Source organism: Acrocarpospora sp. B8E8 (assembly GCF_039871605.1).
Taxonomy (GTDB): domain Bacteria; phylum Actinomycetota; class Actinomycetes; order Streptosporangiales; family Streptosporangiaceae; genus Acrocarpospora; species Acrocarpospora macrocephala.
In genome coordinates this window covers 1-56,588 of sequence record NZ_JBDPLV010000068.1, presented here as the reverse complement: position 1 = coordinate 56,588, position 56,588 = coordinate 1, and the positions used below count along the sequence as shown (strand labels likewise).

The 56,588-nt window shown below is 70.1% G+C and carries 51 protein-coding genes and 1 riboswitch (1 of these 52 running past the window's edge); of the genes, 22 read left to right on the top strand and 29 right to left on the bottom strand.

The window, feature by feature from the left end; translation table 11 throughout:
- Together ABGB08_RS43170 and ABGB08_RS43165 are read right to left on the bottom strand one after the other, a co-directional pair.
- On the bottom strand, positions 1-2,283 hold the 5' portion of the coding sequence (locus tag ABGB08_RS43170; RefSeq protein ID WP_347602991.1) for an ABC transporter permease. The gene continues 27 nt to the left of window position 1, outside the view; only the first 2,283 of its 2,310 coding nucleotides appear in the window; the start codon lies at positions 2,281-2,283; its stop codon lies off the left edge, out of view.
- A 47-nt stretch (positions 2,284-2,330) separates the two neighbouring features.
- A complete protein-coding gene (locus ABGB08_RS43165; protein WP_347602988.1) occupies positions 2,331-3,683 on the bottom strand; it encodes a M14 family zinc carboxypeptidase in 1,353 nt (450 codons plus the stop codon).
- A 316-nt stretch (positions 3,684-3,999) separates the two neighbouring features.
- Between ABGB08_RS43165 and ABGB08_RS43160 the strand changes: the two genes are divergently transcribed.
- Positions 4,000-4,263: a hypothetical protein gene (locus ABGB08_RS43160; protein ID WP_155347942.1), complete on the top strand. Its 264-nt coding sequence runs from the start codon at positions 4,000-4,002 to the stop codon at positions 4,261-4,263.
- Between the two features lies 1 nt (position 4,264).
- A complete protein-coding gene (gene glmS, locus ABGB08_RS43155) occupies positions 4,265-6,085 on the top strand; it encodes a glutamine--fructose-6-phosphate transaminase (isomerizing) (protein ID WP_155361192.1) in 1,821 nt (606 codons plus the stop codon).
- A 40-nt stretch (positions 6,086-6,125) separates the two neighbouring features.
- On the opposite strand, the gene ABGB08_RS43150 is transcribed toward glmS, so the two are convergent.
- Entirely contained in the window at positions 6,126-6,464 is a 339-nt protein-coding gene (locus ABGB08_RS43150; protein WP_347603006.1) for an STAS domain-containing protein, read from the bottom strand.
- Positions 6,465-6,537: 73 nt separating this feature from the next.
- Here ABGB08_RS43150 and ABGB08_RS43145 point away from each other — a divergent pair, with 73 nt between their 5' ends.
- From ABGB08_RS43145 to ABGB08_RS43130, 4 genes are all read left to right on the top strand, one after another.
- Positions 6,538-7,356 carry a putative hydro-lyase gene (locus tag ABGB08_RS43145; protein WP_347602983.1) on the top strand — a complete coding sequence of 273 codons (819 nt, stop codon included), beginning with the start codon at positions 6,538-6,540 and terminating at the stop codon, positions 7,354-7,356.
- Between the two features lie 79 nt (positions 7,357-7,435).
- A complete protein-coding gene (locus tag ABGB08_RS43140; RefSeq protein ID WP_347602980.1) occupies positions 7,436-8,683 on the top strand; it encodes a family 16 glycosylhydrolase in 1,248 nt (415 codons plus the stop codon).
- Between the two features lie 96 nt (positions 8,684-8,779).
- Entirely contained in the window at positions 8,780-9,427 is a 648-nt protein-coding gene (locus ABGB08_RS43135; protein WP_347602977.1) for a hypothetical protein, read from the top strand.
- Between the two features lie 177 nt (positions 9,428-9,604).
- Positions 9,605-10,966 (top strand): cellulose binding domain-containing protein, encoded by a 1,362-nt coding sequence (locus tag ABGB08_RS43130; RefSeq protein ID WP_347602974.1) that lies wholly within the window; start codon positions 9,605-9,607, stop codon positions 10,964-10,966.
- A 64-nt stretch (positions 10,967-11,030) separates the two neighbouring features.
- Here ABGB08_RS43130 and ABGB08_RS43125 read toward each other — a convergent pair whose 3' ends face one another.
- The 3 genes from ABGB08_RS43125 to ABGB08_RS43115 are packed head-to-tail and all read right to left on the bottom strand — an operon-like array spanning position 11,031 to position 12,945.
- Positions 11,031-11,684 carry an ABC transporter permease subunit gene (locus ABGB08_RS43125; RefSeq protein ID WP_347602971.1) on the bottom strand — a complete coding sequence of 218 codons (654 nt, stop codon included), beginning with the start codon at positions 11,682-11,684 and terminating at the stop codon, positions 11,031-11,033.
- Entirely contained in the window at positions 11,681-12,568 is an 888-nt protein-coding gene (locus ABGB08_RS43120; RefSeq protein ID WP_347602968.1) for an ABC transporter ATP-binding protein, read from the bottom strand. Before ABGB08_RS43120 ends, ABGB08_RS43125 begins: the two co-directional genes overlap by 4 nt.
- Entirely contained in the window at positions 12,565-12,945 is a 381-nt protein-coding gene (locus ABGB08_RS43115) for a GntR family transcriptional regulator (protein WP_155347934.1), read from the bottom strand. Before ABGB08_RS43115 ends, ABGB08_RS43120 begins: the two co-directional genes overlap by 4 nt.
- 168 nt (positions 12,946-13,113) lie before the next feature.
- On the opposite strand from ABGB08_RS43115, the gene ABGB08_RS43110 reads away from it, so the two are divergent.
- From ABGB08_RS43110 to ABGB08_RS43100, 3 genes are all read left to right on the top strand, one after another.
- Positions 13,114-14,016: a tripartite tricarboxylate transporter substrate-binding protein gene (locus tag ABGB08_RS43110; protein WP_347602965.1), complete on the top strand. Its 903-nt coding sequence runs from the start codon at positions 13,114-13,116 to the stop codon at positions 14,014-14,016.
- Between the two features lie 43 nt (positions 14,017-14,059).
- Positions 14,060-14,250: riboswitch (cobalamin riboswitch) on the top strand.
- A gap of 127 nt (positions 14,251-14,377) precedes the next feature.
- Positions 14,378-16,507, top strand: coding sequence for a ribonucleoside-diphosphate reductase subunit alpha (locus ABGB08_RS43105; RefSeq protein ID WP_347602963.1), 2,130 nt, complete (start codon positions 14,378-14,380; stop codon positions 16,505-16,507).
- Positions 16,507-17,502, top strand: coding sequence for a ribonucleotide-diphosphate reductase subunit beta (locus tag ABGB08_RS43100; protein ID WP_347602960.1), 996 nt, complete (start codon positions 16,507-16,509; stop codon positions 17,500-17,502). The genes ABGB08_RS43105 and ABGB08_RS43100 overlap by 1 nt, the downstream gene beginning before the upstream one ends.
- On the opposite strand, the gene ABGB08_RS43095 is transcribed toward ABGB08_RS43100, so the two are convergent.
- Together ABGB08_RS43095 and ABGB08_RS43090 are read right to left on the bottom strand one after the other, a co-directional pair.
- A complete protein-coding gene (locus ABGB08_RS43095; RefSeq protein ID WP_347602957.1) occupies positions 17,422-18,342 on the bottom strand; it encodes a helix-turn-helix transcriptional regulator in 921 nt (306 codons plus the stop codon). The two genes, ABGB08_RS43100 and ABGB08_RS43095, sit on opposite strands and share 81 nt — an antisense overlap.
- A 63-nt stretch (positions 18,343-18,405) precedes the next feature.
- Complete coding sequence (locus tag ABGB08_RS43090; RefSeq protein WP_347602955.1) at positions 18,406-19,515, bottom strand: HAMP domain-containing sensor histidine kinase; 1,110 nt, start codon at positions 19,513-19,515, stop codon at positions 18,406-18,408.
- A gap of 211 nt (positions 19,516-19,726) precedes the next feature.
- Here ABGB08_RS43090 and ABGB08_RS43085 point away from each other — a divergent pair, with 211 nt between their 5' ends.
- On the top strand, positions 19,727-20,569 hold the full coding sequence (locus tag ABGB08_RS43085; protein WP_347602952.1) for a helix-turn-helix transcriptional regulator: 843 nt from the start codon (positions 19,727-19,729) through the stop codon (positions 20,567-20,569).
- Positions 20,570-20,572: 3 nt separating this feature from the next.
- Here ABGB08_RS43085 and ABGB08_RS43080 read toward each other — a convergent pair whose 3' ends face one another.
- Complete coding sequence (locus tag ABGB08_RS43080; RefSeq protein ID WP_155361202.1) at positions 20,573-21,214, bottom strand: hypothetical protein; 642 nt, start codon at positions 21,212-21,214, stop codon at positions 20,573-20,575.
- Between the two features lie 170 nt (positions 21,215-21,384).
- Here ABGB08_RS43080 and ABGB08_RS43075 point away from each other — a divergent pair, with 170 nt between their 5' ends.
- The gene (locus ABGB08_RS43075; RefSeq protein WP_347602949.1) at positions 21,385-21,984 is read left to right on the top strand and encodes a hypothetical protein; all 600 of its coding nucleotides are present in this window, start codon (positions 21,385-21,387) and stop codon (positions 21,982-21,984) included.
- Between the two features lie 104 nt (positions 21,985-22,088).
- Here ABGB08_RS43075 and ABGB08_RS43070 read toward each other — a convergent pair whose 3' ends face one another.
- The 4 genes from ABGB08_RS43070 to ABGB08_RS43055 form a co-directional block, all read right to left on the bottom strand.
- On the bottom strand, positions 22,089-22,880 hold the full coding sequence (locus ABGB08_RS43070; RefSeq protein ID WP_347602946.1) for an MBL fold metallo-hydrolase: 792 nt from the start codon (positions 22,878-22,880) through the stop codon (positions 22,089-22,091).
- 28 nt (positions 22,881-22,908) lie between these two features.
- Positions 22,909-23,700, bottom strand: coding sequence for an alpha/beta hydrolase (locus ABGB08_RS43065; protein WP_347602943.1), 792 nt, complete (start codon positions 23,698-23,700; stop codon positions 22,909-22,911).
- 163 nt (positions 23,701-23,863) lie between these two features.
- Positions 23,864-24,157 carry a hypothetical protein gene (locus ABGB08_RS43060; protein WP_347602941.1) on the bottom strand — a complete coding sequence of 98 codons (294 nt, stop codon included), beginning with the start codon at positions 24,155-24,157 and terminating at the stop codon, positions 23,864-23,866.
- Positions 24,158-24,181: 24 nt separating this feature from the next.
- A complete protein-coding gene (locus tag ABGB08_RS43055) occupies positions 24,182-25,102 on the bottom strand; it encodes an alpha/beta hydrolase (RefSeq protein WP_347602938.1) in 921 nt (306 codons plus the stop codon).
- Between the two features lie 155 nt (positions 25,103-25,257).
- Here ABGB08_RS43055 and ABGB08_RS43050 point away from each other — a divergent pair, with 155 nt between their 5' ends.
- Positions 25,258-28,038 (top strand): LuxR family transcriptional regulator, encoded by a 2,781-nt coding sequence (locus ABGB08_RS43050; protein WP_347602935.1) that lies wholly within the window; start codon positions 25,258-25,260, stop codon positions 28,036-28,038.
- 108 nt (positions 28,039-28,146) lie between these two features.
- On the opposite strand, the gene glgC is transcribed toward ABGB08_RS43050, so the two are convergent.
- Positions 28,147-29,373: a glucose-1-phosphate adenylyltransferase gene (gene glgC, locus ABGB08_RS43045; protein WP_218040797.1), complete on the bottom strand. Its 1,227-nt coding sequence runs from the start codon at positions 29,371-29,373 to the stop codon at positions 28,147-28,149.
- Between the two features lie 49 nt (positions 29,374-29,422).
- On the opposite strand from glgC, the gene glgA reads away from it, so the two are divergent.
- Positions 29,423-30,589, top strand: coding sequence for a glycogen synthase (glgA, locus tag ABGB08_RS43040; protein WP_347602932.1), 1,167 nt, complete (start codon positions 29,423-29,425; stop codon positions 30,587-30,589).
- Here the strand turns inward: glgA and ABGB08_RS43035 are convergent.
- Genes ABGB08_RS43035 through ABGB08_RS43025 form a run of 3 tightly spaced genes read right to left on the bottom strand, consistent with a single transcriptional unit; the run spans position 30,574 to position 32,425 of the window.
- Positions 30,574-31,611 (bottom strand): zinc-dependent alcohol dehydrogenase family protein, encoded by a 1,038-nt coding sequence (locus tag ABGB08_RS43035; protein ID WP_347602929.1) that lies wholly within the window; start codon positions 31,609-31,611, stop codon positions 30,574-30,576. The genes glgA and ABGB08_RS43035 overlap by 16 nt on opposite strands.
- An 18-nt stretch (positions 31,612-31,629) precedes the next feature.
- Positions 31,630-32,124, bottom strand: coding sequence for an N-acetyltransferase family protein (locus ABGB08_RS43030; RefSeq protein WP_347602926.1), 495 nt, complete (start codon positions 32,122-32,124; stop codon positions 31,630-31,632).
- Positions 32,125-32,137: 13 nt separating this feature from the next.
- Positions 32,138-32,425: a hypothetical protein gene (locus tag ABGB08_RS43025; protein WP_347602923.1), complete on the bottom strand. Its 288-nt coding sequence runs from the start codon at positions 32,423-32,425 to the stop codon at positions 32,138-32,140.
- Between the two features lie 101 nt (positions 32,426-32,526).
- On the opposite strand from ABGB08_RS43025, the gene ABGB08_RS43020 reads away from it, so the two are divergent.
- The 3 genes from ABGB08_RS43020 (at position 32,527) to ABGB08_RS43010 (ending at position 35,624) form a co-directional block, all read left to right on the top strand.
- The gene (locus ABGB08_RS43020) at positions 32,527-33,018 is read left to right on the top strand and encodes a hypothetical protein (protein WP_347602920.1); all 492 of its coding nucleotides are present in this window, start codon (positions 32,527-32,529) and stop codon (positions 33,016-33,018) included.
- 65 nt (positions 33,019-33,083) lie between these two features.
- On the top strand, positions 33,084-34,826 hold the full coding sequence (locus ABGB08_RS43015; RefSeq protein WP_347602917.1) for an ABC transporter ATP-binding protein: 1,743 nt from the start codon (positions 33,084-33,086) through the stop codon (positions 34,824-34,826).
- Between the two features lie 81 nt (positions 34,827-34,907).
- Positions 34,908-35,624: a hypothetical protein gene (locus ABGB08_RS43010; protein ID WP_347602914.1), complete on the top strand. Its 717-nt coding sequence runs from the start codon at positions 34,908-34,910 to the stop codon at positions 35,622-35,624.
- On the opposite strand, the gene ABGB08_RS43005 is transcribed toward ABGB08_RS43010, so the two are convergent.
- From ABGB08_RS43005 to ABGB08_RS42975, 7 genes are all read right to left on the bottom strand, one after another.
- Entirely contained in the window at positions 35,621-36,199 is a 579-nt protein-coding gene (locus ABGB08_RS43005; RefSeq protein WP_347602911.1) for a hypothetical protein, read from the bottom strand. The genes ABGB08_RS43010 and ABGB08_RS43005 overlap by 4 nt on opposite strands.
- A 171-nt stretch (positions 36,200-36,370) precedes the next feature.
- On the bottom strand, positions 36,371-37,048 hold the full coding sequence (locus ABGB08_RS43000; RefSeq protein ID WP_347602908.1) for an NUDIX domain-containing protein: 678 nt from the start codon (positions 37,046-37,048) through the stop codon (positions 36,371-36,373).
- On the bottom strand, positions 37,048-37,290 hold the full coding sequence (locus ABGB08_RS42995; protein ID WP_155347918.1) for a DUF5302 domain-containing protein: 243 nt from the start codon (positions 37,288-37,290) through the stop codon (positions 37,048-37,050). The genes ABGB08_RS43000 and ABGB08_RS42995 overlap by 1 nt, the downstream gene beginning before the upstream one ends.
- A gap of 47 nt (positions 37,291-37,337) precedes the next feature.
- Complete coding sequence (locus tag ABGB08_RS42990) at positions 37,338-37,916, bottom strand: hypothetical protein (protein ID WP_347602905.1); 579 nt, start codon at positions 37,914-37,916, stop codon at positions 37,338-37,340.
- Between the two features lie 14 nt (positions 37,917-37,930).
- On the bottom strand, positions 37,931-39,586 hold the full coding sequence (locus ABGB08_RS42985) for an MFS transporter (RefSeq protein WP_347602902.1): 1,656 nt from the start codon (positions 39,584-39,586) through the stop codon (positions 37,931-37,933).
- A 58-nt stretch (positions 39,587-39,644) separates the two neighbouring features.
- The gene (aroF, locus tag ABGB08_RS42980; RefSeq protein WP_347602899.1) at positions 39,645-40,703 is read right to left on the bottom strand and encodes a 3-deoxy-7-phosphoheptulonate synthase; all 1,059 of its coding nucleotides are present in this window, start codon (positions 40,701-40,703) and stop codon (positions 39,645-39,647) included.
- Positions 40,700-41,230, bottom strand: a complete 531-nt coding sequence (locus tag ABGB08_RS42975) for a hypothetical protein (protein WP_347602896.1) — start codon at positions 41,228-41,230, stop codon at positions 40,700-40,702. The genes aroF and ABGB08_RS42975 overlap by 4 nt, the downstream gene beginning before the upstream one ends.
- Before the next feature lie 559 nt (positions 41,231-41,789).
- On the opposite strand from ABGB08_RS42975, the gene ABGB08_RS42970 reads away from it, so the two are divergent.
- Entirely contained in the window at positions 41,790-43,136 is a 1,347-nt protein-coding gene (locus tag ABGB08_RS42970; RefSeq protein ID WP_347602893.1) for a hypothetical protein, read from the top strand.
- Between the two features lie 107 nt (positions 43,137-43,243).
- Positions 43,244-45,568 carry a hypothetical protein gene (locus tag ABGB08_RS42965; RefSeq protein WP_347602890.1) on the top strand — a complete coding sequence of 775 codons (2,325 nt, stop codon included), beginning with the start codon at positions 43,244-43,246 and terminating at the stop codon, positions 45,566-45,568.
- A gap of 54 nt (positions 45,569-45,622) precedes the next feature.
- Here the strand turns inward: ABGB08_RS42965 and ABGB08_RS42960 are convergent, their stop codons facing one another.
- Complete coding sequence (locus ABGB08_RS42960) at positions 45,623-47,260, bottom strand: hypothetical protein (RefSeq protein ID WP_347602887.1); 1,638 nt, start codon at positions 47,258-47,260, stop codon at positions 45,623-45,625.
- A gap of 40 nt (positions 47,261-47,300) precedes the next feature.
- Positions 47,301-48,512, bottom strand: a complete 1,212-nt coding sequence (locus tag ABGB08_RS42955) for a hypothetical protein (protein ID WP_347602884.1) — start codon at positions 48,510-48,512, stop codon at positions 47,301-47,303.
- A gap of 362 nt (positions 48,513-48,874) precedes the next feature.
- Here ABGB08_RS42955 and ABGB08_RS42950 point away from each other — a divergent pair, with 362 nt between their 5' ends.
- Together ABGB08_RS42950 and ABGB08_RS42945 are read left to right on the top strand one after the other, a co-directional pair.
- Complete coding sequence (locus ABGB08_RS42950) at positions 48,875-51,787, top strand: BTAD domain-containing putative transcriptional regulator (protein WP_347602881.1); 2,913 nt, start codon at positions 48,875-48,877, stop codon at positions 51,785-51,787.
- A 224-nt stretch (positions 51,788-52,011) separates the two neighbouring features.
- Entirely contained in the window at positions 52,012-52,842 is an 831-nt protein-coding gene (locus ABGB08_RS42945; protein ID WP_246267970.1) for an SAM-dependent methyltransferase, read from the top strand.
- Here the strand turns inward: ABGB08_RS42945 and ABGB08_RS42940 are convergent.
- The 3 genes from ABGB08_RS42940 to ABGB08_RS42930 form a co-directional block, all read right to left on the bottom strand.
- Positions 52,836-53,228 (bottom strand): helix-turn-helix transcriptional regulator, encoded by a 393-nt coding sequence (locus tag ABGB08_RS42940; RefSeq protein ID WP_170322233.1) that lies wholly within the window; start codon positions 53,226-53,228, stop codon positions 52,836-52,838. The two genes, ABGB08_RS42945 and ABGB08_RS42940, sit on opposite strands and share 7 nt — an antisense overlap.
- 304 nt (positions 53,229-53,532) lie before the next feature.
- Complete coding sequence (locus ABGB08_RS42935; protein WP_155352199.1) at positions 53,533-54,405, bottom strand: helix-turn-helix transcriptional regulator; 873 nt, start codon at positions 54,403-54,405, stop codon at positions 53,533-53,535.
- An 18-nt stretch (positions 54,406-54,423) separates the two neighbouring features.
- A complete protein-coding gene (locus tag ABGB08_RS42930) occupies positions 54,424-55,227 on the bottom strand; it encodes an SAM-dependent methyltransferase (RefSeq protein ID WP_347602876.1) in 804 nt (267 codons plus the stop codon).
- A 183-nt stretch (positions 55,228-55,410) separates the two neighbouring features.
- Between ABGB08_RS42930 and ABGB08_RS42925 the strand changes: the two genes are divergently transcribed.
- Positions 55,411-55,644 (top strand): DUF397 domain-containing protein, encoded by a 234-nt coding sequence (locus tag ABGB08_RS42925; protein ID WP_347602873.1) that lies wholly within the window; start codon positions 55,411-55,413, stop codon positions 55,642-55,644.
- A gap of 219 nt (positions 55,645-55,863) precedes the next feature.
- Positions 55,864-56,406, top strand: coding sequence for an ATP-binding protein (locus ABGB08_RS42920; RefSeq protein WP_347602870.1), 543 nt, complete (start codon positions 55,864-55,866; stop codon positions 56,404-56,406).
- Positions 56,407-56,588: the final 182 nt, after the last annotated feature.

Here is a 56,588-nt window from a genome sequence, read left to right as displayed (position 1 = left end):
GGAGTAGCGGGTGACGCGCCGGATGGGGTGGATGGCCAGGAGCGTGGCCAGGGTGAGGACGGTGGGGATCAGGAGGAGTGTCGTGGGCAGGGCGAAAGGTGGGGCGTACCAGAGGGGGGTGATGTCGGTGACCACCCGCCACAGGATGCGGCCCAGCGCCAGGCCGAGGGGGATTCCGAAGAGGAGACCGATGGTCGCGACCGTGGTCGCCTGGGTGAAGATCGCTTGGCGGCATTGGCGTGGGGTGAGGCCGAGGGCGCGCATGGTGGCGATGGCGTGGCGGCGGCGGTGGATGCCGGTGGCCAGGGTGTGGCCGTTGACGCCCAGGGCGAGGAGGGCCAGGAAGGCGCCGAAGGCCAGTGGCAGCATCAGGATGTTGCTGATCTGGGTGTGCTGGATCGGTGTCAGGGGCGGTTCGAACTGGGTGGCGAGGCGCTGGGTGACGGCGGCGGGATCGGCTCCGGTGCGGAGTGCCAGCAGGACCTGGTGGAACTTGAAGAAATTGTCGGGGAAGAGCCGCTGGTAGCCGGCGCCGGTGACCCAGCCACCCGCGGCGTAACCGTTGTGGGGGCCTTCGGGGACGAACACGATGCCGGTCACCGTGAGCCGGCTGGTGGCCCTCGCCTTCAATGTGATGATATTTCCGATTTTGGAGGAGGAGTCGCGGGCGGAGTCCGGTGCCAGGGCGATCTCGTCGGGGGCTGTGGGCATGCGGCCCGCCAGGACGACCACCGGGAAGGGGCGCGTGTAGGTGTAAAGGGTGACCGACGTGGCGCCCACGGTTCCCACGCCGATCCGGGCGTCGTTGACCGCCAGCACGTCCGGATCCCGGGCCCAGGTCGCGAGCGGCGCGGGCGCGAAGTCCTGACCGTCCCACCCCGCCCAGGCGGTCAGCTGGAAGGTCTGGCCGAATCTGGCCAGGTCGTCATACGCGTCCACGGCCCCGGCGCGGAAGGTCAGCGCCGCCACCACGCCGAGCACGCCGACGACCGCGCTCGCCAGCGCCGGCCGGGCGGACAGCGAGGACCCACCCCGGCTCCCCGATTCCAGCGCGAACCGCACACCAAGCCCGACCGGTACGGGCAACCCGAGCCGATCCACCACCCTCACCAGAGCCGGCCGCCGCTGCCTGACGGCCGCCGGCCGCTGCGCGACCTCAGCGGCCAGCCCATACCGTACGGCAGAGCCGGCCGCCCCCACCGCCACCAGCACCATGATCGCCGCGACCGCGCCGAAAACCGCCACGTCAGCGCGTACCCCCGGATGAGGTTCGACGCCCCCCGCACCCCCGATCGGGAACAGCGGCGAAACCGCCAGCGCGGCGGCTATCCCGGCGGCGCACCCGCCGAGAGCGGCCAGCCCAGGGCCGGCGGCAGCCGCCAGCACCGCCTGCCGTGGCGTCAGCCCGAGCACCCGCAAAACCGCCAGATTTCCGGCCGAACCGGTCACATACCGCGTCACGGCCTGGCCGGTCAGCGCCAGCGCGCACACCAGCGCGGCCAGCGCCATCCCGCCCAGGACGGCGGCCTCGAACGTGTTGGCCTGCGCACTCTTGCGCGCCATCATCGCCAGATCGAGGATCTCGACGTCGTCGCGGCCGGTGAGCTTCGCGAACGCCTGCCGGAATTCCGGGAGGGCGGACTCCCCGCCCGTCAGCCGGATGATGGCGTTGGCCACGCCCCCCGAGCTTTTCATCATGGCGGCGTGATACCGCTCGGCGAAGGCGGTGGTCGTGCTGAGTTCGGGGCTGTTCAGGAGGATCGGCATGCGGATGACTCCGACAATCCGGAGAGGCTGCCGCACGCCCTCGGCCAGCGCGACGACCGTGTCCCCGAGCTTGACGTGATGGGCGGTCAGGAACGGCTCGGAGACCACGGCTTCGTCCACCCGCGCGGGATCGGCCATGCGCCCGGCCAGCACGACGGGATGTTCCATCGCCGTCGTGAACTCCTTGTCCGTCGACGGGTAGCTCACGAACGCCCCGGGCAGCCCCTCCAGGGTGACGTCGGAGAGGAGGAAGGACCCGACGGCGGCCACTCCGGGCAGGCGGCGGACCGCGTCCCAGTCGAAGCCCTCCTGGTTCGGCTGGGCCATGGCGTGCGCGGGCAGCGTGATGGCCCGCAGCCGATCCATCGCCGAGTCGCCGCGCCTGGCCCCGGCCGCGGCCGCCATCACCGTCCCCGAACCCACGGCCACCAGCAGGCCCAGCAGCACCAGGGCTCGTATCCGGCCGCGCAGGTCCAGCCGCAGCCAGGTCCACACCGGAGCCAGCGTTGAGGTCACTCCGCCATTGAGCCGGACGGCGTCCGCACCGCCTAGAGGGATAACCCTCAGGTTCGCAGCGCGTGGTGCGCGCCCGCGAGAATCGCGCCGTACTGCAGGGCCACCAGGTGCTTGATCGGGATCGTCTGGTCGGAGGTCTGGGACTCCGCGTCCGCGCACCATTTCTCGTACGTCTCCGACAGCGTGCGCGCGTGCCGCCGGATCGCGGGGGTCGCGTTGCCGATGGCGATCTCGCCGTCGAGCGCGCGGAGCAGGATGCCGCCGAACCTGAGCCGGTAGCTGTGCACCAGGTCACGGCAGGAGGACCGTTCCGCGGCGGTGGCGGGGCGGTCGGAGAGCCGGTCGGCGGCGCGTTGCTCGTCGGTGGTGGCGACGCCCGCGAGCATCGGGATGAAGAAGCGGCTGGCCCGGATGAAAGGGGATTTTGTCGCCAGATCGGCGGAGACTCCGGCGAGGGTCTCGTCCAGGACGGTGACCGTGTCGCGCAGGTCGGCGGCCTGGGCGCGGATCAGGTCGGCGTAGACGATGTCGGTCGGCGAGGTGTCGCCCGCGGCGGGGTCCATCCAGTACGGAAGCTCCGCGGTCAGGCAGAGCGTGCCGTACCGGGAGGCGTAGGTGTCGCTGGCCGAGCCGATGATCAGCTCGGTGGGGTCCTGGCCGAGGGCCTCGGCGTAGTCGTACGTGCGCTCCATCTGGGGGGTGAGGAAGATCGCGGGAGCGAGCTGGGTGATGGCGGGGTGTTCGGGTTCGCCGACGTGGAGGGGCAGGCCGTACAGGCCGGGAAGTTCGGTCAGGATCGCCTGCAACTCGGGTTCGGGCCGGGAGAGGTAGTAGAAGACGCCGCCGAGTTCGCCGTTGTGCAGGGTGGTCATGAACGCGGGGCGGGTGGCGTCGATCAACCGCATCAGCGCCAGCGTTTCCGGCATGACCCGGTCGAAGTAGGAGCGTTTGTAGGCGAAGGGGAAGGTCCATTCGACCTGTTCGTCCCCGGCGGGGCGGTAGAAGTGGCGGCCGTAGTGCGCCTTGGTGAAGGGCCCGGCGAACCAGCCCTCGTTGAGGCGGGTGCCGTCGGGGTCCAGGCAGCCGACGATGTGCCAGGTCGCGGCCTTGCGCAGGGAGGGTTCCGCGCAGAGCCGGGCGGCCAGATGCACGACGGTGAGGCCGCCGATCGGTTCGTTCGGGTGCGGGCCCGCGGCCACGACCACGTCGCGGGGCCCGTCGCCGACGGTCAGGCAGAGCATGGGATCCCCGAGCCGGGAGGTGCCCACCCGCCGGATCACGGCGGAGTCAGGATGGGCGGCGGCCAGGCGGATGAGGCCGTCGTGGACCTCGTCCACGGTGGCGAAACGATCATAATCGGGTACGGAGTCGAGTTCGCGGCATAACACGGGATCGAGCACCCACCTAGTTTGCCGATCGGGCCCGATCTGTCACATCGTGAGGGGATCCAAGCCGGACCCCACAGACTTGTCGTGATGCGTTAATGGATGCCCATAAATCCGGATAAATCCCATTAAGGTGTGACCGTGTGGAGTCGGCTGGCGACCCATCGGATGCGCTCCTGCTTCGCCAGGATTCACGGCAATCCGACTGAACCCCTCCCGACCCGTCAACTGACCCCGACTGACGCCTCTCGGTATAGTTTTCCAAGAATCCTGCCCGATTTCGGGCAGGATTCTTGGAAAACGACGCCCGCTCTCCGTAAGGTCCTGTCCTGTGCCGCATGATGACCTGATCGCGCACCTCACCCGGACCACCCCACTCGGTCCGGGCGAAGCCGCGCGGGTGGTCGCCGACGTGCTGGCGTATTTCGGCGAACCCGTCGAGGAATACGTCCGCCGCCGGCACGCCGAACTCAGGTCACGCGGCCTGGCGAACGACGAGATCTTTCGCCGCATCGCCGCCGAGCTGCCGGCCCGGCGGGTCACGGCGCCGGAGCTGTCCCCGCGACAACTCCGCCGAATTATCTATGGAGGGTGACATGTGCGGAATCGTGGCCTATGTAGGACCAAAGGACGCTGCTCCGATCCTGCTCGAAGGGCTGCAGCGGCTTGAATACCGGGGGTACGACTCCGCGGGCGTCGCGGTCGTCGCGGCGAAAGCGCTCAAGATACGCAAAGTAAAAGGCCGGGTCGCGGACCTCGCCGCCGCGGTCCCGGCCAGATTCAAGGGCACCCTCGGCATCGGCCACACCCGCTGGGCCACCCACGGCGTGCCCAGCGACATCAACGCGCACCCGCACCCGTCCGCCGACGAGCGCATCGCCATCGTGCACAACGGGATCATCGAGAACGCCGACGCGCTCCGCCAGCGCCTGGAGGCCGACGGCGTCACTTTCGTGAGTGAAACCGACTCCGAGGTGCTGTCCCATCTGATCGCGCGTACGGCCAAGGAGACTGAAAGCCTTGAGGAGGCGGTGCGGCGGGCGCTGAAGCTCGTCGTCGGCACGTATGGAATCGCGGTGATCGACGCCGAGCGGCCCGGCGAGGTCGTGGTGGCTCGCAACGGCAGCCCGATCGTGCTCGGCATCGGTGAGAAAGAGATGTTCGCCGCCTCCGATGTAGCCGCTCTGGTCCGCTACACCCGTCAGGTCGTGCACCTGGAGGACGGCGAACTCGCGGTTCTGCGCGCCGACGGATTCTCCACCTTCACCAGCGACGCCAGGGAAACCGCGAAGGAGCCGTTCACGGTCGACTGGGACACCGGCCACTACGACACCGGCGGCTACGAGCACTACCTGCTCAAGGAGATCTCCGAGCAGCCGGACACGGTCGGGCGCACCCTCCGCGGCCGGATCGACGACCGCTTCCACATCGCGCACCTGGGCGGCCTCAACATGGACGCCCGCGAATCCCGCTCATTCCGCCGCGTGAAAATCATCGGCTGCGGTTCCGCGTACTACTCGGGCCAGATCGGCGCGCAACTCATCGAGGAACTCGCCAGAATTCCCGCCGACGCGGAGCCCGCGTCGGAATTCCGGTATCGCAGCCCGGTCGTGGAGGCCGACACGCTGTACATCGCGATCAGCCAGTCGGGGGAGACCTATGACACGCTCGCGGCCGTGCAGGAATTGAAGCGCAAGGGCGGGCGCGTTCTCGGCATCGTCAACACGGTCGGCAGCGCGATCGCCCGGGAATGCGACGGCGGCGTTTACCTGCACGCGGGCCCCGAGGTATCGGTCGCCTCCACGAAGGCGTTCACCTCGACCTCGGCGGCGTTCGCCCTGCTCGCGCTGCACCTGGGCCGGGTCAGGGACCTGTCGCCCGCCGACGGGCGCCGGATCTGCGACGGACTGCGCCGCCTGCCCGAGCAGATCAAGGAAATGCTCACCCAGGAGGAGCACATCCGCGAACTCGCCATGCGCTACGCGAAGGACGCGGCGGGAATGATGTTCGTCGGCCGGGTGCGCGGTTATCCCGTCGCCCGCGAAGGCGCCCAGAAACTCAAGGAAATCTCCTACGTGCACGCCGAGGCGTATCCCGCGAGCGAACTCAAGCACGGGCCGCTCGCCCTCATCGGCCCGGAAATGCCCACCGTCGCGATCGTCCCCGACGACGAACTCCTGGACAAGAATCTCACCACGCTGGGCGAGATCCGCGCCCGCAGCGGCCGCATTCTCATGGTCGGCCACCGCACCGCCGACCAGGCCGACGACTGCATCGTGGTCCCCAAGAACGAAACCGAACTCGACCCGATTCTCCTGACCATTCCGCTGCAGCTCTTCGCCTACCACGCCGCCGTCGCCCTCGGCCGCGACGTGGACAAACCCCGCAACCTCGCGAAGAGCGTCACCGTCGAATAACGCCTTTGCGGTCCGGTACGGCACTCGCCGTACCGGACGCTCAGCTGCGGACAGCGGTAAGCGCGCTGTCCATCGTGGAGTATGTGGTCATCCCGCCCACGCGGCCGGTGATTCCGAGCAGGTAGAACGAGCGCTCGAGGCGGGGGGAGAGCCCGCACACCGCGACCCGGTCGCCCATGCCGAGCCGCCGGTAGACGTCGAGGATCACGCGTACGCCGCTGCTGTCCATGAAACGCAGTTCCGCGAGGTCGAACAGCAGCCGCTCCGGGTCCAGCTCCACGACCTCCTCGACGTGCTTCCTGAACTCGGCTTCGGCCGCGATGTCGAGTTCTCCCCAAACCTTGATCACAGTGAAGGGAGGACGGTGTTCGGTGGACACGCGGAAGTATTGCACCTGACTCACCCCCGATGAGTACCCCACACAGCAGCCTACGCGGCGGCTATTTTGGCTGATGTCTGGGTATGCGGAGGTCGGAGGTGCGATGACGCCGGACGAAGCGCGGGCCCGGTTCCGGGGCGGGCTGCGGGTGCCGACCGCCGGGTTGTGTCCCGGGTGGACGCAGGCCAACCTCCTTGTGGTGCCGCGGGCGTATGCGTACGACCTGCTGCTGTTCGCGCAGCGTAACCCGCGCGCCTGCCCGGTCCTGGACGTGGGGGACGAGGGCGCCGTCCAGACGTCGATCTTCCGTGGTGACCTGCGTACGGACCTGCCGGGATATGTCGTGTACGAGGACGGCGTGCCGGTGGCGGAGCTGTCCGATGTCACCGCGTTCTGGCGGGCCGATCTGGTGCCGTTCCTGTTCGGCTGCAGCTTCACGTTCGAGGACGCGCTGGTGCGGGCCGGTGTTCCCGTCCGGCACCTGGAGGCGGGGTCGAACGTGCCGATGTACCGGACCGGAATTCCGTGCCGCCCGGCGGGCGCGCTGTCGGGGCCGCTGGTGGTGTCGATGCGCCCGGTTCCGGCGTCGCTGGTCGCCATGGCCGTACGGGTGACATCGCGCTATCCGGCGGTGCACGGCGCGCCCATCCACGTCGGCGAGCCGGAGGAACTGGGCATTCGCGACCTGAAGGCGCCCGACTTCGGAGACCCCGTGGAGATACGCCCGGGTGAGGTGCCGGTCTTCTGGGCGTGCGGCGTGACGACCCAGGCGGCGGCGATGGCCAGCGGCGTCAGGTTCGCGATCGGGCACGCGCCCGGTCACATGGCGATCACGGACGCCCGTGACAGCGACTACAACGCGGGCGTGATCACGGGGAACAGCGCGAATTAAAAGGAAACCTTCCTATTGACAACGTCTATGACGACGGTGTTACATCCTCTTAATTTAAGCACTAAAGTACCCACGGTCCGTGCCCGGATGGACCAAACCGGAGGTCTCCATGCGCAAACCCCGGCTTCTCCTCACGGCCGCGGCCATGCTCCTCGCCCTGACCAGCGGCCTGGTCGCCCTCACTCCGGCCGAAGCCGCCATCGGCCCGGTCACCTGGTCCGACGAGTTCAACGGCGCCGCCGGCACCTCCATCGACGGCTCCAAGTGGAAATTCGACATCGGTGGCGGCGGCTGGGGCAACAACGAGCTGCAGTACTACACCAACTCCACCCGCAACGTGTCCCACGACGGGCAGGGCCACCTGGCCATCACCGCCCGCCGGGAGAACCCGTCCAACCTCCAGTGCCACTACGGAACCTGCCAGTACACCTCCGGCCGGATCCTGACCGCCGACCGGTTCAGCCAGGCGTACGGCCGATTCGAGGCCAGCATCAAGATCCCCCGGGGCCAGGGCATCTGGCCGGCCTTCTGGACGCTCGGCGGCAACAACTGGCCCACCACCGGCGAGATCGACATCATGGAGAACGTCGGCAGCACGCCCAACACCGTCTACGGCACCGTGCACGGCCCCGGCTACTCCGGCGGCAGCGGCGTCGGCGGCAGCCGCACGATCGGCGCGCCGCTCGCCGACGGCTTCCACAACTACCGGATCGACTGGTCGCCCAACCTCATCATCTGGTACCTGGACGGCTCGGAGTACTTCCGCGTCACGCCCGCCGGCATCCGCGGCAACCAGTGGGTCTTCGACCACCCGTTCTTCATGATCCTGAACGTGGCGGTCGGCGGTAACTGGCCGGGCAGCCCGAACGCCAGCACCACGTTCCCGCAGACGATGCTGATCGACTACGTCCGCGTCTCCGCCTGGACCAACGACAACCCCGGCACCGGCAACGCGCTGAAGTCGAACCTGAACGGCCGCTGCATCGACATTCCCAGCGCCAACCCCGTCGACGCCGCCCGGCTGCAGATGTGGGACTGCAACGGCACCGTCGCCCAGCAATGGTCGATCAACGGCGACGGCACGATCCGCGCGATGGGCAAGTGCATGGACGCCGCGGCCGCCGGAACCGCCAACGGCACGCCGATCCAGCTCTACACCTGCAACGGCACCGCCGCCCAGCGCTTCACCCTCACCGCCGCCGGTGACCTGATCAACCCGGCCTCCAACCGGTGCGTGGACATCGTCGACGTCAACCCCGCCGCCGGCGCACGCCTGCAACTCTGGGACTGCGCCGGCACCGCCAACCAGAAGTGGACCCGCGCCTAGATCCAACGCGAAAGGCCGTCAGCACCCGCTGACGGCCTTTCCGTACTTGAGTGCGGGTACTCATGACACCGGGAATTCCCCGGCGATTCTGGTCTTATGAGCATCCAAACCAGGCGCATCGTCGCGTGTGCGTTCGGCGGGGCGGCGCTCTGCGCCATCCCCGGCGTCATCCTCGCGCAAGAGCTGTCAGTGTACGTACAGCAATGCTGGCGCATGTCCGGCCCCGTCGCGATCCCCATGGAAGCCTACGAATCCGGTTTCTCGGGATGCGTCTCGCTCCCCGTGCTCCCGTTCGGCCTGCCCCTGGGACTGATCGGCGGCGCCCTGACCGGCTGCGCGGCCGCACCCCTGCTGACCTCCCGCCGTTCCACGCCCAACCGGGCGGCGGCCCTCCTCATCCTGATCGCGGCGGTCCTCGCGGTGCTCGCCTTGTGGCGCTTCAGCCAGGAGGCCATCGAAATGGACACCCTCCTGGTCGCGCCCCTCTGGATCGCCACCCTGCTCGCGGAAGCACTCCTGGTGAACCTGGCCGCGGGCCTGCTCCGCGGCAGCGGCCGCGCCCGCTGGACCGCGTTCGTCCTGTTCCTCTGGATCGGCTTCATCACCGTTCCGAGATTCGCCACGGCGACCCAACGGGGAGACGGCCTGGATCTGCTCTTGATCGGCGCGCTGGCGCTGATCTCGGTGAGCACGCTCGTTCTCCTGCTCGCCCCGGAAAGCCGGAGGACCGCGACAGAGACCTGAGTGACTTTACGTGGACACCGCCGACCGTGCTGGCATCCGGTTCACGCAGCTGTAACTTTCAGCCTGTATGCGGTGTTCCAGCAGGTGGACACGGAACGCGGCCAACGGTCCTTAGGCGACTGGCCCGCCCCGATCTAGCGTCTCTGGGAGCGCTCCCAACGCCCCCCAGGAGGACCCGTGAAACGCTTGAAAGGCATAGGTCTGGCCGTCGTCCTGCTCCTCGGGACGGTCGTCGGCGTCGCGACGCCCGCGAACGCGGCCCCGGTGATCTGTGAGACGTTCGGTTCGACCAGCATCCAGTCCGGCCGGTTCATCGTCATGAACAACGTCTGGGGCGCCAGCACGCCCCAGTGCATCGACGTGAACCAGGCGGGCGGCTTCACCATCCAGTCCGCAGGCCACAACAACGCCACCAACGGCGCCCCGGCCGCCTACCCGGCGATCTACGCGGGCTGCCACTACGGCAACTGCTCGACCGGCAGCAGCCTGCCCATGCAGGCCAGCAACGCGGCGTTCAACAACATCCGCAGCAGCGTGAGCTACACCTACCCGAGCAGCGGCACCTACAACGCCTCCTACGACCTGTGGTTCGACCCGACCCCCAGGACCAACGGCCAGAACACCGGCGCCGAGGTCATGATCTGGCTCAACCGGGCGGGCCCGATCCAGCCCATCGGCTCCCAGGTGGCCACGGTCACGCTGGCGGGCGTGACCTGGCAGGTCTGGTTCGGCAACGTCGGCTGGAACGTGATCTCCTACGTCCGGACCACCACCGGCACCACGCTGGACTTCAACATCAACACCTTCTACACCGACGCGGTGAACCGCGGGTACGCGCAGCGCAGCTGGTACCTGACCAGCGTCCAGGCCGGTTTCGAGCCCTGGGTCGGCGGCGCGGGCCTGACCGTGAACAACTTCACCTACACCACCACGGGTGGCGGCGGCGACACCAGCCCGCCCACCGCCCCGGGCAACCTGACCGCCTCGGGCACCACCGCCAACAGCACCAACCTGTCCTGGTCGCCCTCCTCCGACAACGTCGGCGTGGCCGGATACACGATCTTCCGCAGGCAGGGCACCACCGGCACCTTCACCAACGTCGGCACCACGACGGGCACCACGTTCGCCGCCACCGGCCTGACGGCGTCGACACAGTACCAGTTCTACGTGGTGGCTCGTGACGCGGCCAACAACAACTCCCCGCAGTCGAACACCGTCTCGGTCACCACCACCGGCGGCGGCACCGGGACCGGCACCTGCACGGTCCACTTCGACGCGTGGAACAACGGCTACGTCGCGCAGATCACCGTCAACGGCCCGCGCTCCGGCTGGTCGTTCGCCTTCACCCTGCCGTCCGGTCACGCTCTGACCGGCAGCTGGAACGCCCAGTTCACCACCAGCGGCTCGAACATCACCGCCGCCAACCTGTCCCACAACGGAAACCTGTCCGCCGGTCAGTCGACCAACTTCGGTTTCCAGGCCACCAGGCCGAACGGCAACACCCAGCTGCCGACCATCCCCGGCTGCACGGTCGTCTGACCGTCCAGCCCTCCCTGGGCCCGCGCCTTCGACCTCCAGGCGCGGGCCCAGCCCTTCAACTCCCTCAGGCCGGATCCCGGCGCGCGGTCAGCCACCAGGCGGCGACGCCCATCACCCCCGCGATGGCGACCAGGATCCCCGCCTCCACCGACTGCAGGATCCAGATGTCCGCCGCGGTCCAGTGGGACACCGCCTGCGACCGGTTGCGCGACCCCTCGGCGATGAACTGGCTGGCGGCCACGCCGAAGAACGCCGCCGCCATCGCCACCGTGGTCCTGCGGGTGATCGCGCTCCACAGCAGCCCGGTCGCGACCGCGAACACCGCCCACGCGTACGGCACGGACCCGGTCAGCGGGTACATGACGCTGTCCACCTCAAGGGTGAACTCCGGCGTGACGAACCCGACCAGCGTGCTGATGTACGCCGTGGTGGCCAGCGCCAGGCTCAACGCCACGACCACCTGCCAGAGGAACCACTGTGATCGGGAGACGCTCTGGGTCCAGGCGAACTGGTGGGTGCCGCGCTCGTACTCCCGGGAGACGATGGGCGCGCCCAGGAAGACGCCGAACACGAGCGGGATGTAGGCGAAGACCATCGCCGACAGGCCGCTCAGCACGGGGGCGTAGAGCTCCATTCCGCTGAGGCCGCCCCACAGGACGAAGATCAGCATCATCCCGATGATCCGGCCACGATGCTGCCGGAACGCGAGCCAGCTCATGCGACGTCACCTCTCTCCGCGAGCACGGGCGGCGGGTAGAGCGTGACGTCGGGGGAGCGCATGTAACCGAGCACCACGTCCTGCAGGGACAGCTCGCGCGCGGTCCAGCGCGGGTCGTGGACCGGGTCGCTCAGCCGGGCGAGCAGGCTCGTCTGGCGTTCGGTCCGGTGCTCGCCGATCACCTCGTACGACCCGCCGGGAACGGTTCCGGCCGGCCCGACCAGCAGGCGATGCCCCTGGAGGATCTCCTCGATGTCCCCGGCCACCTGCACCCGGCCCCGGGACAGCAGCACCAGGTGATCGCACACCTCCTCGAGTTCGGCGATCACGTGCGAGGAGAGCAGCACGGTCATGCCGGTGTCGGCGACGGCCATCATCAGGCCTTCCATGACCTCGTGCCGGGCCAGCGGATCCAGGCTGGCGAGCGGCTCGTCCAGCACGATCAGGTCGGCCCGCTTGGCCACCGCGAGGGTGATCGCCACCTGGGCGCGCTGGCCGCCGGACAGGGTGTGCACGCGGGCCCGGCCCGGGACGTTCAGGTCGTTCAGCCGGCGGGTGGCGCCCTTGGCGTCGAAGCGCGGGTTGAGCCGCTCGCCGACGCGGATCATCTCGGCGACGGTGAACTCGTCATAGAGGGGTTTGTCCTGGGCCACGTACGCCACCCGCTCCAGCGTCTCGCCGTACGGCTCCTGGCCGAAGACGCGCAGCTGGCCGGTGGTGGGCCGGCTCAGTCCTACGGCCACCCGCATCAGGGTGCTCTTGCCGGCGCCGTTGGGGCCGACCAGGGCGACGACCCGGCCTTGCGGCACGCTCAGGAAGACCTCGCGCAAGCCCCAGGTGTCGCGGTAGCGCTTGCCGAGCCCGGCGGCCTCCAGGGCGATCATGCGATCTCCCTGCGGTGGCCGGAGAGCGCGAATTCGAGCAGCGAGCGCATGTCGTCGTCGCCGAGCCCCGCCTCACGGGCGGTGGCCACCCATTCGCCCAGGGAGGCTTCCAGCTCCGGGTCGTGCGGCGCGACCAGCGAGCGCCGGACGAATGTCCCCAGACCGGGCAGCGCCTCCACCAGGCCGCGCGCTTCCAGTTCCCGGTAGGCGCGCAGCACGGTGTTGGGGTTGATGGCCAGCCGCCCGACGACCTGCTTGGCGGTCGGGAGCTGGTCGCCCGGCATCAGCAGCCCGAGCCGCAGCGCGTGCTCGACCTGCTGGATCAGCTGGGCGTACGTGGCCGTGCCCGACTTCCGGTCGAGCGTGAAATCGATCAAGGTTCACCTCATTCCATTAATGCATTAGTTAATTGACGATTGGTCGCCCTGTCAACCCCGCCCGATGTGACGTTATGTCCTGAGTTATACGCTTAGTGTCACTATGGGAGGAAGTGGTGGGATTTGCGGCGTCGCCGGTTTCTCGCGTGGGGAGCGGGAACGCTCGCTGTGGCCCTGGGTTGCGCGCCCGGGCCGGATCGGAGGTTCGCCCGGCCCGTCCTCCTGTTCGTCCCGGCGCCGGCGGGGGACCTGTTTCCCCGGGCTTTCGCGACCATGGCCGAAGCGCGCGGCCGGCTCCCCAAGATCATGATCGCCCCGTGCGACGGCGGCATCGTGACGATCGCCGAGTTCGCCCGGGCCCGGCGTTCCGACCGGCTGATGGTGGCCGGGCCCGCGCTGGTCGCGGCCGCGGCGGGCAACGACGCCGGCGCGCTCATCGCCAGTACCACGCCGCTGGCCAGGATGGCCGGGGAGTGGCTGCTGTTCGTCGCCGCGCCGCGCTCCCGGTTCCGCGACTTCGACGGCCTGGCCAGGACGCTGCTCCGCGATCCCGCCTCGGTCGAGATGGCCGGCCGCGGCCCCGGCAGCCCCGACCATGTCCTGTACGGTCTGACCGCCCGCGGCCTCGGCGCGGACGCCCGGCTGCTCAGATACGCCCCTTTCGCCGACACCCCCCAGGTGGCCGCGGCCCTCCTGGACGGCAGGTTCGCGGTCGGTATCGGCGGCTACCGCGACCTGGAGCCCCGCCTGCGGACCGGCGTGCTCCGGGCGCTCGCGGTGTCCGCCCCCGAACGGATTCCCGGCGTGGACGCGCCGACCTTGATGGAATCCGGCGCGCGTCTCACGTACGCGAACTGGCGGGGGCTGCTCGCGCCCGGCGCGCTCGCCGACGAGGACAGGACCCGGCTGCTGGACGCCTGCCACGACCTCGGCGACTCGGCGGCCTGGCGGCACCTCCTGCTGCGGAACCGGTGGGCGCCCATGTATCTGGCCGACGCCGATTTCCGGGCGTGGCTGGCCACCGAAGCGTACCGCGCCAGGGACGTACTGGCCGATCTTGGGGTGCTTTAGAACACAACTTGTTGGGGTTGCGGATCTGCACGGCACTAGATGTAGGATTCTCGACGTTGCTGGTTCACTCCTCAGAGGGGTGTGAAAAGGGAACCCGGTGTGATTCCGGGACTGCCCCGCAGCGGTGAGCGGGAACGACCGCCGTCACAGGCACTGGGCGCGCACGCGCCTGGGAAGCCACGGCCAGTAGGACGCCCGCGAGTCCGAAGACCTGCCAGCGGCCGACGCGCGGGCCGATGCCCGCGCCGGGTTGTGCCGGGCCTCGTGGGAGGGCCCGCCGACGAGCCGCGCGGTCCTTCGCGTGCTCCGACGCGTGCCGAAACCCCGGACCCGGGGGTGCCGGACTCGCGAGGGAGAGCAGATGACCGATCGATGGGCGATGATCGAGGCCGCGGCGGCCGGGGTGATCACCGATCCGGGGAACTCGAAACGGGCCGCCCGGCTGCTCGGCGAGCTGATCGCCGACGAGGCCGCCGCCGAAGGGGTGCGCACGTTCGCGGAGTCGATCGCCGCGACCCACCGGGCCGGGCTGATCCAGGACCGGCTGGCCGATTTCGTCGCCGCGCACGCGGACAAGCTGAACGAGCTGATCGGCGACGACAACCGGTTCGAGTATTTCGGCCTGCGCACCGTTTACGACCGCTACCTGCTCCGCCACCCCGGAACCCGCCGCGTGCTGGAACGCCCGCAGCACTTCCTCCTCCGGGTCGCCTGCGGCCTGGCCGGGACCGTCGCCGAAGCCGACGAGCTCTACCGCCTGATGGCCGACTTCGCCTACCTGCCCAGCTCGCCCACCCTGTTCAACTCCGGCGCGCGCCGCCCCCAGCTGTCCTCGTGTTTCCTGCTCGACTCGCCCCGGGACGAGCTGGAGGGCATCTACGAGCGATACGCCCAGATCGCCAGGCTGTCCAAGTACGCGGGCGGCATCGGCGTCTCCTGGAGCCGCGTCCGCTCCCGGGGCAGCCTGATCCAGGGCACCAACGGTCTGTCCAACGGCATCGTGCCCTGGCTGCGCACCCTCGACGCCTCCGTGGCCGCCGTCAACCAGGGCGGCAGGCGCAAGGGCGCGGCCTGCGTCTACCTGGAGACCTGGCACGCCGACATCGAGGAGTTCCTGGAACTGCGCGACAACACCGGCGAGGACGCCCGCCGGACGCACAACCTCAACCTGGCCAACTGGGTGCCGGACGAGTTCATGCGCCGCGTCGAAGCCGACGAACCCTGGTCCCTCTTCGACCCCAAAGAGGTTCCCCACCTCATCGACCTGTACAGCTCCGCCTTCGACACCGCCTACCGCGCCGCCGAAGCCGAGGGCCGCTTCGTCAAGCAGTTCCCGGCCCGCACCCTGTACGGCCGGATGATGCGCACCCTCGCCCAGACCGGCAACGGCTGGATGACCTTCAAGGACGCCGCCAACCGCACCTCCAACCAGACGGCGCTCCCCGAGAACGTGATCCACCTGTCCAACCTGTGCACCGAGATCCTGGAGGTCACCACCGACCGCGAGACCGCCGTCTGCAACCTCGGCTCCATCAATCTGGCCGCCCATCTCACGCCGGACGGCGTCGATCTGGTACGGCTGCGCGCGACCGTGCGCAGTGCCGTACGCGTCCTGGACCGCACGATCGACCTGGGCTTCTATCCGACGCCCGAAGCAGAGGTCGCCAACCTTCGCTGGCGGCCGATCGGGCTCGGCGTGATGGGCCTGGCCGACGTGTTCTTCGCGCTGCGGCTGCCGTTCGACTCGCCGGAGGCCCTGGCGCTCTCCACCCGGATCGCCGAGGAGATCGCGCTCGCCGCGTACGCGACCTCCGCCGACCTGGCCGAGGAACGCGGCCCGCACCCCGCCTACGCCGACACCCGCGCCGCGCGCGGCGTCCTGCACCCGGATCATTTCGACGTTCCCGGCAGCCCCGAGTGGGATCGCCTGCGGGCCAGGATCGCGCGAACCGGGTTGCGCAACTCGCTGCTCGTCGCCATCGCCCCGACCGCCACCATCGCGTCCATCGCCGGCTGCTACGAATGCGTCGAGCCCCAGGTCTCCAACGTCTTCAAACGCGAAACCCTCTCCGGCGAGTTCCTCCAGGTCAACCGCTACCTCGTACGCGATCTCCAGGCGCGCGGGCTGTGGACCCAGCGGATCAGGGACGCGATCAAACGCGCCGACGGCTCGGTTCACGACATTCCCGAAATTCCCGGCGACCTCAGACTGCTCTACCGGACGGCGTGGGAGCTCCCGCAGAAGGCGCTCATCGACCTGGCGGCGGGGCGGCAGCCGTACATCGACCAGGCGCAGTCGCTCAACCTGTTCATGGCCGCGCCGACGATCGGCAAGCTCTCCTCCATGTACGCCTACGCCTGGAAGAGCGGCCTGAAAACGACGTACTACCTGCGCTCCCGCCCGGCCACCCGCATCGCGCAGACCACCGTGGCCGCCGAAGCGGTGGCCTGTTCGCTGGAGAACCCCGAGACCTGCGAGGCGTGCCAGTAATGCTGCTCGACCCTGGAATGGACCTGACCCTGCGCCCGATGCGCTACCCCGAGTTCTACGAGCGCTACCGGGCCGCGATCCGCAACACCTGGACGGTCGAGGAGGTCGACCTGCACACCGACCTCGCCGACCTGGCCAGACTCGGCCCCGGCGAGCGGCATCTGATCAACCGCCTGGTCGCGTTCTTCGCCACCGGCGACTCGATCGTCGCCAACAACCTGGTGCTCAACCTCTACCAGCACGTCAACGCCCCCGAAGCCCGCCTCTACCTGAGCCGCCAGCTGTTCGAGGAAGCCGTCCACGTGCAGTTCTACCTGACCCTGCTGGACACCTACCTGCCCGACCCCGCCGAACGCGCCAAAGCCTTCGCCGCCGTCGAGCACATCCCCTCCATCCGCGCCAAAGCCGAGTTCTGCTTCCGCTGGATCGACTCCATCGAAGGCCTCTCCCGCCTGGAGACCCGCGACGACCGCCGCGCCTTCCTGCTCAACCTGGTCTGCTTCGCGGCCTGCATCGAGGGCCTGTTCTTCTACGGCGCCTTCGCCTACGTCTACTGGCTCCGCTCCCGCGGCCTGCTCAACGGCCTGGCCGCCGGCACCAACTGGGTCTTCCGCGACGAATCCATGCACATGGAATTCGCCTTCAGCGTCATCGACACCGTACGCGCCGAGGAACCCGGCCTCTTCGACGCCACCTTCGCCACCCAGGTCACCCGGATGATCGAGGAAGCCGTCGCCGCCGAACTCTCCTTCGCCCACGACCTCTGCGGCGAAGGCCTCTCCGGCCTCACCGCCCCCCAAATGGGCGACTACCTGCAATACGTCGCCGACCAGCGCCTAACCCGCCTCGGCCTCCCCACCCGCTACGGCACCCCCAACCCATTCCCCTTCATGGAACTCCAGGACGTCCAGGAACTAGCCAACTTCTTCGAACGCCGCGTCTCCGCCTACCAGACCGCGATATCCGGCAACGTCACCTTCGACGAGCCCTTCTGACCACGTCGCGTCAGGCGTCTGGGCGACCTTGTCCGCCAGTTCCCTCAGCGCCCGCTCGGCGTCGCTGCCCGGCTCGGCCGTCAGGGCGATGAACTTCTGGCTGGTGCCGCTGACGGAGAGCACCTCCCAGGAAAGGGTGAGGTCGCCCACCGTCGGATGGCGCAACTCCTTGACCTCCTCGGCGCGCACCCGCACCTCGTGGAGGGCCCAGATGCGGCGGAACTCCTCGCTGTGGACGGTGAGCTCCTGCACCAGCCCGCGCAGGTACGGATCGTCGAGGCCGGCCGCCGCGGCCGAGCGCAGCTGGGCTGTCTTCGCGCGGGCGTTCTTCTCCCAGTCAGGGTAGAAATCGGTCGCACCTGGGCTGAGGTAGATCATGCGCAGGCAGTTGTCGAGGTTGGTCATGCCCTCGTACACGGCCTCGAGCAGAGGGTTGACGGCCAGCACCTCCAGGCGGCGGCCGACCACCATCGCGGGCACGTGGCGGGACAGGTTGACGAGCTGGAGCAGGCTGGGACTGACTTGCTCCATGCCGTATGTCGCTGCCTGGGGGCGGGCCCAGGGGTGGGCGAGCGAGAAGAGATAGCCGGTGGCGTCGGGGTCCATGCGCAGCACTCGGGCCAGGGCGCTCAGCACCTGGGCGGAGGGGTTGCGTTCGCGTCCCTGTTCCAGCCGGATGTAGTACGAGGTGCTGACCCCGGCGAGCATGGCCACCTCCTCACGTCGCAGCCCTGGGGTGCGGCGGGAGAAGGCGTGCAGGAAGCCCGCCTGTGCTGGACTGGTGGCCTCGCGCCGGGCCCGCAGGAACTCGCCGAGCAGATTGCTCTTACCGTTGTCCATTTCATCACCATATGTCGCTTATGTTCGGCTAGCTGACAGTCCGGTGTCCCATCAGTGGGGTTCTTACTTCAGGGCTGTCACTTCCTGCTGTGCGGGGACGGGTCCGAAACGAGGAGCGACCGGCTGGTCGAGTCGCGGGATGCGCAGGACGAAGCGAGCGCCCTTGCGTGAGTCCTCAAGGGTGAGGGTGCCCCGATGATTGCGGGCGATGTCGCGGGTGATGGCCAGGCCGAGGCCGCTGCCGCCGGTGTCGAGGCGGCGGGCGTCGTCGAGGCGGGTGAAGGGTTCGAAGACGCGCTGGCGGTCGGCGGGGGGAATGCCGGGCCCGTCGTCGGTGACGGCGATGACGGCCTGGCCGTCGGCGGTGGTCAGGGTGAGGTCCACCGCGGTGCTCGCGTGGCGGCGGGCGTTGCCGAGAAGGTTGGTCAGGGCGCGGATGAGCTGGATGCGCGACCCGCAGATCCACACGTCGCCCTGGGCGTGCAGCCGCACCGGTGCGCCGAGGGAGTGCGTCCTGTTCGTCCGGGCTGTCTCCTGGGTGAGAAGTTCGGTGAGGTCGATGAGCTCGCGCGAGGTGGCGGTGTCCGTACGGGCCTGGGCGAGCAGGTCGGTGACGATGGTGTCGAGGCGGTCGGCGGTGCTCAGCGCCGTGCGCAGGGTGCGGTGGAGGTCGGTGTCCTCGGGATGTTCGAGGGCGTACTCGAGTTCGGCGTGCAGCCCGGCGATCGGGTTGCGCAGCTCGTGGGAGGTGGTGGCGGCGAAGCCGCGTTGCCGGGTGACGGCCTCGCCGAGGCGGGCGAGGGTGCGGTTGGCGGTCCGGACCAGCTCGGCGATCTCGTCGTCACCCGGCGGGACGGGCATGCGGCGGCCGAGATCGTTCGCGGTGATCTCGTCCATGTGGGTGCGGATGGCCTGGATGGGACGCAGCGCGCGGCCGATGGCCCACCAGGTGGTGGCGCCCGTGCCGGCGGTCAGGACCAGAGTGAGGGCGGCTATGAGGTATTCGAGGTCGCGCCCCTGGAGCAGGCCCTTGACCTGGGTGTCCGCGTCCAGGGCGGACCGGACGCGCAGGCAGACGGTCGCGCCCAGCACGGTCAGGATGATCAGGGCGAGCAGCGACGCGGCCGCGGTGCAACGCCCACGGATGGATCGGGGACGGCGGAAGATGGTCACGTTTCTCTCCGGAAGGGATAGGTCTGCGGCTCGCGAGGCGGCGGCCGTGGTCAGTTCGCCCGGGCGGTGAGGCTGCCCAGGAGCGCGCGCACATCACCATAGGTCGGGGCGGCTCGCCCAGGGTGACCGCAGGACTCCCACGCACCCGCTGTGGCGCTGACTGACCGTGGCACACCCAGTCAAATCCGACAGAACGGACATACGGTTAGGTATGGCCAATGACAGACTGCTCGGCGAGTTCCTTCGCGCCCGGCGTGAGGTCACCACTCCCGCTCAGGTGGCACTGCTGGACGTCGGACTGCGCAAGACGCCGGGGCTGCGACGGGAGGAGGTCGCGATGCTGGCCGGAGTCAGCACCGACTACTACGTCCGCCTCGAACAGGGACGTGAACGCCACCCGTCCGACCAGGTGCTCGGCGCCCTGGCGGACGTGTTCGGCCTCGGCACGGACGCCACGGCCCACCTGTACGCCCTGGCGCACACGGACATGCCGGCCCATCAGGAGCCACGCCTCCCGGCCGCCGCCAAGGCGCAGGTCAGCCCGCGCCTGATCCGGCTGATGCACAGCTGGCCCAGGACACCGGCCATCGTGATGAACCGGTGCATGGACGTGCTGGCCGTCAACCCGTCGGCCGCGGCCTTCTACGGACGAGGGCTGCGCGCGGAGCTGGGCGTGGGCGACAACCTGCTGCGCAGGATGTTCCTCGATCCGGCCGCGCGGGAGTTCTGCCGCGACTGGGAGTCCGCCGTGCGCGACAAAGTCGCCCACCTTCGCGCCACGATCGGCCGGGACCTCGACGACCCGCGCCTGACCGAGCTGATCGGCGAACTGTCCGGCCGGAGCGGCGACTTCCGCCGCGTGTGGGCCCGGCACGACGTAGAGGTCGGGAATCCCCGCACCAGACGCTTGCGTCATGACGATGTCGGGGAGCTGACGGTCACCTACGAGACGTTCTCCGTCGTCGGCGCCCCCGGCCAGCAACTGATCACCATCCAGGCCACCCCCGGCAGTCCCTCCGCGCACGCGCTCGCCGTCCTCTGCCGCGCCGGATGATCTCTACACCGGGCGGATGGTGCCGCCGATCTGGTCGAACAGGGCGTTCTTGCCGGTCAGGTCGGTGCTGAGGGTGACCACGCAGGTGCGGCCCTTGTCGGAGGGCACGTAGTACTGGGTGCCGTTGATGAGCGCCTTCCCCAGGGGCAGCGTGTAGCGGATCCGTACGGCGGTGCCGTTGCCCAGGGGGACGGCGGCGGCTTCGGAGACCTTGGCGTTGACCGTGGTGAGCTGCTGTTTGGCTATCTCGATCAGGGCGTCGGCGGAGGCGCCCACGCTGGGCTGGCAGAAGCCGTTGAGGTTGGTGACGAAGCCGTCGGGGGACTCCTGCTGGGAGGCGGGGTCCATCGCGTACAGGGCCTTGCTCTTCTGGAGGGACCGGAGGCTGGTCTTGGCCTGTTCCAGGGTGGCGCCGCTCAGGCCGCTGGCCTCCAGCTCCTTCTCGAAATCGGTCTTGGACAGGTCCACCGAACGCCAGCTCGACGGGATCGCCATCACCAGGCCGTTGGAGAGCCCGCCGACCCGGGTGAAACCATCGGGAATCGCCAGCGCCGACGGCCGGCTCACCGGTGGCGCGTCACTGCCACATCCCGCGAGGAGGAGCGCGGCGGCGACCAGGGCGGCGGAGACGAGTACGCGCGACACTCCGCGAGCGTAGCCCACCACGCGGTCGGCGGGCACGGGCAACCATTCTCGTGATCTGATCTGGTAAACAACGAGGCTCGCGAGTCACTAGATTTCCAGCTCACCTTCCTTTGACGCTCTAAACAGGCATAAACCGGATTCTGGGTGGTACTCACCAGATGAGGTGTGAGATGGTCCAGAATCCTGTTTCGCGCGGTCCCGTTACCCGGCTCATCCGATGGCTGGGGCTCGACCGTAACCCGCTGCGCCGGCGCAGCGACCGGGTGGAGGCGGCGATCCGGCTGATGTCCGTGATCGGCGTGCTGGCCTCGGTCGTGCTCGGCGTGCTCCTCGGCGTACGGACCTATCGGTACGGCCTCGGCCTGGAAGTGGAACAGCAGCGAACCCGGCACCGGGTCGACGCCACCCTCCTGGAAACAGCGGGCCCCAAGATCTCCCTCTCCGCTCCCGCCGCGGGCCCCGCCATGGCCACCTGGAAATCCCTGAACGGCGTCCCGCACCAAGGCCTGATCGACGCACCCGCGATGTGGCAGAAGGGCCAGACCGTCCACGTCTGGATCGACAACCGCGGCGAGATCGTCCCCCGCCCCCGAGACCGCGAGACCACCTTGATCTCCGGCATGACCGTCGGCGTCGGCATCCCCCTCTTCGCCCTGGCCCTGGTCAGCCTCCTCCTCCTGACCACCCGAATGCTGACCGCCCGCCGCGCCCGCCAGGCCTGGGCCGCCGAATGGACCATCATCGAACCGACCTGGCGCATCAACGGCTAACCCAGGCGGAGCCGGGCTGGTCGGCGATGAAGCCGGCCGCCAAGTCCGGGTGGCGGTCGATGAGGTCCCTGCCAGGTCGCCCGGGAAACAGGCTTGGGAGACGATCAGACGATCGTCGGGAGGGCGGTGCCGGGCGGTAGCCAGGTGATGGCCCGGGTGAGTGCCGGTGGGGCGGTCTCCAGTTCCCTTTCGATGGCGGCGCGGCCTTCGCTGAAATGTTGCCAGCCCTCGTAGTGGACGGGCAGGACCGTGGCAGGGGAGATCCCTTCGCACAGTTCGACGGCGTCGGCGGCGGTCATGGTGTAGCGGAGCGGGCCGGTGAGGGGGAAGCGGACGCCGCCCAGGTGCAGCAGGACCGTTCCGGGGCGCAGGGCCGCGGCGGTCTTGCGGAGGGCGGGGTGCAGGACGGTGTCGCCGGTAATCCAGAGCGGGCCGTGTTCCTGGCCGGGCCAGGTCAGGGCGAAGCCGATGACGTCGCCGACGATGGGGTGGCTGAGCGGAGGTCCGTGGCGGCAGGGGGTGGCGGTGATCTCGATCGGTGGCCGGCCGGGCGCCTCCAGGCGGGTGCTCTGCCCGGCCCGCAGGCCCCGCGTGGCGCCGCCGAGCCTGCGCGCTCCCGAGTGCGTGGTGATGACGGTGGCGGCGCCGCTCAGCAGGGCGCGGCCGGCGTCGTCGAGGTTGTCGCCGTGGTGGTCGTGGGTGAGCAGGACGGCGTCCAGTGGGGGCAGGGCGTCCGGGGGGAGGGCGGGGCCGGTGAGTTTGCGGGAGGAGGTGCCCCAGCCGAACGCGTAGGTCCGGCCGGGGGGGTCGAAAGTCGGGTCCGTCAGCAGGTGCCGGCCGTCGAACTCGATCAGGACGGTGGGGCCGCCGATGTGGGTGAACCTGACTTCCGTCATGGGGGGTGCTCTTCTCCGAAGTGGGGGGTTAGCTGTGGTCGAGGGCCCAGGCCAGGGCGCGGTCGGCGACTTCTTCCCAGCCGTCCTGGGCGGGCATGAGGTGGGAGCGGCCGGAGAACTCGATCACTTCGGTGACGGTCTTGGATTTGTAGTGCTTGGCGTTGGATTGCTGGATCTTGGGCGGCATCAGGTTGTCGTTCTCGCCGGCGATGAACAGCAGCGGTGCCCGGTTGTCGTTGGAGTAGTTGACGTGGTTGTCGTCGGGGCCGGGGTGGATGTTGGCCAGGGCGCTGCCCCAGAAGACGTGGCCGGAGGCGGGGATGTGGTAGCGCTCGTAGAGGGCGCGGGACTGGTCTTCGGGGAAGGTGTTGGTGAAGGCGTAGTGCCACTGGTCGAAGGTGAATCCGACGGCCTTGTGCCGGTTGGCGGGGTTCTTCAGGACGGGGAAGGTCGCTTTGATCTGGGAGAGCGGGATGACCTTGACGCCTTCGGTGGGGGCGGAGTTGATGGCGACTCCGGCGGTGCCGTAGCCGTGGTCGAGGAGGATCTGGGTGAACACGCCGCCGGCGGAGTGGCCCATGATGATCGGCTGGGAGCCGAGCCCGTCGATCAGTTTCTCCAGCGTTTCGATGATCGCGGGGACGGTGAGCTGTTCGATCGGGGTGGGGTCGGCGTTGAGCGCTTCGACTTCGACCTCGAAGCCGGGGTAGGCGGGGGCCAGCACCTTGAACCCTTGGGCTTGGTAGCGGGTGATCCAGTGTTCCCAGCTGCGTGGGGTGACCCAGAAGCCGTGGATGAGGACGATGGTGTCGGGTTTCATGGGGTTCTCCTTCAGCGGGTGGCGGCGTAGGCGGCGACGGCCAGCACCGTCAGCAGACGGCGCAGAAGTGGGACACGCATGAAAGATCCTTTCGAAGAGGGACGGCGGGGTTTGACCGTAGGTTCCGGCCATCTGGACCGGAATCCGTCAGATGACGGTCCGGCTACGTAAGCGCCGGCTGGGGAAGGGGGACCGGCTCGGCCAGGTCCATCCGGCGGGTCTCGGGCGCGAACAGGATGGCCGTGAAGCAGATCGCGGCGCAGACCATCATCAGCAGCGCGATCGGCCAGGACTGGCCGCCCGAGCCGGCCAGCAGGGCCGCGGCCACGAACGGAGCGGGTCCTCCGGTCAGCGCCGCCGTCCACTCGCGGGCGATGGCGATGCCGCTGTAGCGGTACCTGGTCTGGAACAGCTCGGTGCCGACCACGGCGGCCTTGGCGACGCGCGCTCTGCTCATAGGGGATCCCGGCTCTCCAGAAGGTCAGGGACGGATGAGAACCTTCGCCAGGAAGGCGATGGCCTGAGCGATGGCCGCTTCGGTGGCCGGTGCTGCGCGCAGGGCGTTGAGCATGATGAAATCGTGGATGACGCCCTGGTACCGCACGGCTGTGACCTGCACGCCCGCCTGGCGGAGCTTGGCGGCGTACGCCTCGCCCTCGTCGCGCAGGACGTCGGCCTCGGCGGTGATGATGAGCGCGGGCGGCAGCCCGGCCAGTTCCTTGACCGAGGCGCGCAGCGGGGAGGCGGTGATCTCGGCGCGCTGCGCCTCGTCGGTGGTGTACTGGTCCCAGCACCAGCGCATGCCGTCGCGGCGCAGGAAGTAGCCCTCGGCGAACTCGTGGTAGGACCCGGTGTCGAAGGTCGCGTCCGTGACCGGGCAGAACAGGACCTGCCCGGCGAGGTGCCGCCCGTGCGTGAAGGTCAGCGCGGCGGCCAGGGTCGCGCCGGTCGAATCGCCGGCCACCGCGATCCTGGCAGCGTCCAGGCCGTACGCGGCGCCGTGGGCGCGCACCCACTCCAGCGCGGCCCGGATCTCGTTGACGGCGACGGGATAGCGGGCTTCTGGGGAGAGGCTGAAGTCGACGAACACCACGGCCGCCTGGACGCCGAGGGCCAGTTCGCGGGCCAGCCGGCCGTGGGTGCGCTCGTCGCCGAACACCCATCCCAGGCCGTGGATGAACAGGATCACGGAGTGCGGGCCGGGTACGCCCACGGGCCTGAAGATGGTCACCCCCGCCCCGGGTGGCCGCTCACGTGTGGTGCCCGGGATCTCGATTTCCGGAATCTGCGCGTCGCCGATGGCCTCGCGTCCCTCGGCGGTGGGCATGCCGTACAGATAGGGCGGGTTCGCGGTCGCGTCGGCGAACGCCTTCGCGGCCGGTTCCAGTACGGGCTTGACCATGAAGGCTCTCCGGGGCGCGAGGGACAGGGCGCCTCGAACGCTAGGCCGCGCCTCCATGCCGAACATTCGTCACATGACGGCGATATTCCTTCATATGACGTAATTCTGCGACAATGGGAGCGCAACCACCGACAAGCCTGGGCGGTAGCGTGTCGATGATCACCCTGTTCGGGCGTGAGCGCGAGGTTGCGGCCGTCGAGGAACTCGTCGACCGCATCCGCGAGCGTGGAGACGCGCTGATCGTGCGGGGCGCGGCGGGGATCGGCAAGTCCGCCCTGCTGGCGGCGGCAACCGCCAGGGCAGAAGCGCGCGGAGTGGCGGTGGCGGGCGCGGCCGGGGTGCAGAGTGAGACGCACCTGCCGTTCGCCGGGCTGCATCTGATGCTGCTGCCCATGCTCGACGCCGTGGGCGACCTGCCCGTACGGCAGCGCGAGGCCCTGCTGGGCGCCTTCGGAATGGGCGAGGCGACCACCCCAGAGCTCTTCCTGATCGCGTTGGCCGTCCTCAACCTCCTCAGCGAAGCGGCCACGCGCCGGCCGCTGCTGGTGGTCGTCGATGACGCGCAGTGGCTGGACCGGCCCAGCATGGGCGTGCTGGGATTCGTGGCCAGGCGGCTGCGCTCCGAGCCCATCGTGCTGCTGCTGGCCGTCCGCGACGGCTACCCCACCAGCCTCGACGACTGCGGGCTCGCCGAGCTGCCGCTGAGCGGGCTGGACCCCGCGGCGGCCGAAGCGCTCCTGGACGTCCAGACTCCCAAGCTCAGCGTCGGCATGCGCTGGCGCGTCCTGGCCGAGGCGGCGGGCAACCCGCTCGCGCTGGTCGAACTGCCGCTCGCGCTGGGCGCGGAACGGCCCGTGGCCAAAGCCGAGTTCCTCCCGCTGACCGCCCGGCTGGAGCGCGCCTTCGCCGTACGGCTGGCCGAGCTGCCGCCGGAGACACGGTCGTTACTGCTGGTCGCGGCCGCGGACGACGGCCACGATCTGGCCGACGCGCTGGTCGCGGCCGCCGCCATGACCGGCGGCGGGATGACACTAGCGGCGCTGGCCCCGGCCGCCGAGGCCGGACTCGTGGAGTTCCACGAGGGAGCCATCCGCTTCCGCCATCCGCTCGTACGCTCGGCGATCTACCAGAAATCCGGACACGGCGCGCGCATGGCGGCCCACGCCGCGCTCGCCGACGTACACGCCCGGGACCCCGACCGCCGGGCCTGGCACCGGGCGGCGGCGATCAGCCACCCGGACGAGTCCGTGGCGGCTGAGCTGGAGGGCGTGGCCGTCAGGGCGCGGCGGCGCGGCGCGATCACGGTGGCGGTGACGGCCCTGCAGCGCTCGGCCGGGATCAGCGAGGACGCCGCGGTCCGCGCCGAACGCCTGCTGCGCGCCGCCGAGCTCGCCTTCGAGCTGGGCCGCGGCGACCTGGTCGCCGACCTGCTCGGCCAGGTGGAGCCGGCCGTCCTGGGGGCGCCGCAACGGGCCAGACTCGTCTGGCTGAGCGAGGTGCTGGAGGAAGGGCGCAATGAAGGGCCCGCGCGGGTACGCCGGCTGATCTCCACGGTGGAGACCCTTGAGGCGGCGGGCGATCGCGCGCTCGCCCTGAACTTCGTCCGGGCGGCGGCCCTGCGCTGCTGGTGGGCCGACCCGGGCTGGGAGGTCCGCCAGCACGTCGTCACCCTGGCCGAGCGGCTCGCGGCCACCGAGGACGACCCCGAACTGGTGCTCACCCTGGCCACGGCCAGCCCCGTGGAACGCGGGGCGGACGTCATGGAACGCCTGGCCAGGCTGCGCGACACCCGCCTGGACGGGGCGATGGCCAGGATCCTGGGCGTGGCCGCGACCACCGTGGGAGCCTTCGACCTGGCCGAGGGCTTCCTGGACGCGTCGATCGCCGACCTGCGCGCGCAGGGCAGGCTCGGCCTGCTCGCCCAGGCCCTGGGGTCGCAGGTGTGGACGCTTATCTTCTGCGGGGACTGGGCGACAGCCAAGCTCGTCACGGAGGAAAGCGAGCGCCTGGCCCGCGAGACCGCACAGCCGCGCTGGCAGTCGGCCGCCCATGCCGGGCTCGCGCTCCTGGCCGGACTGCGCGGGCAGGAGGAGCTGGGCTTCGCCCTGGCCGCGGCGGGGGAGCAGGTGCTCGGCATGGTCGCCACCAGCTCGAACCTGGCGCTGCTGCAGCAGGCCAAAGGCATGATCTCGCTATGCGCCGGCAACTACGCGGAAGCCTTCGGCCACCTGTGGCGGGTCTTCGACCCCCGCGACGCCGCCTATCACCACATCTATCGCCTCTGGCTGGTCAGCGAGCTGGCCGAGGCCGCGGTCGCCGACGGCCACCTGGCGACCGTCAGAGCGTTGATGCCGGAACTGGAGGACGTGGCGGCCCAGACCCCCGCCCCGCTCCTGCACGTGGGGATGCGCCATGCGCGGGCGCTGCTCGCCGAGGACGGCGACGCCGAGGCGCTCTACCAGAACGCCCTGAACGCCGACCTGTCCCGCTGGCCGACGGCACGGGCGCGCCTGTCACGGACCCACGGCGTCTGGCTGCGCCGCCAGCGGCGCGTCCGCGAGGCGCGCGTCTCGTTGCGCACCGCCCGTGACTCCTTCGACGCCCTCGGCCTGCTGGCCTGGGGCGAGCGGGCGCGCCAGGAGCTGCGCGCGTCCGGCGAGGCCAGCGACCGGCGCGCGCCGTCGACCACCGACAACCTCACCGCCCAGGAACTGCAGATCGCCCGGCTGGCCGGGGCGGGCCTTTCCAACCGCGAGATCGGCCAGCAGCTCTACCTGTCCCACCGGACCATCAGCACCCACCTCTACCGGATCTTTCCCAAGCTCGGCATCACATCTCGCGGCCAGCTGCGGGACGCCCTGCGGGGAGCAGAACCCCAGCCTCGGGAGGGCGCCCAGCCGCCGGCAGGACTTCCGCCAGACCGGCAGAGCCAGTAAACGCTGCGGATTCTCAGGTACGCACGGCCAAAGCCGCAGTCGGCCTCCTGCCACCATGAGCGCCTAGCCCACCGGGCGCGCCCGGCGATCACGGGTGGGGCCCGAGCGTCAGCGGTCGAGGATTTCGTTTTTGCCGATGACGACGATGCCGCCGCGGGTGACGGCGAAGCGTTTGCGGTCCTCTTCCAGGTCGAAGCCGATGCGGGCGCCGTCGGGGATGATGACGTTCTTGTCGATGATGGCGCGGCGGACGATGGCGCCGCGGCCGACCTTGACGCAGCCCATCAGGACCGAGTCCTCGACCTGGGAGTGGGAGTGCAGGATGACGCCGGGGGAGAGGATCGAGCGCAGGGCCGTGCCTCCCGAGACGATCACCCCGGCGGAGACGAGGGAGTCGATGGCGTGGCCGATGCGGTCGCCGTCGTTGTGGACGAACTTGGCGGGCGGTAGGGGGTCGTGGCCGGTGTAGATGGGCCAGCGGTCGTTGTAGAGGTTGAAGACGGGGTGGGCGGAGATCAGGTCCATGTGGGCGTCGTAGTAGGCGTCCAGGGTGCCGACGTCGCGCCAGTAGCCGCGGTCGCGTTCGGTGGAGCCGGGGACGACGTTGTGGGCGAAGTCGTAGACCTCGGCGCCGCCCGCCTTGACCATCATGGGGATGATGTTGCCGCCGAGGTCGTGCTTGCTGGCGGGGTCCATGGCGTCCTCGCGGAGCGCCTCGATCATGGACTGGGTCTTGAAGACGTAGTTGCCCATCGACGCGTAGACCTGGTCGGGCGCGTCGGGCAGGCCGACCGCGTCGGTGGGCTTCTCGCGGAAGGCGACCACGCGGCGGCCGGTGGGGTCGGTCTCGATCACGCCGAACTGGTCGGCCAGGGCCAGCGGCTGCCGGATCGCGGCGACGGTGACGTCGGCGCCGGAGTCGATGTGCTGGTCGACCATCTGCCGGGGGTCCATCCGGTAGATGTGGTCGGCGCCGAACACGATCACGTGGTCGGGCAGCTCGTCGTAGATCAGGTTCAGGTTCTGGAACAGCGCGTCGGCGGAGCCGGCGAACCAGCGCGGGCCGAGCCGCTGCTGGGCGGGCACCGGGGTGACGTAGTTGCCGAGCATCGCCGACAGCCGCCAGGTCCGCGAGATGTGCCGGTCCAGGCTGTGGTTCTTGTACTGGGTCAGCACGACGATCTTCAGATAGTGCCCGTTGGCCAGGTTGGACAGCACGAAGTCGACCAGGCGGTAGATCCCCCCGAACGGCACGGCCGGCTTGGCCCGGTCAGCGGTGAGCGGCATCAAACGTTTGCCTTCGCCACCGGCGAGCACGACTGCGAGCACCCTCATGGCCATGACCTTAACCCGTCAAAAGGGTCGCAAACACTAGGGTGAGCATATGCGTGTCGATCTGCTCAGCCGCGAGTACCCGCCCGAGGTTTACGGGGGCGCCGGAGTCCACGTGGAGTACCTGGCGCGCGAGCTGCGCCGCCTGCTGGACGTGCGGGTCCGCTGCTTCGGCGGGCCGCGCGAGGACGCCACCGCCTACCGCATCCCGGGCGGCCTGGAGTCGGCCAATCCGGCCCTGCAGGTGCTCGGCGTGGACCTGGAGATGGCGGCGGGCTGCCTGGGCGCCGACCTCGTGCACAGCCACACCTGGTATGCCAACTTCGCCGGCCACGTCGCCAAGATGTTGTACGGCCTGCCGCACGTCGTCACCACCCACAGCCTGGAACCCCTCCGCCCCTGGAAGGCCGAGCAGCTCGGCGGCGGCTACACCCTCTCCTCCTGGGCCGAACGCACCGCCCTGGCGTCCGCCGACGCGATCATCGCGGTCTCGGAGGGCATGCGCGCCGACGTCCTCACCGCATATCCCGAAATTTCGCCCGAAAGGGTGACGGTGATTCACAACGGGATCGACACCGGCGAGTACGCCCCCGCCCCCGGCGCCGCCGCCCTCGCCCGCCACGGCATCGACCCCGCCCGGCCGTACGTCGTGTTCGTGGGCCGGATCACCCGCCAGAAGGGCCTGGCCCACCTGCTCCGCGCGGCGCACTCCTTCGACCCCGCCGCCCAGCTCGTGCTCTGCGCGGGAGCCCCCGACACCCCGGAGATCGCCACCGAGGTGACCGCGCTGGTCGAGGAGCTCTCCGCCACCCGCAAGGGTGTCATCTGGATCTCCGAGATGCTGCCCCGCCCCGAGGTCATCGAGATCCTCACCCACGCCACGGTCTTCGTCTGCCCGTCGGTCTACGAGCCGATGGGCATCGTCAACCTGGAGGCGATGGCCTGCGAGACGGCGGTCGTGGCCACCGCCACCGGCGGCATCCCCGAGGTCGTCGCCGACCAGGAAACGGGTCTGCTGGTCCCGATCGAGCAGGGCCCCGACGGCGAGCCATACGACCGGGAGGCCTTCGCGGTCGCGATCGCGTCCCGGGTCAACGCGCTGCTGTCCGACCCCGGCCTGGCCGACGACATGGGCCGGCAGGGCCGCCGCCGCGCGATCGATCACTTCTCCTGGCCGCGCATCGCCGAACGCACCCGGGAGCTCTACACGTCGCTGTGACGCCAGGGGTCGATCATCGTGACCCCCGGCGTGGAGCCGCCGACCAGGGCGGGGACCGCCTCGTCCAGGGAGATCGTCCTGGTGATCAGCGCCTCCGGCGTGAGCCGGCCCGCCGCGATCAGCTCCAGCATCGGCGGGTACGCGTGCGCGGGCATGCCGTGACTGCCCAGCAGATCCAGCTCGTACGCGATGACCCGCCCCATCGGCAGCTCGGCCCCCCGGGGAAGCAGCCCGATCTGGACGTGCCGCCCGCGCCGCCGCAGGCTCTGGATGGACTGGGCACAGGTACCGGGGTCGCCCAGCGCGTCCATCGCCACGTGCGCCCCTCCGGCGGTCAGCTCCACGATCTGGCCGGTCAGATCACCGGCCCCGGCGAGCAGGCTTTCGGCCGCGCCGAAACGCCGGGCCAGCGCCAGGGCGTCCGGCGAGGTGTCGATCGCGATCACCTGAGCCCCGGCGGCCGCCGCGATCATGACCGCGGACAGGCCGACGCCGCCGCAGCCGTAGACGGCGACCCATTCGCCGGGCCGTACCGACGCGCGGGCGGTGACCGCGCGGAACGCGGTGGCGAAGCGGCAGCCGAGGCTGGCTGCGGCGGCGAAGGACATGCCCTCGGGCAGCCGGATCAGGTTCACATCGGCGTGATTAATCGCGACATATCCGGCGAAGGAGCCCCAGTGCGTGAACCCCGGCTGGGTCTGGTACGCACAGACCTGCTGGTCACCTCTCGCGCAGTCCGAACACGACCCGCACGCGCAGACGAACGGCGCCATGACCCGGTCACCGGGCGCCCAGTGCCGCACCCCGGCTCCGACCTCCGCGACGACCCCCGAGAACTCATGCCCCGGAATATGCGGAAATTTCTGGATATCGGCGTCGTGGCCCTGCCAGCCGTGCCAGTCGCTCCGGCACAACCCGGTCGCCTCGACTCGGATCACCAAACCCCAGGGCGGCGGCCCTGGCTCCGCCACTTCCCGAACCTCCGGCGACATCCCGAAACCGTCATAAACCACCGCGCGCATCCGCCCAGCGTAGACCGGTCAGAGCGCACGCTGCAGTAACACCGTGTCCAGCCAGCGCCCCTGCTTGAACCCCACATGCCGCAACCGCCCGGCCTCCGTGAACCCCTCCGACGCGTGCAACGCCAGCGTCGCCGCCGACTCCGGCCCGCTGTCGGCGATCACGGCGATCATCTGCCGCGCCCCCGCCTGAGCCGCCAGCCCCAGCAGCTCCTTGAGCAGCGCCCGCCCGATCCCCTGCCCGGTACACCCCGGAGCCAGATAGATCGTGTCCTCCACCGTGTGCCGGTAAGCCGGTTTAGGCCGGTACGCCGCCGCGTACGCGTACCCCACCACCACCCCGTCCACCTCGGCGACCAGGAACGGCAGGCCACGGATCTCGATGTCCTCGGCCTTCGCCCGCCAGGCCTCCTGACTCGGCGGCACCTCGTCGAACGTGGCGACGCTCTCGGTCACGTAGTGCGCGTAGATCGCGGTGACCGCGGGCAGGTCCTCCGCCCGCAACGTTCTGATCATGTGTCCACGGTAGTCACGGCAGGCGCGCCGCGGTCTCCCGGGTGAGGTCGATGAGCACGCGCGCGAGCTCCGGCCGCTCGGCCATGACGTCCTGCAGCCGCACCCGCCACATGCCCGACTCGGCGATCGACGCGTCCTCGGTCAGCAGCCGCAGCCGGGTCTCCGCCAGCTTCAACTGGTACATCACGCCCAGGTGGTTCCCCACCATCTCGCTGAGCCACCAGTACGCGTCCGCCGTGGTCGCGGCCACGAAGACCCGGGCCGTGTCCCACGCCACTCGCTGGGGGTGAATGACGTCCATGGCCGGATGGTACGCCGGAAGAAACGTATTTCCGAGGGAGACCTGGCGCAAAGCCCTCAAGGTGCTGGATTCTAGGCGCAATCGCGTGAAAGGAACGTGCCATGCGCGCACTCGCCGGTCTGATCGCAGCTGCGATCCTCTTCTTACCCGCCGCTCCAGCCCTAGCCGCTCCCTCCCCCGTCGCCTCCAAGACGGGCGATGCCACGCTTTACAAGGCCCGCAAGAGCTGGGACCGCTACTCGCCCGGCAAGAAGGCGTACGCCAAGGGCGCCCTGCTCGCCACCAACCTGAACAAGGAGACCATCCCCCCGCTGGCGACCGTGAAGGTCACCGGCAAGGCGTACGACCTGACCAAGAGCAGCACCTGCGGGTACGCGGTGTTCCGCATCACCTACATGAAGGCCGACGGCTCGCTCCCGTTCAAGCACCGGACGATCCGCGACTGCACGTACAAGTCGGCCAAGTCCTTCACCTTCACCGACAAGCGCGTCGCCCTGGTCGAACTCAAGGTCTGCAGCGAGGCCAAGCACAGCAAGCCGTCGATCAACTGCCTGTACGCGCAGGCCTGGAAGGTCCTGTACAGCACCCTGTAATCCACTCGAAACGCACATAGGGGAAGATCTACGTTGTTTGTAGGTCTTTTCACCCGGGGGGATATGTGGGCGAGCTCGAACACCGGTATAGGGGAGAACATCCGGTCCGTACCCTCGCCTACCTCTACCGCGACCACCGGCGGCGGCTGCTGGGGGCGGTGCTCGCGTTCATCGTGAAGCACAGCCCTACCTGGCTGCTCCCGCTGGTCACCGCCAACATCGTCAACGTGCTGGTGGAGCATCGCCCGGTCGGCGAACTCTGGGTCAACGCCGGGGTGCTCTGCCTGCTGCTGATCCTCAACTATCCGTTCCACCTGCTCTACGTGCGCGCCCTCAGCGGCGCCATCCGGCGGGTGGGGACCGGCCTGCGCTCGGCCCTGTGCCGCCGGATGCAGGAACTGTCCATCGGCTACCACTCCCGGGTCAGCGCGGCCGTGCTCCAGACCAAGGTGATCCGGGACGTGGAGGGCGTCGAGCAGATGACCCAGCAGGCCGCGGACATGGGCCTGGCCGCGCTGGTCACGATGGCGGGCGGGATCACCGTGATCGCCGTCCGGGTGCCGGCCGCGCTGCCGGTGTTCCTGGTGGTGGTGCCCGCCGCGGCCGTGCTGGTGATGAGGATGCGCGACCGGCTGCGCTCCAACAACGAGAGCTTCCGCCAGGAGGTGGAGCTGCTGTCCTCGCGGGTGACCGAGATGACGCACCTCATCCCGATCACCCGCGCGCACGGCCTGGAGAAGGACGCGCTGCACCGGGTCGACGGCACCCTGACCAAGGTGCTCCGTACCGGCCTCAAGCTGGACCTGGTCAACGGCAGGTTCGGCGCGCTGGCCTGGATCCTGCTGAACGTGCTCGGCGTGGCCTGCCTGGCCGGGGCCGCGCTGATCTCCTACTACGAGGTGTTCGCCCTGACCCCCGGCGACGTGGTCATGCTGAGCACCTTCTTCACCACGCTGACCGCCTCGGTGACCACGCTCATGAGCCTATCCCCGATCATCGCCAAGGGCCTGGAGTCGGTCCGGTCCATCGGCGAGGTCCTGCAGGAACCCGACCTGGAGCAGAACGCCGGCAAGGCCGAGGTGGCGCCCGTGTCGGGGCGGCTCGACTTCGAGAACGTCTCGTTCGCGTACGAGACCGGGCGCGTCGCCGTGGCCGGCCTCGACCTGAGCGTCGTGCCCGGGGAGACGGTCGCCCTGGTCGGCGCGTCGGGGGCGGGCAAGTCGACCGTGCTCAACCTGGTCATCGGCTTCCTGCGGCCCACCGGCGGCCGGATCCTGCTGGACGGCCGCGACATGGAGGCCCTCGACCTGCGCAGCTACCGCAGGTTCGTCTCGGTCGTGCCGCAGGAGTCGATCCTGTTCGAGGGCAGCATCCGGGAGAACGTCACCTACGGCATGCCCGAGGTCCCCGACGAGGTCGTGCGCCAGGCGTTGCGGGACGCCAACGCCACCGAGTTCGTGGACCGCCTGCCCGGCGGCCTCGACACGGTCGTGGGGGAGCGCGGCGCGCGCCTGTCCGGCGGCCAGAAGCAGCGGCTGGCCATCGCCCGCGCGCTGATCCGCGATCCCCGGGTGCTGATCCTGGACGAGGCCACCTCGGCGCTCGACACCCGCTCGGAGGCGCTCATCCAGCAGGCCCTGGCCCGGCTGGTCGCGGGCCGGACCGTGCTGGTCGTGGCCCACCGGCTCTCCACGATCCGCACCGCCGACCGGATCGTGGTCCTGGACGGCGGCCGGATCGCCGAGATGGGCTCCCACGAGGAACTTTTGCGCTCCGGCGGCGTCTATACAGGGCTCCAGACCGCCTGAATCAAGTATCAGTCAAGAGATGTGCAGGCGGCCGGGTCCATAACAGGGGAGCAGCAGATCCGCCCGTCTGGAGCCCCCCTCATGAACCGCACCCTCCTCGGCCTGGCCGCCGTCGCGATCGCCGGATTCGGCGCCACCCTGCCCGCCACCTCCGCCGCCGCCGCCGCGGACTACGGGCCCGACACCTGCCGTCAGGGGTACGTCTGGCGGGGCGCCAAGCCCTCCGACCTGGTCTGCGTCACCCCCGGCAACCGCGACCAGACCGCCCTGGACAACAGCGTCAAGCACACCCGCTGGACCTCCGGCGCGTACGGCGCCCACACCTGCCTGACCGGCTACGTCTGGCGCGAGGCCTTCGACGGCGACGACGTCTGCGTGCACCCCAGGGTGCGCAGCCAGGCCGCGGCCGACAACGCCGCCAGCCCGGGCCGCAAGGTGGCCGCCAAACTGTGGATCTCGAAGTACACGATCAAGCCCAAGATCGACGACAAGACCGGCACCGGCACGACCACCTCGACCGACGACATCCCCAAACTGAAGATCAACGGCAGCCATTACAACTACGGCCAGGTACGGCTGTTCGTGCGCTATTCCGCCACCAACCGCGTCGCGTACAGCGTCACGCTCGGCGCCTCCGCCCACGCCGGTTTCGCCGGAGGCAGCTTCGGCCGCAAGACGGGCCTGTTCGACTGCTCAGGCCCCGGCAAGCCCGCCAACGCGTACGCGCAGGCGCATGACCTGGTCTCCGGCCGCTGGTCGGCACGGGTGCCGATCCGGATCGGCTGCGCCGTCCTCTAGCTGACCGGCGCGACCTCCCGGATCGCCGTCTCGGTCCTGACCGCCGCCGCGCAGTCCTGGATCGCCCCGGTCAGCAGCTCCCTGAGCAGCCGATCCGGATCCTGGATGCACGCCTGGGCGATGCCCCGGACCGCGAGCTGGACCGTGTTCGGAGCCGCGTACCTGCGGAAACCCCGGCGCGAGATGTGCACGCCGCCGCGGAACCCGCGGGCCCAGCGCGCCGCTTCCGGAACCCGGTCAAGCGCCTCGCGGCTGGCCGGTTCCAGACCGGGCGCCCTGCCCTCCAGCTCGCCGAGCACGTGCTCGGCGGCCAGTACGGACACCGCGAGCGCCAGCTGCCGCTCGGCGGCCACCACGGGCAACGCGGTCGTCGCGCAGCGCAGCGCGATCGCCACCTCGATCCGCGGGTCGTCGCCGGTGAGCCCGATCACCGACGGGATGAGCGGCGCGAGCAGCTGCCGGTTCTCATCGGTGGTGTGGTCGTTGACCAGCCGGGCCAGACCGGCCAGCAGCGGATGCGTACAGGACGGGTGGTCGCTCCACTTCTCTCCGGCCAGGTAGGACACGAACTCCATGAAGCACGCACCCTTGCGCGGATTGCGGTGCTTTCCCTTGGACAGCAGCGGAACCGCTGCCGGTGGTTGGCCTGAAACGAGTCGTTCGGTGCGATTTCCCATGTGCTTTCCCATGCGATTTCGTCCGTAATGTCCTTTTCGCGGATGCTCACTTTCCAGTGTGCGCCTCGATCACGCAGAGCGGAAGGGGCCCTCCAGCGCCGCCCACTGCAGCAGCATGATCGTCTTAGCGTCGGCGATCTCACCGCGCCTGATCATGGCCAGCGCCTCGGCGAAGGGAAGCTCGACAACCTCGATGTCCTCGCCCTCCTCGGCCACCCCGCCCCCGGCCGCCAGGCGCGATTCCGCCTGGTATGGCGCCGCGTAGAAGTGCACACATTCGGTCACGGAGCCAGGACTCATGAACACATCGAAAACGTGTTCGATAGCTCCGATGGTGTAACCGGTCTCCTCTTCAACCTCGCGGCGGACCGCGGTCTCGGCGTCGTCGGCGTCGAGCAGGCCCCCCGGGGTCTCCAGCAGCATGCCGTCCGGGTGTCCGTTCACGTACACCGGGTAACGGAACTGGCGGGTGAGCAGGACCGTGCGGCGCTCGGCGTCGTAGAGCAGCATGGTGGCGCCGTTGCCCCGGTCGTAGGTCTCCCGGTGCTCGACCGACCAGTGGCCGTCGGCGTGCTGGTAGTCGAAGGTCGTCTTGAGCAACACATACCAGCTGCAGGAGAGCAGTTTCACGTCGCGGACCAGCACCCGCGGATTGCCCGTCAGATCGCGGCCGGCCTGGTCGAGGCCGGTCCGGCCGCGACCGTCCGGAACGTCGATCCCCGGAACCCCGGTGATCTCGGTGGTCATCAGCCGCCGCTCTTGCGGCGGAAGGACCGCTTACCGCCCACCACGCCGTGGGTGCCGTGGATCTTCGAGGACCCCTTGCCGCCGCCCTTGGCGTTCCGGTCGGCCTGCGTCTGGCGCTTGCGCTCCAGCGCCTCCCGGAACTTGCGCTTCAGCTCGTCCTCCCCCTCGTCCCCCTCGGACACAGCGATATCGGCTGTGTCCTCTGCGGGTTCCGGGGTGGGTTCTGCCGTGGTCTCAGACATCGGAACCTCCTGATCACCCACCCTACCGCGCCGTGACAAGCGAGTTTTCAGGTGACCGGTTCCCGCCACTGCGGGATCAGGTGTAACGGCAGCGCCGGTTCCCTGGCCGGGCGGGGGTCGGCGTCGGTGACCGGCGGTACGATCCGGGGGCTGAAGATCTCCTCGACGTAGAGCAGCGGCGTGTCCCCGAGCATGATCACGTAACTGCGGCTCGCGCTGGTACGGCTGTCCGTCGCCCACCCGTTGAACCAGCGGGTGCCCGCGCGCAGGAGGATCCGGTGGTGGCCGGGCACGTGCTCGTCGAGCAGCCGCCCGAGCGGCACGTCGCCGCCGTCGAAGATGCGCTCGATGACCGGGTGCCGGTCCGGCATCATGACCACCCGGTTGACCGAGACGGCGTGGCCGCTGGCCCTGACCAGCTCGGAGTAGCGGACGATGACGGTCTGCTCGGCGGTGATCCGCAGGTGGGCGCGGACCTCGGCGGCCAGCGCGAGACCGGCCTGGATACGCTCCTGCCGGCCGATCCTGACCCGCAGCGGCTCGCCCAGGAAGGCGGACAGGATGCGGGTGGTCGAGCCGTCGTGGCCGAGGATCATGCGCGTGAGCGCTTCCGGCGCGATGTTCATATCGGGTATTCCCTTCAATTGGTGTGAGCGTTGCGGCGCGATTTCTGCTGCGCCTGCTCGTTCATGGCGTGCTTCGAGAGCACGGTGTCGGCCGCCTCGGCCACCCGCCCGGCCGCCTCGTAGAGCGCGATGAGCGACTTGACCGGGACCTGGGGCGGGCTTGCCGGGCTTGGGGCCGGTTCGGGGGCGGGACGCCGGGGCGGGGGTTCGCGGCGGACGAGCACCGGGACCACCCGCCCGGCGGTCTCCGCGGGTTCCGCCGGCTCCGCGCGGGGCGGCGGGGTCTTCTTGACCTTGGCCGGGGCCAGGAACAGCCCGAGCACGCCCGCCAGCGCCGCCATGGCCAGGCAGGACAGCACGGCGGAGCTGTAGCCGGGCATCGGCCCCGACACGATCGGGTGGTCCATCAGCACGGCGGTGAGGGCCACGCCCAGCGCGGCCCCGACCTGCCGGGCCGACTGGCTGGCCCCGGTCGCCGCCGCGTACCGTTCGGGTCCGCCGGACAGCGCGGCCGCCGCCGAGATCGCGGTGCTGAGCGCGCCCAGGCCCAGGCCGAACACCGCGCTGGAGGGCAGCCAGACCTCCAGCAGCCGGGGCGGCCCGTCCTGCATGCCCTGCGTGATCAGCCAGACGCAGGCCGTGGTGACCAGCAGCGCGCCGGTGTAGATCACCGGCCGGGGCCCGTGCTTCTTGGTCAGCTGCCCGGAGATCAGGCCGGAGACCAGCACCCCCAGCGAGATCGGGGCCAGGCCCGCCCCCAGCAGGACCGGATCGTCGGGCCACATGTCCCGCAGGTAGTTCGGCGCCATCACCAGCATCGGGAAGGCGATCAGGCCGTACAGGATGGAGAGCAGCCCGGCCAGGGCGAACATCGGGATCCGCCACACCGCCAGCTCGATGGCCGGGACCGGGTGCCGCGAGGACCGCCAGACGGCCACCACCAGCAGCACCAGACCGGTGCCGAGGGCGGCCGCCAATTGGGTGCTCCAGCCCCAGGTCGGGCTCTGCACGATCGCCCAGACGATCATCGAGAGCGAGCCGAACAGCAGGGCGGTGCCGAACGGGTCGGGCAGCCGCCCGGCCAGCCGGCGGGTGTGCGGCAGGGCCAGCGCGGCGCAGAGCAGCAGCGCTCCCACGATCGCGCTCGGCATGAAGTAGGAGCGCCAGCCCAGGCCCTCGCCGAGCCAGCCGCCCGCCGCGTGCATCAGCGCGCCGCTCAGCCCCGGCGCGGCGCTCCACGCGCCGATCGCCGCGGCCCGCCGCTCGTCCGGGAACCCGGCCAGCATCAGCGCCAGCGAGGACGGCACCATCGCCGCCGTGCCCACGCCCTGCACCGCGCGCGCCGCCAGCAGCAGCGGGAAGGAGTTCACTGTGATCGCCACGGCCGCGCCCGCGGTGAACGCGCCGAGCCCGAGCACCAGCAGCCGCCGGTGCCCGACCAGGTCGGCGATCCGGCCCGCCGTCGGCAGCAGCGCCGCGTACGGCACCGCGAACGCGGTGATCACCCATTGCAGGTCGGTGCGCTCCAGGCCGATCGCGATGGCGGTGTTCTTCATGACCGGGACGGCGAACGTCGCCCCGATCGAGTCGGCCATGGACAGCGCCATCACGCCCATGCACACCAGAAGGGTCAAAACGGTTCGGCCGCGCTGCGCGGGAAGAGCGGTCACGGGGTTCTCCTGTCCGAGTGCCGCGGGCGCCGGGGAGTGGCGCCCGCGTGCCGTCGTCTCAAGCGCCGACCGGAACCCGGGCGGCGTGCCCGGTCAGCGTCAACGGGGAGATCGCGGGGATTCGGTTCACCAGCGGGGCGAAGGCGGTCACCGTCTCGGCCAGCTCGCACAGATCGTCGTGGACCAGCGCCTGCGCGCCGTCGCAGAGCGCCTGCGAGGGGCGGGGGTGCACGTCCACGATGATCCCGTCCGCGCCGACCGCGATGGCCGCCCGCGACAGCGGCAGCACCAGGTCGCGGTGGCCGCCCGAGTGCGACGGGTCCACCAGCACCGGCAGGTGGGACAGTCGCTGCGCCACCGGCACCGCCGAGATGTCCAGGGTGTTCCTGGTGGCGGTCTCGAAGGTCCTGATCCCGCGCTCGCACAGCACCACCCGCAGGTTGCCCTGCTGGGCGATGTACTCGGCGGACAGCAGCCAGTCCTCGATCGTGCCGCTCATGCCGCGCTTGAGCAGCACCGGGCGGCCGGACCGGCCGACCGCGCGCAGCAGCGTGAAGTTCTGCGTGTTGCGTGCCCCGACCTGCAGCATGTCGGCGTAGGAGGCGACCAGGTCGACGTCGCGGGCGTCCACCACCTCGGTGACCACCGGCATGCCGGTCTCGGCCCCCACCTCGGCCAGGATCTTCAGCCCGGCCTCGCCGAGCCCCTGGAACGCGTAGGGCGAGGTGCGCGGCTTGAACGCGCCGCCGCGCAGCAACACCGCCCCGGCAGCCCTGGCCATCTGGGCGGCCTCCAGCGTCTGCTGCGGGGACTCGACCGCGCACGGCCCCGCGATCAGCGTCACCGTGCCGGGCCCGATCGGCACCGGCCCGACCCAGACGGTGGACCGCTCGGCGTGCCCCTCCCGGCTCACCAGCTTGTACGGCGCGGACACCCGCCGCACCTCGGCGACCCCCCGCAGGTCGAGCGAGCCGATCTGCTCGACCGCTCCGGACAGGGCGATGATGGTACGGCTGACGCCCTGGCTGACATACGCCTCGCAGCCGCGGGCGGTCACGGTGTCGACGACGGAGGCGATGTCCTCGGTGGTGGCCCCTGGGCTCATTGAGATGATCATCGCTGTGCCCGCCGTGCCGGTCCCGGCCACAGGACGCCGCCGTGGTTCTCGATGGCCGCCTCCAGGGCGGACATCAGCTGCATGGTCTGCTGCCTGAGCTCGCGGACGGCCGCCACCATGTCCGGCGAGAGCGTCTCGCGGGACCGGTTCTCCAGACCGGCCGCCGCCGTGCGCAGCCGCAGGTGCATCTCGTAGGCGATGTCCGCGTCGGCCACCGGGGCTGACAGGGGCACCGGGCGGCGGGGTGCGGGGATGGACCTGCCGACGGCCGGGAGCACGTCGGTGTCGGCCTCCTCGGAGGGCAGCCACCCTTGCCATGGCTGCACCCCCACCGGCATCGGGCGGGCGTGCCGGCCCTGGACGGGACGCTGCCCGGTGACCGCCTCAGGCGGGTCGTCGGCGTACGGGTCGGGGGCGGGGGCGGGCTGCGGGGGAGTGGGGTACGGCGGCGTGGTCACCAGATGGCCGGGGAAGGCCGAGGGTCGCGGACGATCGGGTCCGGTGCCGGGAAACGGGTTGCGGCGCATGCCGCTCCTTCGGGTCGGCGGGCGCGCGGCCCGCGTGGAACTGGGGTTCTAGGCGGTGCTCGGGGCGGGGCACTGGTGATCCTCACGGATCAATGTTCATGACCTGCTATTTCTTCTCGACGGCGTCCTTGACAAGATTCAATTCTTTGAGTCGGGAGCATAGACAGGCGAACTCGAATCACGCTAGGGGTTCGATGAAAGTTCACATAAATGGCACGCGAGAGGTCGCAGAACTTGACTCTTGTCAGCTTACTGACAAACCAATTCTGTCAGGGGCTGAGGGGGTATCAGAAATGTTCTTATCCTGCCCTTGACAACCACGTGTCAAGGGCCTGACCATCGCATTGATTGCCTGGCGTGCTCGGGGAGACGGTCGCCGGACGGTGAGTGGGAAGGGCGCCAGGCAGTCGGAAAACTAAATCAGGAACTTATCTAGAGAGCTTCTCGAATCTTATCTAGAGACGTTTACTTCATATTCCCGATGCAATTCCCGCCGAGTAGAACGGTGGCCGCTGTGAACCTTGCCTTTCCGTATTCAGACGCCGATGACGCCGAGCCCGTGCCGACTCCGGTGCGCCGTCCGTGGCCGCACCGCAGGACCGTTCGCGCGGTGCCGGAGGCCGGCCCGCTGGTCGCGATGATCGGCGGCGGCCAGGCCGACAGGACCGGCCGCGAGCACCTCTTCCGCCGGCTGCACGAGGCCGGGATCCGGGTGGTGGCCTTCGACCGGTCCGCCCCCGCCGCGTGGCAGCGGCCGTACCTGGTGGGCCACAAGTGGGTGCCGGGGATGACCGCGGCCACCCTGGCCGCCGCCGTCGCCGCCCACCCGGAACCCGTCAACGGGGTCATCTGCTGGGAGGACCGGCACTTCGCCGCCGCGGCGGCCGTCGCCGACCGGCTCCGGCTGCCCGGGTACGGCAGGACCGCCGCCACCGCCAGCCGGGACCGGGCGGTCACCCGTACCCTGGTCGAGGCCTCCGGCTGCGCGGTGCCGCGCTCGGCGCTCGCGGTCGACCTCGGCGAGGCCGAGGAGGCGGCCCAGGCGCTCGGCTACCCGGTCGTGCTCAAGCCCCGGCTCAAGACCACCGGCTTCCCGGCCCGGCTGGCCGAGGACCACGGCCGGCTGATCACCGGCTTCGCCGCCACGGCGGGGGCGGCCTCGGCCTCGCCCGCCCTGGGCAGCCGGCGCGGCGTGCTGGTGGAGCAGCGCCTGGACGGGCAGGAGATCGTCGCGATCTGCCTGACCGCCGGCGGGGTCACCCAGCTGGTCAGCATCGTCCGCACCATGGTGGACTTCACCCCCAGCGCGGCCGACCTGGGCCACCTGGTGGACGCCGCCGACCCGCTGCTGGACGACCAGACCATCCGGCACGCCGCCAACGTGAGCCTGCGCGCGCTCGGCGTGCAGGACGGGGCCAGCCAGGTGAGCATGCGGCTCACCCCGGCGGGGCCGTGCGTGATGGCGGTCAACGCCGGGCTGCACGACCTGGTCACCCGGCTGGTCTACCTGGCCACCGGGGCCGACCTGGCCACCGCCGAAACCATGATCGCCTGCGGCGCGCCGAGCACCGTCACGCCGCAGCGCCACCACCGGGTGGCCGCCGTCACCTACCTCAGCGCGCCCGCCCCGGGCAAGGTCTCCCGGCTGGAGCTGGGCGCCCAGCTGAGCGACCAGGTCGGGCGGGCCGCCTGGCTGGAACGGCTGGTGCTGGACGTCGCGCCGGGCAGCGCCGTGGACCCGTCCCCCGACGGGCACACCGCGCGGATCGGGCTCGCCGTCGTCACCGGCCGCAATCGCAGGGAATGTCACGAACGGCTGGACCGGCTGCGCAGGGCGCTGAAGGTCACGGTCGTCGCCGCCGACGGCTCCGCGCCGCCGGCCATGTCGGTATCGGGCTCCCGATAACGACCACGTTCGACCTCTTTTCGGTCGACCTCTTCCGGGAGACAAAGGGAATGGTAAGCCGAGCACCGCAGGACCCGTCGGAAGCCGCTCCGCCGAAGGCCCCCATCATGCGGTTACCCGCGGCTGAAGACCTCATCTCCGACCACGGGCGGAGCCTCTACGACTACTGTTCCCTCTGGCTCGGCGACAAGCTCGCCACCATCAACGCGGTGCGCAACACCTTCGCGCTGGCGGTGGTGCACCAGGACCTCTACCCCGGCCACGAGCACCTCCGCTCCTGGCTGTACGCCATAGCCCGGGTGCACTGCATGGCCCAGCCCCACTACGGCGGCTTCACCACCGCCCCCTTCCCCCCGATCGGCGCCACCCCGCACGGCGACGACACCGAGCTGACCGCCAACGCCATGGGCGCGCTCGGGCGGCGCGAGCGGGAGGTCCTGGAGCTCATCCACCGGCACGGGCTCTCGGTGCCCGCGGTGGGTCTGGTGCTCGGGGTGCCCACGGACGAGGCGGCTCGCCTCGCCCTGGGCGCCCAGGACCTGGTCGAGTCCTTCGTGACCTGTGTACGGCTGGCCCAGACCGGCCGGTCGGTGTGCGGGGTGGGGGAGCCGATCGCGCTGGACTGGCTGGACTCGCCGCGCCGGGAGCTGCGCAGCCGGCTCAAGACGCACGTGCTGACCTGCGCCACCTGTGCCAGGGCGGCCAACCTGACCGTCTCGGTGCCGGCCCTGCTGGCCCGGCTGCCGATCGCCGAGTTGGACGACCTGGCCAGGTCCAGGATCGAGGAACCGGCCCGGCCGGAGAGCGTGGAGATCCGGTGGAGCCAGCACGACTACCCGCTCCAGCCGGACGCGTACGACGCCTACGAGGCGCGCGACGGCCAGGACGCGCTGGGACACCGGACCAGGGCGGCCCACCGGGCGCGCGACGCCTACGCCGCTCGTGAGGCCGCCAATGGCGCCCGTGACTCCTATGCCGCTCGTGACGCCTATGCCGCTCGTGACGCCGCCAACGGCGCCCGTGACGCCTATGCCGCTCGTGACGCCGCCAACGGCGCTCGTGACTCCTATGCCGCTCGGGAGGCCTCCAACGGCGCCCGTGACTCCTATGGTGCCCATAACGCTTATGTCGATCGCGACGCTTATGAGGCTTATGAGGCCTCGGCCGCTCGGGACGACACGCCGCTCCTGAACGCGATCCCGCGCGTCAACGGGCACCACGTGCCGGAGCCCACGTTCCGGGACTCGCGGGGACGGCCGCGCTCGATGCCCCTCGGCGCGCCCGTCTACGAGGACTACTACGCCGACACCGATGCCGACGACGGCCACCGACCCTCCGGTCCTTCCGGCCCACACCCAACGGAAGACGCCTGGGAGGAGCGTCGCCCTCCCGCCCCCCGCCTGCCGGAGGAGGCGCGGGAGGGCCGCGCGGCGCCGCGTCCGTGGGACGACAGGGTCTGGGAGAACCGGCCCGCGCCCCGGCTGCCCGACCGGTCGCGGGACGACGCCACGCCGCTGCGGACCCGCCGCCCGCGCGCCAACGTGCACGGCATCCCCGCCCCCCGGCGGGCCCTGGACGACGACCTGGCGCCCGTGGAGGAGATCTGGGACCGGCGCATCACCGCCAGGGTCCCCGCCGCTGTGCGGGAACGCTCCGAAGCCGCGACCGCCGAGGTGTGGGACGAGAACGTCTCCTCGCGCGGCAAGCTGTCCCGGCAGGGCACCAGGGCACGGGCCAAGCAGCGCAGGGAACGCCGGCCCCGCCCGGTCCGGGTGGTCGCGCTCGGCGCCGCGGCGCTGCTGATCGTCTCGCTGGCCTGGCGCGGGCTGTCGGCGCGGGACTACCACCCGTCGGGCCTGGCGATCGAGACCAGCGGGGCCAAGCTGCCCGTGGCCGTGCCGCAGCTGACCAAGCCGGTGCCGTCGGTGTCGCCGTCGCCGGAGAAGCGCAGCGCGGCGCCCGCGGCGAAGCCCACGTCGAAGCCCAAGGCGTCGCCGACGCAGCGCCGTACCCAGCCGGTCAGCAGGCCCGTGGAGCGGCCGAGCGTGAAACCGAGCGTCAAGAAGCCGGCGCCGGCCGTCCGGCCGGTGCTGTCGGTCAAGCCGCAGGCGATCGAGCTCGCGGACGGCGCCGGGGTCGTCACCTTCTCGGTGAACGCCGGGACGGTGAAGTGGAAGGCCGACAGCGAGCAGGACCTGGTGGAGATCGCCCCCGCGTCGGGGACCGTCGCGGCCGGGAAGAAGGTGCGGCTGGAGGTCGGCCTGACCGACGACGGCCTGCTGGCCTCCTCCTGCCTGTTCGAGTCCGACGACCAGCTGGGCGTGGAGACCAGCGTGATGGATGTCATCACGATCAGGTGGACCGGCAAGAACGAGGACGTCGCCGCCAACGGTAAGATCACTCTGACCGTGGCCAGCTGCGTCACTCCATGAACTCGGGCTCCGGGGGCGGGCGGGCGCGCGGCAAGGCCGCCCCCGGAGGCCGGATTATCTGCGCACCTCGGGCGGGTTGATCCCGTGGTCGCGCAGCGCCTTGTAGACGGTGGCCTGGGACAGGCCGGTCCTGCGTTCGATCAGCGACAGGTTCTGGGTCCCGGCCCGCCAGCACTCGGCGATCAGCTGGTCCCGCTTCCCGCGCGCGGCCAGCTCGGCGTCGGCGATGTGCGTGAGGATCTCGCTCAGCCGGCCGATGCCCTGCAGCAGGCGCAGGCTGGCGCCCTGCCGCAGCTGGTTCAGCTCGGCGATCTCGGCCACCACCCGCTCCAGCGCCTCCACCACCGGCGACGGCGGCGCGTGCCGGCCCCGCCCCGGCTGCCGCTGGTAGCCGTTGCTGCGGGCGGCCAGCAGGATCCGCTCGACCTCGGCCTTGGGCAGGCCGCTGGCCCGGCGCAGCGCGGCGGCGTTGGTGGCGCCGCTCTCCCAGCAGGCCACGATCAGCTCGGCCCGCTCCCGGTCGGCGCGGGCGATCGCCGCCCCCGCCGCGGTCAGGTCGGTCAGCAGCGGCCGCCATTCGGCCAGCCGCCCGGGTTCCACCCCCTGCTCGGGCCGGTCCGCGCGGTCCGTCTCGGCGAGGCCCTCGGGTTCGTTCAGGCGCTCAGGTTGGTTCAGGTGTTCCTGGTCGGTCCCGCGCCGGGCGATGATCTGGCGCAGCGTGCCCTGGCGCAGGCCGGACGCCGCCGCCAGCCGGGCGCTGGCGTTCTCGCCCGCGGTCACCGCGAAGGTCCGTACCAGATCGTTGCGGTCGCGGCGGCAGGCGGCCACCTCCTGGGAGACCTCGCGCCAGCGGCGGGCCGCCTCGGCGGCCTCGGCCAGCGCCATGACCGCCTCGGGCCGCGGCGCCTTGGCGGCGCGCTCCCTGATCCGCTCGCGGCGCAGCTGGGCCGCGTGGCGGGGGCAGCGGCCGAGATCCCTGGCCCGCTCCTGGCAGCCCTCCACGGCGCACGGGCGCCGCTCCCAGCGCGGCGGCACCCGGGTGGGATCGCCGTAGGCGCGGCGGCGCTGGTAGTGCATGCCGCACAGCCCGCGGCTCCACACCGCCCGCCCGCACTCCTCGATCGCGCACAGGTGCCGGTTCGCCTCCGGCCGCTCATCGCGCGGCTCGGCCGGGCGCTCGCTCTGCCGGGCACGGCGTGGGCGCGCGTCCCCCGGGTCGCCGGTCTTCGACAGTCGCGCGTAGTGCATGCCGCAGAGCTTGCGGGCTACCACCGGCTTCTCGCAGCCGTCGATCGAGCACGGCAGCCCGTGCGCGAGGTAGTGCCCCCGGCACAGCCCGCGCGTGAAGATCTTCAACTCGCAGCCGTCCTCGCCGCAGAGCCCGTCGGTGGAGCGCAGCCGCGAGGCCGCCTCGCCGGGCCGGCCGGACTTGCGGACCCGCTGCACGTGCAGGCCGCACATGCCGCTGTCGGCGGCCGGGCGCTCGCAGCCCTCGATGGAGCACGGGGACGCCACGGCGAGCCGCCAGACCCGGTAATGCGAGGTGCACAGGCCGCGCCGGTGCACCTGGCGGTCGCAGTCGGCCGAGCACGTCGAGCGTTTGTCGGGCGCGCCGTAGTAATGCTGCGCGCAAACGCCAAGGGCCAGGACGGTCCGGTGGCATTCCCGGACGGAACATCCCTTATCTGTCATAAGCGCTGGCGTGGTCATCGGCACCTGTCAATGCGACCTGTCAAGATTTCCCCCGGAGCCCGGCGCGTTCCATGAGCCTGACCTCGTTGACGAGTTGCCGGGGCTCGTGCCCGAGATCCCGGAGCAGGCAGCAGATATACGCGTGCACCTCGGAATCGAGCGGGCGCGCCTCGAACGCGCGCGAGACGAGGTAATGCACATAAGCCACCGACAGGACGTAAGTCCGCCCGGACAGCTCCTCAAGCGAATTCACCTCAGATCCGGGAAGGAACTCCGGCGACCAGTTTCCGCGGACGAATTCGACCAGCTCGGCGCCCATGGCAGGCAGCGGGTCACGCAGCCGCGCGTGCGCGTGGGACGAGTACGGGCAGGACGGGATCTCCAGCTGGAACTCGCCGTCCACCGGATCCGCTCCCTCCAGCCGGTACGGCACCGCGCGCCCGGTCGCCGTGATCGCGTCCGGGTCGGTCAGCGGGAAGGCGTCGTCCACGATCTGCGCCACGGTCACCGCCACCGGATAGCCGAGGGTGAGCCCGCGGACCGCGCCGCCCACCTCGTCCAGCTGGCAGTGCGCCGCCACGTAGGTGGCCAGCGACAGGGTGCGGTGATACTCCAGGGACTCGATCTCCCGCTCCGCGATCGCCTTCGGCAGCACCTCGCGGTAACCGTCGATGATCGCGTCGATCGGGAAGAGCCGCCCGTACGTCTCGTCCCGGGACGCGGTGACGAGCAGCAGATCGTTGCCGGCCTCGGCCAGCGGGTCCGCGGGGACGTCCCGGGTGATGTTGGCGATCACGCCGGCCCGCCCGGCGGCGGCGCACCAGCGCAGCGCGTCGGACTCCGGCAGCGTCAGCCGGGCGAAGGGCAGCAGGCCGTCGAGCAGGGCCCGTGCCTTCCATAGATCGATCCAGTTGGCCCGCCCGCTCGGTTCCGGGCTCGCCCACTGCAGGCTCCGTCCCGCCTGGTCGGCCCGGGCGCGGACCAGCCAGCCGGAGGCGGCGTAGTCGTCGGCGTAGACGAGGTTCCAGATGCTGAGTAGCGGGGACGCGTCCACGGTGAAGCGTGCGGCTTCCTCGCCCTGCCACAGCCGATGGCCGTTCCAGGTGACGAGAAGATCGCAGAACGCGGCCTTGGTGGGCCGCCGGTACACCCCGTGCATGGGGTGACCGTCCACGACGAAACGGCCTGGCGGGGGTTCGGCGTCAGGCAGTGCCGGGCCGCGAGGATCTGGCGAGACCTCCCAGTCGCCCACTTCAGCGCCTCCTCTTCAGCATTAAGGCACCCTTAAGGCTTGACCAAAATTATATATTGTGACTAGTTCTTTCTCGGCTCCGGCACTTCCCTCGCCAGTTAGAAGCAGTCGGACCGAGATACGGATGGGATCAGATGCGCGCCCTGGTGACATGAGGGAAACTCCTGCCTGTCCGGGGAGTTGAACGCTATCCAGGAGCGGTAATCGGAAGGTTGCAAGCCAGTCAGCGTTTAGTCATGGCCTGGAGACAGAAAGGCAGTAGTATCTCCACTACGCGCTTTTCAACGGATTCCCGCTGAATGTCATGTTGATCGCGCGTACCTCCGAGCGGATTGGGGGCCCAGGCGTTGCACTTCCGGATCTTGACCCGGTTGGAAGTGATCCCGGATGAGGGCGGCCCGCTGGCCATTTCGCCGATCAAGAGAAGGGCTCTGTGCGCGCTTCTGCTGGCCGGTGAGCAGGGCTTGTCACCGGGCGAGTTGATGGAGGCCGTCTGGGGTGACGGATATGCCCGCGACGGCTCGCTCAAGACCTGCCTGTCCCAGCTGCGCCGGGTGCTGCCCGGGCGGATCCCCGCCGGCGGCTCCGGCGGCTACCGGATCGAGTTCGAGCCCGCCGACACCCTGGACGCCCACCGGTTCCGCGCCCTGGTCGCCGACAGCGCCGAGGCGGTCCGCCGGGGCGAGCACGAGGAGGCCGTGCGCACGCTCCAGGAGGCGCTGAACCTCTGGGGGCAGGGGGAGCCCCCGCTGGCCGACCTGCCCGACCACACCGCCCGCCTCCGGCTGCTCCGCGACGAGCTGGTCTTCGAGCGCAGAGCCGCCCAGATCTCCCTCTTCCGCGAGCGCATCCACCTCGGCGAGCACCGCGACGTGCTGGGCGACCTGCGCCGCGGCATCGCCGAGGACCCGTTCTCCGAGCAGCTGCACGCGCTGCTGATGACGGCCCTGTACCGCTCCGGCTACCGGGCGGAGGCGCTCCGGCACTTCGACACGGTCTCCGCGCTGCTGCTGCGCGAGGCCGGCAGCGGCCCCGGCCAGGCGTTGCGCCAGCTCAGGGACGCCATCGACGTGGACGACGAGGCCCTGGTGCTGGACACCAGGGCGCCCGCCCCGGCCGCCGCCGCGCCCGCCCAGGCGCCGCCGCCCCCGCCGCTGGCCCAGCTCCCGCCCGACGTGATCGACTTCACCGGCCGGGAGGACGAGGTGGCCAGGGTGGCCGAGTTCCTGACCCCGGGACCCGACGTGACGGGCGTGCCGATCGCCTCCCTGATCGGCCCGCCGGGGGTGGGCAAGTCCGCGCTGGCCATCCACATCGCGCACCGGCTGCGCGCCGCCTTCCCCGACGGCCAGATCTACATCCACCTGGCCGGGATGTCCGCGCACCCGCGCGAGGCCGCCGAGGTGCTCGGCGAGCTGCTGGCCTTCATGGGCGCCCCGGCCGACAGCCTGCCCGCCAGCACGGGGGAGCGGGCCGCGCTGTTCCGGTCCATGCTGGCCGGCCGCCGGGTGCTCGTGGTGATCGACGACGCGGCCGGCGCCGAGCACGTCCAGCCCTTCCTGCCTGGTACGGCCGGGTGCGCGGTCATCGTGACGTCCCGGGCCTACCTCACGGGCGGGGCCGGTATCCGTCCCTTTCGGCTGGAACCGCTGCGGCGCCAGGAGGCCCTGCGCCTGCTCGAAGAGATCATCGGGGCCGACCGCGTGGCCGCGGAGCCGGCGGCCGCCGACGAGGTGATGGCCGCCTGCGGCGGCTTCCCGCTGGCCGTGCGGATCGCGGGCGCCCGGCTGTCCGCCCAGCCCAACTGGCCGATCGCCTACTTCGCCGGGCGGCTCAGCGACCGGCTGCGCGCGCTGCGGGCCAACGAGATGACCGTCAGCGCCAGCATCGCCGACAGCTACGACGCCCTGCCCGGGCCCGCCAAGCAGGCGTTCCGGGTGCTCGCCCTGGCCGGGCCAGGCGATTTCCCGGTCTGGCTGATCGCCATGCTGCTGGGCACCCTGGAGGCCGAGGAGCTGCTGGAGACGCTGTCCGACCGGAGCCTGCTGGTCACCGTCAGCGCGGGCACCGTCGGGCAGCCCCGCTACCGGCAGCACGACCTGCTCAGGGACTACGCCGAGGCGCAGCTGCAGGATCACATCAGCGAGCGGGATTTGGCCGTGGAGCGGCTGCTGCTCGGCTGGTTGGAACTCGTGGACCGGGCCGACGCCCGCCTACCCGGAGAGCCACACTTTCCTCGCCCCGCCCGGCTGAACGTGGAACTTTTCGCCCCTGACGAGGCCCGGCACCTGATCGATTCCGGCCCTGGTGTCTGGTTCATCGCCGAATGTGCGAATATCTTGGCCGCGATCCGCCTGGCCTGCGAGGAGAGGCGTTACCGGCTGGCGTACGGGCTGGCCCTGCGGCTCTCGTCGTTCCTGTGCCACCAGAGCCGCCACCGCGAGGCCGAGGACATGTGGGAGCGGGTCATGACCGCCGCGCTGGCCGAGGAGGACACCCGGCTGGCCGCCGAGGCCCGGCTCCGCCTGGCCGCCGTGGTGGCCAGGCAGCCCGGCGACGAGCCGCGTTCGGTCCAGCTGCTGGCCGCAAGCCTGGACGCCTTCGAGCAGGTCAAGAACGCCGAAGGGGTGGCCAGGTCGCTGGCCTGGCGGGCCCTGGTGGGGCACCGGCAGCGCACTTTCGACGCCGCCGCCGCGGACGCCGAGCGCGGCCTCAAGCTGGCGCGCGAGGTCGAGGACGCGCCCTCCGAGGTGGCCTGCCTGCGGGTGCTCGGCCTGGTGGCCGCCGCCGAGGGCCGCCACGACGAGGCGATCCAGCTCTGCGAGTCGGCGCACACCCGGGCCGAGAAGCTGGCCAGGGAGAGCGGCGAGCGCGTCTACGAGTGCCTCGCCCTGGACACGCTGATCGCCGTCAAGATCGCCGCGGGTCATCACGATCAAGCTCTTGAGCTGTGCGATCACGGCCGCGTGCTGGGCCAGGAGACCGGAGACATCCTGGCCGAGGCGGCCTTCGAGGAGTTCGCCGGGGACGCCCTCGCGGGCCTGGACCGCCCCGCCGAGGCGATCACCCGCTACACCCGCGCGGCCGGCCTGTTCGAGATCGCCGCCGACGACCGGCGGCCGTCCCTCTGCCGGGTCAGGATCGCCGCCATGCACGCAGCTCAGGGCTCCCTGGACGAAGCCAGGAAGCTGGCTGAGCAGGCTGCGGCGGACCTGGAGAACCTGGGGTTCCAGGTCGAGGCGCAGGAGGCCCGGAGGGCCGCTCGGGGCTGGTAATCCAGTACGGCCGGAAATGCGGATTCGGCCCACCCGGAAAAGGAAAAATTCTTCCCTCGGAATTATCGGCTATGTCGGGCATGTAGTCATATACTCGCGACGGTCAAGGCACGTTCATGTCGTTCGCGGGGAAACTCCGGATGGCATGACCACATGATCCACACCTGACGTGAATAGCGTGGGTTGCTATGGTTGATCGGTGAAAGTGATCAAACGCTAGCTCAATGGGCACCGGCGAGGGTGACTACATGAAGCGGCAGAACGTGTTCGACCATGACTGTCCGAATGCATCCAGAATCTATGATCATCTACTCGGTGGGAGCGACAACCATGCTCCCGATCGGGTCGCGGCCGAGGAACTCCTCAAGGTCGCGCCCGACGCCGCCGACGTCGCGGTGGGGAACCGGGCGTTCCTCAAGCGTGCCGTGAACTACCTCGCCGAGCGTGGGATCAGGCAGTTCCTCGACATCGGCAGTGGCCTCCCGACCAGGGAGAACACCCATCAGATGGCCCAGGCGGCGGCGCCGGGGGCCCGGGTCGTGTACGTCGACAACGACCCGATCGTCTTCGCCCACATCCAGGCGATCCTCTCCGACGGCAACACGGTGGCCACCAGTGGCGACATGCGCGCGACCGAAAAGATCCTGGCCGATCCCCGCCTGAACGAAATGATCAATTTCGACGGGCCGGTCGGCGTGATCCTCACTTCTGTCCTGCACTATGTCTCCGACGCTGACGATCCGCATGACATCGTGGGCCGTATTATGCGCGCGATGCCGCCGGGAAGTTATCTGGTCTTATCTCACAGTAAACACGGGGATGTGGCCAATCAAGAAGACGAAGAGCGAATTCTCGAAATATATAATCGAACCAACAAGCCGCTTTATCCGCGCGACCGGGCTCAGATCATTCAGTTCTTCGACGGGCTCGACATTCTGCACCCCGGGGTCGTCCCGGTGCAGGACTGGCACCCGAACGGGGACGTCCCCGGCGCGTCCGCGCCTGATTACGTCCCCGGTCACATCCTGGGTGGAGTCGCTGTCAAGCTTCACTGACCGGGCACCGCGCTCTCGCCCACCCGGCGGATGTAGGTGATCATCAGCAGCGCCCCCGACTGGCGGTATTCGACCTTGTCACCAGGGCGGAACCCGGCCAGGGGGCGCTTCAGCGGGCGGAGCAGCCGGCGGTTGGCCGCGCTCCGTGTCTCGACCGAGTATTGCACCGGGATTCCCGCCTTCCCGTAGAGCAGGTATTCCGCCGTGCACCCGAGTTCGGCCGCCAATGCCGCCGTCACCTCGGGCGACGGAACCCGCCGTCCCGTCTCGATCAGAGAGATGTAACTGTCGTTAACATGTGCGCGCCGCGCCAATCGATCCTGGGTCAGGCCCGCCTCCTTGCGGAGTTGCCGGAGGCGGTCACCCAGGGCCTCGGACACTGTCACTTGACACGCCTTTCGACCCGGAGTCAATTGACGACATGCTTACATGCGGGCCACCTGAATGGGTAGACCCCATTTTTTGCGAAGCGCGAAGTTCTATAGAGAACTTGAATGCCCGGGATATAAAGCGGGAATTGCATTCGAGTTTGCCAGGGGCGGTAGTTAACCCGGGAAATATAACTGGGGCCGCGATGACCTGCGGATTCGGTCGGCGGCGATAGGGGAGGGCCGATTCCCGGCGTTCCGGGGGCGTCACCCGCCGCCACGGCGCGATCGCGGCGTGGGAACGTTCCGAACCTGCTCCTGGTTACGCGGAGCTATGCCCATTCGGTAGGTTTCGAGCCGCCTTGATCAGGAACTGCAGGCTCTCGTCCGGGGTCAGCGCGGCCGCCCGGATGCGGGTGAAAAGGGTCTCGTAGCGGGTCGCGGCGTCCGGCTCGGTCAGGACGAGATCGTCGGTGACGGTGTCCACGGCCACCACGGTGGGGTCGCCGGGATCGGCGAAGGTGTAGATCGAGAAGGCCGACCGCGGCAGGCTGTAGCCGTCGATGACCGCGTCGATGGGCAGCACCCGCAGGGTGATCTTCGGGTCCCCGTTGACGGTAGCCGCAAGGTGATAAAGCTGTTGCTGCACCACTTCCAGAGGCGCCGCACGGCGCCGCACGGCCACCTCATCGATGATCACTTCGTAGCTCGGCCCGCCCGGGCGGCGCAGCATGCGCTGGCGCCCGAGGCGCGCTTCGGCCGCCTTGTCCGGCTTGTAGCCGTCCGCCCCGTCCCTGCGGTCGGTCTCGGCCCGGGCCCGGGTGAACTCGGCCGTCTGCAGCAGGCCGGGCAGGAAGGTCATCTGGAACTCGCGGATGGTCTCCGCCCCCGCCTCCAGGTCGGCGAACAGGGCCTGCCGCTCGCCCATCGCCTTGTTCGACTCCCACCAGCCGCGCTCCCCGGCCTCCCGGGCGATGGTGATGATCTGCGTCCACCGCTCGCCGTGCACGCCCAGCTCTTCCAGGATGGCCATGATGTCGGCGAGGTCCACCACATGGCCGTTCTCCAGCCGGGAGATCTGCGCGCGCGGCAGCCCGATGCGCTTGGCGAGCTGCTCGTGGGTGAGCTGGGCGCTGACCCGCAGGTGCCGGAGTTCGGTGGCCAGCCGCAGCCGCCGCACATAAGGACTGATCATCGGCATCCTCCGAACGTTCTATGGCACCCTGGCCACGCCGCTGTGGCCGGTGATCGCGCCATCGGGAGAGCCGTCCCCGGCCCGCCACTGGTGCCACTGGACCAGCCCCGGCTCGACCAGCTCCAGGCCGTCGAAGAACCGGGCGACCTCCTCCCGGGAGCGTAGCCGCTGCCCGGTGGCCACATGCTGGTTGTAGCGCTTGGACGCCTCGCCCTGGGTGTCCGGGAGCAGGTCGCTGGCCGGGTGCGAGATCACCAGGTAGCTGCCGGAGGCCGCCGCGGCGACCAGCTGGGCCACGATCCCGTACGGGTCGTGCTCGTCCGGGATGTGATGCATGACGCCGAGCAGCAGGATCCCCACCGGCTGGCTGAAGTCCAGCGTCCTGGACGCCCCGCGGAGCAGCTTCTCGGTGTCGCGCAGGTCGCCGTTGATGTAGTCGGTGGCGCCCTCGGGGGTGGACTTCAGCAACTCGTGCGCGTGCGCGAGCACGATCGGGTCGTTGTCCACGTAGACCACCTGGGTGGCCGGGTTGACCGCCTGAGCGACCTCGTGGGTGTTGTTCTTGCTGGGGATGCCGGTGCCGATGTCCAGGAACTGCCGTACGCCCATGTCGGCGGCCAGCCACTGCACGACCCGGACCAGGAACGCGCGGTTGGCCTGGACGCTGTAGCGGAGCCCAGGGCGGGCGGCGAGCACGGCGTCGCCGGCGGCGCGGTCGGCGGCGAAGTTGGTGGTGCCGCCCAGCCAGTAGTCGTACACCCGGGCCGAGTGGGCCGCGGTGGTGTCGATCCTGATGGGTTCCGACTCGTGGCTGTCAGACACCTGTCCGACCCCTTGTCTGTCCGTCCGGCTGGATATCTCCGGGTTCCATACGGTCCGAGGTTCTAGATCGTGCCGAGTATCCATCTGTATGGCGTGCCGGGCAAGGCCGCTGAGACGTCCGGTTCAAGCGTGCACGACCACAATCTGAACATGCGACACTTTTGTACAGTCCAGAATTAGCCGTTGTCCGAGAGACGGTTCATGAACCAGAACAGCAAGTTCACCAACTGGCGCAAGTCCAGCCGCTCCAGCGGCGGGGACAACTGTGTCGAGGTCGCCAGCATCGGCGGCGCCGACGGCGTTGTCGGCGTGCGCGACTCCAAACAGCGCGGGCGCGGTCCCGTGCTGGAGTTCACCCCATCGGAATGGCGTGCCTTCGTCGACGCGGTGAAGGACGGCGAATACGACCTGAGCTGACCCCCTCACCAGTCGTTTCCGAGTTTCCCCAGGTTGACCCAAGTTTCCCCACGTTATGCCGAGTTTCGCGAAGAGCCGGAACCCCCGGCTCTTCGTGGTTTTCGGAGGCTTGGTCATCTTGCATCGCGGGCCGAAACCGATAGATACTTAGGACGTTCCGCACATTTGGATTGTCCAGCCGCGCGTATGCCCGGGAGATCGACGTGTGAGAGGGACCGTGTGAGAGGGACGGAGTCCGCGCTCGCCTCGCCGCTCATAAGATTCGCGGAGACCGGCTTGGACCGGGCCGCATCGATCGCCACCTGGCCACTGGCCGAGGGATCACGCGCCGTGATGCGCAGCCGTGATCTCATGCGGGGCGTGCTGACCGGCTTGGGCCTGGGCAATGACGCCATCGACGACGGCGTGGTGATGGTCTCGGAACTGGTCACTAACGCGCTGCGCCACGCCTGCGGGCCATTCGAACTCCGCCTCTACCGGAGCCCCCCGGTGGTGGTGTGCGAGGTCGTCGACGGTTCGGAGACCCTACCGGCGATCCCCGGACCGGGGGCCGTGCATCTGACCCTCGATCAGATCGACGCCATCCCCGACCCGCTGCTGCTGGAGTCGGGCCGCGGCCTGGACGTCGTACACCGGCTGTCCCGCGGCTGGTGCGGCGCCTACCCCACCAAGATCTCCACGACCAACCGAGTCACCGGCGGCAAGGCCGTCGCCTTCGCCCTACCCCTCCCCGACCCCCCACCCCCGGCAGACCGGACGTAGCGGCGCGTTTCCCCTGCCCTGCCTCTCCGGACTCCGCACCACCACCGGACCGGATGTAGCGGCGCGTTTCCCCTGCCCTGCCTCTCCGGACTCCGCACCACCACCGGACCGGATGTAGCGGCGCGTTTCCCCTGCCCTGCCTCTCCGGACTCCGCACCACCACCGGACCGGATGTAGCGGCG

Excerpts from the sequence above, each read along its gene's own strand:
- glmS (WP_155361192.1), top strand. The coding sequence starts at position 4,265 with ATGTGCGGAATCGTGGCCTATGTAGGACCAAAGGACGCTGCTCCGATC.
- ABGB08_RS43145 (WP_347602983.1), top strand. The coding sequence starts at position 6,538 with ATGTCTGGGTATGCGGAGGTCGGAGGTGCGATGACGCCGGACGAAGCG.
- ABGB08_RS43135 (WP_347602977.1), top strand. The coding sequence starts at position 8,780 with ATGAGCATCCAAACCAGGCGCATCGTCGCGTGTGCGTTCGGCGGGGCG.
- ABGB08_RS43125 (WP_347602971.1), bottom strand. The coding sequence starts at position 11,684 with ATGAGCTGGCTCGCGTTCCGGCAGCATCGTGGCCGGATCATCGGGATG.
- ABGB08_RS43120 (WP_347602968.1), bottom strand. The coding sequence starts at position 12,568 with ATGATCGCCCTGGAGGCCGCCGGGCTCGGCAAGCGCTACCGCGACACC.
- ABGB08_RS43105 (WP_347602963.1), top strand. The coding sequence starts at position 14,378 with ATGACCGATCGATGGGCGATGATCGAGGCCGCGGCGGCCGGGGTGATC.
- ABGB08_RS43100 (WP_347602960.1), top strand. The coding sequence starts at position 16,507 with ATGCTGCTCGACCCTGGAATGGACCTGACCCTGCGCCCGATGCGCTAC.
- ABGB08_RS43095 (WP_347602957.1), bottom strand. The coding sequence starts at position 18,342 with ATGGACAACGGTAAGAGCAATCTGCTCGGCGAGTTCCTGCGGGCCCGG.
- ABGB08_RS43085 (WP_347602952.1), top strand. The coding sequence starts at position 19,727 with ATGGCCAATGACAGACTGCTCGGCGAGTTCCTTCGCGCCCGGCGTGAG.
- ABGB08_RS43075 (WP_347602949.1), top strand. The coding sequence starts at position 21,385 with ATGGTCCAGAATCCTGTTTCGCGCGGTCCCGTTACCCGGCTCATCCGA.
- ABGB08_RS43070 (WP_347602946.1), bottom strand. The coding sequence starts at position 22,880 with ATGACGGAAGTCAGGTTCACCCACATCGGCGGCCCCACCGTCCTGATC.
- ABGB08_RS43065 (WP_347602943.1), bottom strand. The coding sequence starts at position 23,700 with ATGAAACCCGACACCATCGTCCTCATCCACGGCTTCTGGGTCACCCCA.
- ABGB08_RS43060 (WP_347602941.1), bottom strand. The coding sequence starts at position 24,157 with ATGAGCAGAGCGCGCGTCGCCAAGGCCGCCGTGGTCGGCACCGAGCTG.
- ABGB08_RS43055 (WP_347602938.1), bottom strand. The coding sequence starts at position 25,102 with ATGGTCAAGCCCGTACTGGAACCGGCCGCGAAGGCGTTCGCCGACGCG.
- ABGB08_RS43050 (WP_347602935.1), top strand. The coding sequence starts at position 25,258 with ATGATCACCCTGTTCGGGCGTGAGCGCGAGGTTGCGGCCGTCGAGGAA.
- glgC (WP_218040797.1), bottom strand. The coding sequence starts at position 29,373 with ATGAGGGTGCTCGCAGTCGTGCTCGCCGGTGGCGAAGGCAAACGTTTG.
- glgA (WP_347602932.1), top strand. The coding sequence starts at position 29,423 with ATGCGTGTCGATCTGCTCAGCCGCGAGTACCCGCCCGAGGTTTACGGG.
- ABGB08_RS43035 (WP_347602929.1), bottom strand. The coding sequence starts at position 31,611 with ATGCGCGCGGTGGTTTATGACGGTTTCGGGATGTCGCCGGAGGTTCGG.
- ABGB08_RS43030 (WP_347602926.1), bottom strand. The coding sequence starts at position 32,124 with ATGATCAGAACGTTGCGGGCGGAGGACCTGCCCGCGGTCACCGCGATC.
- ABGB08_RS43025 (WP_347602923.1), bottom strand. The coding sequence starts at position 32,425 with ATGGACGTCATTCACCCCCAGCGAGTGGCGTGGGACACGGCCCGGGTC.
- ABGB08_RS43020 (WP_347602920.1), top strand. The coding sequence starts at position 32,527 with ATGCGCGCACTCGCCGGTCTGATCGCAGCTGCGATCCTCTTCTTACCC.
- ABGB08_RS43010 (WP_347602914.1), top strand. The coding sequence starts at position 34,908 with ATGAACCGCACCCTCCTCGGCCTGGCCGCCGTCGCGATCGCCGGATTC.
- ABGB08_RS43005 (WP_347602911.1), bottom strand. The coding sequence starts at position 36,199 with ATGGAGTTCGTGTCCTACCTGGCCGGAGAGAAGTGGAGCGACCACCCG.
- ABGB08_RS43000 (WP_347602908.1), bottom strand. The coding sequence starts at position 37,048 with ATGACCACCGAGATCACCGGGGTTCCGGGGATCGACGTTCCGGACGGT.
- ABGB08_RS42995 (WP_155347918.1), bottom strand. The coding sequence starts at position 37,290 with ATGTCTGAGACCACGGCAGAACCCACCCCGGAACCCGCAGAGGACACA.
- ABGB08_RS42990 (WP_347602905.1), bottom strand. The coding sequence starts at position 37,916 with ATGAACATCGCGCCGGAAGCGCTCACGCGCATGATCCTCGGCCACGAC.
- aroF (WP_347602899.1), bottom strand. The coding sequence starts at position 40,703 with ATGATCATCTCAATGAGCCCAGGGGCCACCACCGAGGACATCGCCTCC.
- ABGB08_RS42975 (WP_347602896.1), bottom strand. The coding sequence starts at position 41,230 with ATGCGCCGCAACCCGTTTCCCGGCACCGGACCCGATCGTCCGCGACCC.
- ABGB08_RS42965 (WP_347602890.1), top strand. The coding sequence starts at position 43,244 with ATGCGGTTACCCGCGGCTGAAGACCTCATCTCCGACCACGGGCGGAGC.
- ABGB08_RS42960 (WP_347602887.1), bottom strand. The coding sequence starts at position 47,260 with ATGACAGATAAGGGATGTTCCGTCCGGGAATGCCACCGGACCGTCCTG.
- ABGB08_RS42945 (WP_246267970.1), top strand. The coding sequence starts at position 52,012 with ATGGGCACCGGCGAGGGTGACTACATGAAGCGGCAGAACGTGTTCGAC.
- ABGB08_RS42935 (WP_155352199.1), bottom strand. The coding sequence starts at position 54,405 with ATGATCAGTCCTTATGTGCGGCGGCTGCGGCTGGCCACCGAACTCCGG.